Source organism: Sphingobium naphthae (genome assembly GCF_043589935.1).
Taxonomy (GTDB): domain Bacteria; phylum Pseudomonadota; class Alphaproteobacteria; order Sphingomonadales; family Sphingomonadaceae; genus Sphingobium; species Sphingobium naphthae_A.
In genome coordinates this window covers 1,231,630-1,289,300 of sequence record NZ_CP171454.1, presented here as the reverse complement: position 1 = coordinate 1,289,300, position 57,671 = coordinate 1,231,630, and the positions used below count along the sequence as shown (strand labels likewise).

Genomic DNA, 57,671 nt, shown 5'->3' with positions numbered 1-57,671 from the left:
CCGCTGGCGCAAATGCTAGGCGGCACTTGGCTGCCGTCCGCTGGCCTGCATAGGGGCGGGTTCGGCGCATGAGTTTCGTGCAATCGCGTTCGATGTCATTGCATTTGCGAAGACAGCGCGGGAAGCGCAGATAGGCTGCGATGCTGCAACGCAGCAAAACCGATCAATTCGAGGTTATACCCATGTTTTCGCTTATCTCGCTTTATTTCGCCTATCGCCGTGATGTCGTCACCGCGGAGCGCTATATCGCCGGCCTGAACCTGGCTGAAACGCCGGTGGCCGATGGCGTGACGCCGATCGAAGCGGACGAGCCGCTGCCGCTCGCGGCCTGATCTTCATGCAAAAGGGCGGCCGTGATGGCCGCCCTTCGCGTGCAATATTGGTTTCTGGGCCGGCTCAGGCAGCCAGGAACAGGTCCGGATCGAGCGCCATCAGCGAATCCGCGCCGCTTTCGATCTTGCGGCGCAGGGCGCCCGCGTCGGGCATCACGCGCTCGGCGAAGAAGCGGGCAGTCACCAGCTTGGCTTCCAGGAATTTGGCGTCGCCTTCCCCGGCCGCGAGCAGCGTGGTCGCCGCCTTGGCCATTCGCAGCCACATCAGGCCCGTCGCGACGATGCCGAGGATGTGCATGTAGTGATGCGCGCCGGCCCCGGCATGATCGGGGTTCTTCATGGCGTTCTGCATCAGCCACATGGTCGCCGCGCCCAGCTGGCCGCTGGCCTTTTCCAGCGCATCGGCGATCGGGGCGAGCGTCTCTTCCGCCTTGGCCGCGGCGACATCGTCGCTCACCATCTTGAGGAAGGACTGGAGCGCGCGGCCGCCATGCATGGGCAGCTTGCGGCCCACCAGATCCATCGCCTGGATGCCGTTGGTGCCTTCATAAATCTGGGCGATACGGGCGTCGCGCACATATTGTTCGACGCCATTTTCCCAAATGTAGCCATGGCCGCCGAACACCTGCTGGCAGGCGACCGTCACGTCGAAGCCCTTGTCGGTGCCATAGCCCTTCACCACCGGGGTGAGCAGCTGGAGCAGGTCGTCGGCCGCCTGGCGCTCCTCCTCGGTCGCGGCATAGTGCGACAGGTCGACCTGAAGCGCGGTCCAGAGCGTGAGCGCGCGCAGTCCTTCGGTCAGCGCCTTCGATTCCATCAGCATGCGGCGCACGTCGGGATGGACGAACAGCGTATCGGCCTTTTCGTTCGGCTCCTTGGGGCCGGTGAGCGCGCGGCCCTGGCGACGGTCGCGGGCGTAATGGACCGCGTTCTGGAAAGCGATCTCGCCCTGGCCCAGACCCTGCAGGCCCACGCCCAGACGCGCCGCGTTCATCATGATGAACATGGCGGCGAGCCCCTTATTTTCATCGCCGACCATCCAGCCGGTCGCGCCGTCATAGTTCATGACGCAGGTGGCGTTGCCGTGAATGCCCATCTTGTGCTCGATCGAGCCGCAGGACACGGCATTGCGCGCACCCAGCGTCCCATCATCCTGCACCATCATCTTGGGCACGACGAACAGCGAGATGCCCTTGCTGCCTTCGGGCGCGTCGGGCGTCTTGGCGAGGACCAGGTGGATGATGTTGTCGGCAAGGTCATGCTCGCCCGCCGAGATGAAGATCTTGGTGCCGGTGATGGCGTAGCTGCCATCGGCCTGCGGCACGGCCTTGGTCTTGATGAGGCCGAGATCGGTGCCGCAATGCGGTTCGGTCAGGTTCATCGTGCCGGTCCATTCGCCCGACACCATCTTGGGAATATAGCGATGCTGCAGTTCGTCGCTGCCCTTGGCCAGCAGCGCGGAGATCGCGCCGGTGGTAAGGCCGAAATACATTTCGAAGCCCTGATTGGCCGAGGTCATATATTCACCGAGCGCGGTCGCCAGCACCATGGGAAGGCCCTGGCCGCCAAAGACCTCGGGCGCGTGCAGCGTGGTCCAGCCGCTTTCGACATATTGGTCATAGGCCGCCTTGAAGCCGGTCGGCGTGGTGACGCTGCCGTCTGGGTGACGGACGCAGCCTTCCTTGTCGCCAACGGCGTTCAAGGGGAAGAGGACTTCCGACGCCATCTTGCCGCCTTCGGTCAGGATCGCCTCGACCAGGTCGGGCGTGGCATTTTCGAAGCCCTGGAGGTTGGCGTAGCGGTCGAGCCCGACGACATGATCCAGCACGAAGCGGGTGTCGCGAACGGGGGCGGCGTAGCTGGGCATGATCTTCTCCTGAAACTCTCTTATGCGGGGGAGGGGGATTATCTTTGTTCGATGGTGGCGACGAAGGAGGCCAGTTCGGCAATGGCGGCGTCGATATCGTCCTTCTGCCGGGTGAGGAGGTCGATCCGCGCCTTGCACTTGTCGACCGTGACGCGCCGCTGCGCCTCATGTTCCTCATCGGCGTCGTAGAGATCGATCATCTCGCGGATTTCGGTGAGGCTGAAGCCGACGCGCTTGCCGCGCAGGATCCAGGCCAGCCGCGCGCGGTCGCGCCGCGAATAGATGCGCGTCAGGCCCTGGCGCTCGGGCGAGATCAGCCCTTCATCCTCGTAAAAGCGCAGCGCGCGCGCGGTCACGCCGAATTCTTCCGACAGGTCGGTGATGCTGTAGCTTTGCCGTTCGCTGTGATCGGGCAATTCGATGCCGGCGATGCTGCTGCGCTTGTCCATGGATATGATGTAATCCCGCTTTACGTTTACGTCAAGGTGATGCGACGGCTTCCGCCGTTCGCCGCATCCATGGTCCTTTTGCCCCAGTGACAAGCCCCGGCCAAGCCGCTACCGCCAGGTGCATGACAGGGGCGATCAGACGAAGCGAAGGCGCGCGCGGCCTGCTGGCGGCGCTGGCGCTGCTCGTCCTGGCGATCCAGATCATCGCGCCGTCCGGCTTCATGCCGGTGCGCACAGACAGGGGCGTCATCGTGACGCTGTGCACCGGACAGGGCGCGGTCAATGTCATGGTCGACCAGGATCAGGCGCCCATGCGTGACGGCCACCGGCCCGACGACGGCATGGGCGGGCAACAGCATTGCCCCTTCGCTGCGTCGGTCCAGCCCGCCGTGCCGCCACTGGTGCTCGCCGACTCGCCGCTGCCGGCCTGGCAATTGGCCTTCGGTGCGATCGCCTTCGCGCTCAAGACCGGGATCATCGCGCGCCTGGCGGCGCCGCCGCCGCCATCATCCGGACCGCCTGCGACCGTCTGAACATGCTTCACTTCCGTTCGGCCTGAGCCAGGCGTTCCGCGTATGCGCGCGGCGCTGGGCACAGGCCGAACGGATTAGGTCAGATCAGACGTTCGTCGCCTTGAAGAGGCGCGCGGGCGGTATCCCGAAAGTTGAAACACCATGCGTCCCATCCAAGCCGCACGCAGCCTGCCGCTGTGCGCCCTCATCCTTATCCTGTCCGTCCGCCCCGCTTTGGCCGAAGACGATGCCGAGCAGAGCGCGATCATCGTTACCGCCAACCCGGTCGTCGAGGCGGCTGCGGCGCGGGTCCAGCGTACGCCAGGCGGAGTCGATGTCGTTGCCGCCGATGCCTATGAAGACAAGCTCGCCGTGTCGCTGCGCGATGCGCTCGGCTTTTCGCCCGGCGTCTACACCCAGCCGCGTTTCGGGCAGGAAGTGCGCCTGTCGATTCGGGGGTCGGGCTTGTCGCGCGGCTATCATATGCGCGGGTTGACGCTGTTGCAGGATGGCATCCCGATCAACGCGGCCGACGACAATGGCGATTTCCAGGAGCTGGACCCGCAGGTCTTCCAGCATCTGGAGGTCTATCGCGGCGGCAACGCGCTGCGGCTGGGCGGTTCGACGCTGGGCGGCGCGATCAACGCGGTGACACCGACCGGGCGAAGCGCGCCGGGAGCCGAGCTGCGCATCGACGGCGGCAGCTTCGACACGTTGCGGGGCAAGATGGCCTATGGCTATGCCGATGACCATGGCGACGCCTATGCCGCCATCACAGCCGATCGATCCGACAGCGATCGCGCGCATGGCGATCGCAAGGCGTTGCGCTTCAACGGCAATGTCGGCCTGAAGCTGAGCGAGCGGGTGGAGACGCGCTTCTACGCCAGCGCGCAGACGATCCGCCAGCATCTGGCCGGCGCGCTGAGCGAGGCGGACGCGATCGCTCATCCGGGCAAGGGCAACTTTACCGGCGACCAGGCGCGCGACATTGATTCGATCCGGTTGCAGAATCGCACCACCGTGGCGTTGGATGGTGCGACGGTCGCGTTCGGCGTCTTTTTCAACGCCAAGCAACTGTTCCACCCAATTTATCAGGTGATCGACCAGAAGTCGGAAGATCGGGGCGTTTTCGCAAGCCTGGACATGAGCGGCGAACTGGGAGGCATGGCGGTCGCGCTGACGCTGGGCAGCCAGGCCCGCTTTGGCCGGACCATCGCGCGGCAGTTCGTCAATGTCGGCGGCCAGGCCGGCGCGACAACCGCGCATGCGGTGCAGAAGGCGCAGACCATCAACAGCTATGGCGAGGCGCGGATCGCGCCGGTGACGGACCTGTGGCTGGTGGCGGGCGGCGTCTACAGCCATGGCGAGCGCGCAATCGACAACCGCATGGCCCCCGCGCGCAGCGGCCGCGCGGAGTTCGACAGTTTCGCGCCCAAGATCGGCCTGCTGTACGAGCCGGGCGAGGCGCTGCAATTCTACGCCAATTACAGCCGCTCGGTGGAAATGCCGGGACTGGGCGAACTGAGCCAGGCGCCGGCGGGCGGCGCGCCGGGCTTCACCCCGGTCGGCCTGCAGAAGGCGTGGACGGCCGAAATCGGGACGCGGGGCCGGGTGGGGATCGCCGCCTGGGACATCAGTGTCTATCGCGCCGACATCGAAGGCGAGATGCTGCAATATAGCGTCGTTGCCGGCACCATCCCTGCGGCGACGTTCAACGCCGACCGCACCCGGCATCAGGGGATAGAGGCGGGGCTGGACCTCAACTTCGCGCCATGGGCGCGGTTGCGGCAGACCTATCAATATAGCGACTTTCGTTTCCGCAACGACATTCAGTTCGGCGACAATCGGCTGCCGGTGATCCCGCGCCATTTCTATCGTGCGTCTCTGACGCTGGGGACCGAGCGGCTGTCGGTGTCGCCAGCGGTCGAATGGCTGCCGCAGGGCGCCTGGGTCGACTATGCCAACACCAAGCGGGTCGGGGGCTATGCGATGCTGAACCTGTCCGCGCAGGCGCAGCTGCGCGATGGCGTGACGCTGTTCCTGGACGCGCGCAACCTGACCAAGGAGCGAGCGATCGGCGACATCAGCGCGCTGGTGCGCTATAACGCCGACGATCCGGCCACGGCGGCTGACGAAGGCAGCGTCGCTTTCTATCCCGTGGAGCGCCGCGCGATCTATGCCGGCATGCGGGCGCGCTTCTGATGGGTGCGGCGAGCGAGCAGGGCGCATTCTATCGCGCCATGTGGCGATGGCATTTCTATGCCGGGCTGATCGTGCTGCCGGTGCTGGCGCTGATGGCCGTGACCGGCGCGCTTTATCTCTACAAGCCCGAGCTGGAGGCGCTGGCCTATCCGGTGCGGTTGCCATCGGCGCAGGGGCCAATGCTGCCGCCATCGTGGATCGTGGCAGCGGCGGAGAAAGAAGCGGGCGCCAAGGCGACGCAGTTGCTGCGCCCGGCGAGCGACGCGGAAAGCTGGCGCGTGATCACGGGCACGGAGGGCGGCGGCACCATCACCCATTTCGTCGATCCGCGCGACGGGCGCGTGCTGGGCGCGATGCGCGACGGCGGCGTGATGCAGACGGTCAAGACGCTGCACAGCCTGACCATCGCCGGCCCGGTCGGCAATCGGTTGGTCGAAGTGGTGGCGGGATGGGCGATCATCCTGTGCGTCACCGGCCTGTATCTGCGCTGGCCCCGAAGCGGCCGGCCGGCGCTGGCGGTGCGGGGCAGCGTCAGGGGGCGGCTATTCTGGCGCGACCTGCATGGCACGCTGGGCTTCGCGTCGGCGACGCTGATCCTGTTCCTGGCGATCACCGGCATGCCCTGGACCGATGTCTGGGGCGGCGGGCTGCGCGCCGTGATCGCCGCCAACGGGGCCGGCCGTCCGCCGATGAAGGTCAATCCCTGGGCGCATGCGGCGAAGGAAGCGCTTCCCTGGACATTGCGGGAAAGAGATGCGCCTGTCGGGCATGCGGCGCGGGACATCGGCGTCGATGCGGTGGCCGAGATCGCGGCGCGACGAGGATTGCGTGCAGGCTATCAGCTGTTCCTGCCGGCTGAGCCCGGTGCGCCCTATCTGGTGACGGCCATGACGATCCGCGCCGATGATGCGCGCGCCATCACCATCGACGCGTCGAGCGGCGCGGTGGTGCAGGACATGAATTGGCGGCAGTTCGGCCGCGGCGCGCAGGTCGTGGAATGGGGGATCGCCACGCATCAGGGCCAGCAATATGGCGAGGCCAATCGGTTGTTGATGCTGGCAGGATGCCTGTGCCTGCTGCTCTTGTGCGTCACCGCCCCGGTCCTGTGGTGGAAAAGGCGGCGGGACGGCCGCTTGTCCGCGCCGCCCCCGGCCAGCCCAGGTGCGCGCCGGACGGTCGCAGGGCTGATGATCGCGCTGGGCGCGCTTTTCCCGCTCACTGGCCTGTCGATGCTGGCGGCGCTGGCGGGCGAGTGGATCGCGGGGCGGCTGCGTCGCGCCTAGTTTTCTTTCGGCCGGGGAGGGACTATGGGCTGCGCCCATGATCCGACTGTCCGGCCTGAAACTGCCCCTCGACCATGCGGCCGAGGCGATGCCCGCCGCCATCTGCCAGCGCCTGGAACTGGAGCCGCACGAACTGCGCGGACATAGTCTGGTGCGGCGGGGCAATGACGCGCGCCGCCGCAATGCCATCCAGCTCGTCTACACGCTGGACGTCGATGTCGCCGACGAAGATGCGGTGCTGGCGCGCTTTGCGAGCGATCATGACGTGCGGCCGACGCCCGATACCGGCTATCGCTTCGTGGCGCATGTGCCCGACGGCTGGCGCGGCAAACGGCCGGTGGTGATCGGCGCGGGGCCGTGCGGCCTGTTCGCAGGGCTGATCCTTGCCCAGATGGGATTTCGCCCGATCATTCTCGACCGCGGCAAGCCGGTGCGTGAGCGGACCAAGGATACCTGGGGACTGTGGCGGCGCGCCGAACTCAACCCCGACAGCAATGTCCAGTTTGGCGAGGGCGGGGCCGGCACCTTTTCCGACGGCAAGCTCTATTGCAGAGTGAAGGATCCGCGCTTCCTGGGCCGCAAGGTTCTGGAGGAATTCGTCGCCGCCGGTGCGCCGGACGACATATTGTGGGAAGCGCACCCCCATATCGGCACATTCCGCCTGGTTTCCATGGTCGAATCGATGCGTCGGCAGATCGAGGCGCTGGGCGGCGAATATCGATGGCAGACGCGGGTCGACGACCTGGTGCTGGAGCCCGCGAGCGACGGAGCGCAGCGACTGCGCGGCGTCGTCCTGCAGGACGGCAGCGTGATCGAGGCGGATCATGTCGTGCTGGCGATCGGGCACAGCGCTCGCCCGACATTCGAGATGCTGCACCGGCAGGGTGTGCATATGGAGGCCAAGCCCTTTTCCATCGGCGTGCGCATCGAGCATCCGCAAAGCTGGATCGATCGCGCGCGCTACGGGAATTGCGCTGGCCACCCGGACCTGGGCGCGGCGGCCTACAGCCTGGCGCATCATTGCGGCGATGGGCGGACCGTCTACAGTTTCTGCATGTGCCCGGGCGGGCGCGTGGTGGCCGCGACATCCGAGGAGGGGCGCGTCGTCACCAACGGGATGAGCCAGTATAGCCGGGCCGAGTTCAACGCCAATTCCGGTCTGGTCGTGGGCATCGATCCGGAACGCGACTATCCGGGCGGGCCGCTTGCCGGCATCGATTTCCAGCGCCATTGGGAAAGCCTGGCCTATGTGGCGGGCGGCTCCAGCTATTGGGCGCCGGGGCAGACGGTGGGCGATTTCCTCGCCGGGCGTCCTTCCACCTCGCTGGGATCGGTCGAGCCATCCTACAAGCCCGGCGTGACTCCGACGGACCTGGCGCAATGTCTGCCGCCCTTCGTGCTCGACGCCTTTCGCGAGGCGCTGCCGGTGTTTGGCCGGCAGATCGCCAATTACGATCATCCCGATGCGGTGATGACGGGGGTGGAAACCCGCACATCGTCCCCGGTGCGGATCACGCGCGGCAAGGATTTCCAGAGCCTGAATGTCGCAGGACTCTATCCGGCCGGCGAAGGGGCTGGCTATGCCGGCGGCATATTGTCGGCCGCGATCGACGGCATCAAGGTGGCGGAAGCCGCCGCCCTGGCCATGGCCGACGCGCCGGCGTAATGGATGCAGGGCGGCGGCGCCGTCCTGACATCGTTGCGGCATAAAAGGGTCATGCCCTTGTCGCGCAACGGTCGCGCCGTCGTCACGGCCGCGTCAAGGGCGCGTCATGCAGTCGGGCTATCCATCCGGCATGGTGACCCATATCGATCGCTGCGTGCGCATTTCCCCCGCCGACAAGGCGCGGCTGCGCCTTCTGTTCCTGGCCAAACATGCGCAGGCATCCGGCGCGCCCGATGCGGTGGACGGCAACCATGCCGTCTATCACCACGAGATGCGCACCACGCTGGAGGAGATCGGGCTCAATATCCGGGTCGCCAACAGCTATGAAGCGCTGTTCGAGCGGCCGGATGTCGACTTTGTCGTGACCCTGCTCAATCGCGGCGGATTCCAGAATAGCGAAATGATGGCGCCGCTGTTGCTGAGCTGGCGCGACATGCCCTTCATGGGCGCGAGCCCGATCCTGCGCGGCGTGTCCGACGACAAATATCTCAGCAAGCTGATCGCCAGCGCGCATGGCGTGCCAACGATGCCGGCGCAGATCTTCCGTCGCGGCGGGCTGGTGGCCGAACCGGCCTTCCGCGCCGAGCGGCTGGTGGTGAAGCCCAACGCGTCCTCCGCCTCCTGGGGCCTGGCGATGGTCGACAGCTGGGCCGAAGCGCAGGCGCAGATCGACTGTCTGCATGGGCAGGGTCATGACGTGCTGGTCGAAGCCTGGGCTCCGCTGCTCGACGTTGCCGTGCCGGTGGTGGGCGGCAGCGGCGGCCAGCCCTGGATCCTGCCGCCGATGATGTATGTGCCGGCCGATCCCCATCGCGCCCGCAGCCATGAAGAAAAGCGCGGGCTGATCGACGCGGGCGACGATCCGCTGGTGCTGGTCGAGGATCGCGCCCTGCTGACGCAGCTGGAGGACATGACTCGCCGGCTGCTGCCCGAATTATGGCCGTTCGACTATGGCCGGTTCGAATTCCGCTACGACCCGGTGAGCGGCGCGGCGCAGTTCATGGAAGTGAACCTGTCCTGCAATCTCTGGTCGAAGAAGACCATCTCGCGCTCTGCCCGGGCGATCGGCGTCGATCACCAGATGCTGGTCGAAACCATCATCGGTCACAGCCTGGAGCGACAGGGGCTGCTGACCGAGGCGCCGTTGCAGGTCGCGGCCTGATGTCGATGGGCATGGCAGGCCGGACGACGGCGCTGGTGCTGGCGGGCAAGCGCGACGGAGCGACCGATCCGCTGGCGCAGGGCGCGGGCGTCACCCACAAATGTCTGGTGCCCGTGGTCGGTCAGCCGATGCTGGTGCATGTCATCGACGCGCTCGCGGCCAGCGACAGGATCGGGCAGATCCGGGTGGCGATCGAGGAGCCGGCGGTGCTGGAGCAACTGCCGCAGCTGCGCGGGCTGATCGCGACTGGCCGGCTGGCGCCGATCGCGGCGCAGCCCAATCTGGTGGATTCGGTGCTGGCGGCGGCCGACGGCGCGGCCTTTCCGCTGCTCATCACCACCGCCGACAATGTGCTGCTGACGCCGGATTCGGTCGCCGAGATGCTGGAAGGCTGCAAGGCGCAGGGCGCAGCCGCCGCCATCGCCTTCACGCGCCGCGACTTCGTGCTGGCCGCGCACCCCGAGGGGCAGCGTAAATTCTATCGCTTCGCCGAGGACAGCTATTCCAATTGCAACACCTATTGGCTGAACGACCGGCAGGCGCTGGCCGCGGCCGAGACGTTCCGCAGCGGTGGTCAGTTCGTCAAGCATCCGATGCGCATCATCGGCGCGTTCGGCCTTCTGAACCTGATCCGTTTTCGGTTCGGCATCGGGACCTTGGCAGCGACCTTCGCACGCTTTTCGCGCCGTTTCCGTATGACCATAGCGCCGGTCATCCTGTCCGACGGCGCGGTGGCGATCGACGTGGACAATGAACGCTCGCACGGCGTCGCCACGCAGTTGCTGGAACGGCGCGCGCCGATGATGCAGGCTGCGGAGTAAATCTTGCTCACGATCCGCGCGGTCCCGCCCCGGGACGAGAATAGCCTGGTGGCCGCCTATCATGGCGGGCTGCGCGCGCATTGGGCCGCGCCCGAGCGCGCCTTGTCACTGGGGTTGGCCCGCATGGGTCGCGGCGGGTGGAGCCCGGCAGAGCGGATGTTGCTGCCCGACGCGGTGCGGCGATCGGGCTTGTCGATGCGCGACCGCAAGGGGCTGCACCGACTGCTCAACCCCGCCGCTTTCCCCTTCATCGCCAATTCGCTGAAGAACAAGCAATTATTCGCCACGGTCGCGGCGCAGGCGGACTTGCCGATCGCGCCATGCTGCGACCCTGGGGTGCAGGATCTGGCGGAATGGCTGGGACGCGAAACGGACATCATCGCCAAGCCCAGTTTCCGGTCCAAGGGGCAGGGGGTGGAACGTTACCAGCGCGAAGGCGCGACATGGCGCGGCGCGGCAGGGCCGATCAGCGACGGCGCCCTGCGCGCGCGGCTGGCGGAGCTGTGGCGCGAAGGCGGCGTCATTCAGCGACGGCTGCCGACTCATGCCGCGCTGGAAGCCTTGTCGCCCGGCGCATTGCCGACGCTGCGCGTCGTCACTTGCCTGGACGAGAGCGGAGCCCCTGAAGCCTGCGACCTGGCGCTGCGCCTGTCGGCGAGTGGCGCGCGGCCGGTCGACAATTTCAATGCCGGCAATCTGGTGCTGGGCATCGATACGCAGGGGACCTGCATGGCCGCCTGGCGCGGCGGCGCGATACGGCCGGCCGCGCATGAGCGGCACCCCGCCACGGGCGAGCGGATTGTCGGGACCAGCGTTCCCGACCTGCCGGAGGCGATCGCGCTGGCGCTGCGCGCGCACAAGGCGTTCGCGGGCTTCACGGTGATCGGCTGGGATGTCGGCCTGACCCGCGACGGACCGATGCTGATCGAAGGGAATTGGAATCCCGGCACTGACATATTGCAGCTGGTGAATGGCCAGGGCGTGTCGGATACGCGGCTGGGCGCGCTCTATCGCCATCATCTGGAGCGGCTGCCGGCCGAGCGCTGGCGCGGTGCGCAGGTGGTGGAATGGGATCGGCGCGGCCGTTGATCTGCATCTATGTTCATGCGCTGGTCGCAACCGGCGTCGTGCGCAACGCCCGGTTGATCGCGGCCGACCTAGCCGCGCAGGGCTATGCGGTGCAGCTGGTGACGGCGCTGCCCGGCGGCGAGGGCGTGCCGGGGGTCGTGCATCATGCCTTGCTGGCGCGTGTGGGGCGCTCCCGCCTGCGCGAAAAGGCCGATGCGGCGCTGGCGCTCAACCGGCATTTGCACGAACAGCGCCCGCGCCTGCTGATTTCCGCGGGCAATCATGGCCATGGCACCGCCTGGGCGGGAAGTCGGGGCATCAGCGATCTGCAGCGTGTCTACCGGGTCAGCAATGATATCATGCGCACCATTGCCGGCGCGCCCGCCGGAGGGGTGAAGCGTTGGGGCCGGATCGCGATGGCGCGGCTGGTGGCTGCCGATGCCGCGCATCTGGTGCTCGTGTCGCCGACGCTTGAGCTTACGCCGGCCTTCGCAGCGGCGCGCCGCAAGGGCCGCCTGAGCGTCATCGCCAATGGCATCGACGCGGCTGCGGCGCGGGCGCGGGTGGGGACGGAGGTGCCTCACCCTTGGCTCAGGAGCGGGACGCCCGTCATCCTGGCCATTGGCCGGCTGGCGCCGCAGAAGAATTTCGGCACCTTGCTGCGCGCCTTCGCTCTGCTGCGGCGGGAGCAGCCCGCACGCCTGCTGATCCTGGGGGAAAGCCGGGACGACGCGCGCGCGCGGCTGATGGCGCAAGCGGCGGACATGGGCCTCGCCGACGATCTTGCCCTGCCCGGAGCGGTCGACAATGTCTTTCCCTGGCTGGCCGCATGCGATGCGTTCGTGCTGCCATCCTGGTGGGAGGGCTCCGCCAATGTGCTGCTGGAGGCGATGGCCGTCGATGTGCCCTGCGTGGCGTCGCGCAGTGCTGGCAACGCCGCGCAATTGCTGGACGAAGGGCGCTGTGGAGTCCTTTTCGATCCGGCGGATGCGGGCGCTATGGCGCAAGCGCTGGCGAGGCAGATTGATCCCGCAACGCAGACGCGTCCGGGAACGCGGATAGAGGCGTTCGGCATGGAGGCCGTGTCCGCCGCCTGGGCGCAGCTCGCGCGTGTCCTGCTGGCCTAAAGGCCGACGGTTCAGCCCAGCAAACGCCAGCCCGCGATGACCAGCACGACGGCGAGCAGGGGCTGCAGCACGCGTTCGGGCACTTTGGACGCGAGCATCGACCCGATGATGATGCCGGGGATCGAGCCCGCCAGCAGGTTGAGGAGCAGCATCAGGTTGAAATTGCCGATCCACAAATGGCCGATGCCCGCGACCAGCGTCAGCGGCACGGCGTGGACGATATCGGTGGCGATCAGCCGCTGGAGCCGCATCCGTAGGGGATAGAGCGCCAGCAGCAGCGTCGCGCCCAGCGCGCCTGCGCCGACCGAGGTCAAGGTCACCATCGCCCCCAGCAGCGCGCCCGCCGCCACCGTGAGCCCCGCCTGATAGCGCAGGAACGTCTGCGCCGTATCCTTGCGGGCATGGACTGCCATATGATGGAACCGGCCGCGCAGCAGCGTGGCGAAGGCGGTCAGGATCAGCACGATGCCGAGCGCGTTCATGATGAGCCCGCCCTTGATCTGCTGCGCGTCGATCTGCGACAGCAGGATCAGAATGATGACGGCGGCGGGGAGGCTGCCCAGGCACAAACGCCGGATCACTTCATAGTCGGGCTTACCATCGGCTCCGCCATGATGATGATGGACGAAGCCGCCCACCGACTTCGTGATCGCTGCGAACCAGAGGTCGGTGCCGACCGCCGTCGTCGGCGCGACACCGAACAGCAGGATGAGGATCGGCGCCATCAGCGATCCGCCGCCAACGCCCGTCATGCCTACCATGACACCGACGAACAGTCCGGCGATCGCGTGCAGCCAATCCATTCACATCCCTGTCCAGATTCTTCTACTTGGAAGGCTGTAGCGACATGTCTTGTGCAAGGGGAGGCAAGATTTCGGTCTGCATTTCCGCCAACCGGGCGATGCATTTTCGTCCTGCCCTCCGACGACAGCAGCGCTCCGCTGCAGAAAAAGCCCGCCGGCGCATCGCTGCATCGGCGGGCTCTTCTTTGCGCCTGATTGATGACGCGATGGGCTTGGGAGCCGCTTCCTAGATAGGAAGCGGCTCCCGATTTTCAAAGGCCTCAGCCCTCGTCGCTCTTCTGCAGGTAATCGCCCGCGTCCGCGTCGGTGCCGTGGGTCTCGCCTTCGACCAGCGCCAGCGGATCGTCGCCGATCGCGGCTTCGGGACCCTGGGCCAGTTCGGCGGCATGTTCCTCGGCGGCGGTCTTCGGCGCGATCAGATGCGCTTCGTTCGACGCCCGCAGCGCGGCGCGCAGCGCCGCGTCACGCGACGAGGCGGCGACCCGCATGCGGTTCATGCCAGCGCCTGTACCCGCCGGGATCAGGCGGCCGACGATGACATTTTCCTTGAGGCCCACCAGCGTGTCCTTCTTGCCCTGGACCGCCGCTTCCGTGAGGACGCGGGTGGTTTCCTGGAAGGACGCGGCCGAGATGAAGGAGCGCGTCTGCAGCGAAGCCTTGGTGATGCCCAGCAGCACCGGCTTGCCTTCGGCCGGCTGCATGCCGGCGCCCAGCTTGGCGTTCACCTCGTCCATCTCCTCGCGGTCGACCTGCTCGCCCACCAGCAAAGTGGTGTCGCCCGACACGGTGATCTCGACCTTCTGCAGCATCTGACGAACGATCGTCTCGATATGCTTGTCGTTGATCTTCACGCCCTGCAAGCGATAGACTTCCTGGATTTCCGCGACCAGATATTCGGCCAGCGGCTCGATGCCGAGCACTTCCAGAATGTCATGAGGGTCGGGCGAACCACCGATCAGATTGTCGCCGCGCTTCACATAGTCGCCTTCCTGAACGTCGATCACCTTGCTCTTGGGGATCAGATATTCGACCGGCTCGCCGCCATCCTCGGGATTGATGGCGATCTTGCGCTTCGCCTTGTAATCCTTGAGGAATTGGACGCGGCCCGACACCTTGGCGATGATGGCGTTGTCCTTGGGCTTGCGCGCTTCGAACAGTTCGGCGACGCGCGGCAGACCGCCGGTGATGTCGCGGGTCTTGGCCGCTTCACGGCTGACACGCGCCAGCACGTCACCGGCCTGCACCTGCGCACCATCGTCGACCGACAGGGTCGCACCGATCGCCAGCATGTAGCGAGCCGCTTCCCCCGACTGGTCGTCGAGCAGGGTCAGGCGCGGACGCAGATCCTCCTTCGAGCGAGCCGAGCCACGGAATTCCGTGACCACGCGCTGGGCGATGCCGGTCGCTTCGTCGGTCTGCTCGGTCAGCGTCTTGCCGTCGATCAGGTCCTGATACTTCACGATACCCGGCTTTTCGGTGATCACCGGCATGGTGAACGGATCCCATTCGGCGATCCGGTCGCCCTTGGTCACCGCGGCGCCATTTTCGAACAGGATCGTCGCGCCATAGGGCAGGCGATGAGTCGCGCGCTCGCGGCCCTCGCTGTCGATGATCGCGATCTCGCCGTTGCGGGCGAGGCTCAGGCGACGGCCATTCTTGTCGGTGATGGTCGGCATGTCGCGCAGTTCGATCGTGCCGTCCGCAACGCTTTCCAGGTTTGACGTTTCGTTGAAGTTCGCCGCGCCGCCGATGTGGAAGGTCCGCATGGTGAGCTGCGTGCCCGGTTCACCGATCGACTGGGCCGCGATGACGCCGACGGCTTCACCGATATTGACCGGCGTACCACGGGCCAGGTCACGGCCATAGCATTTGGCGCACACGCCCATCTTGCTTTCGCAGATGAGGGGACTGCGAATCTTCACCGCCTGCGTGCCGATCGCCTCGATCTGCGCGATCATCGGCTCGTCCAGCAGCGTGCCGATCGGAATTACCACGCTATTGTCCTTGGTGTCGACGATGTCCTCGGCCGTGGTGCGGCCCAGGATGCGCTCGCCCAGCGAAGCGATGACGCTGCCGCCCTGGACGATCGCCTTCATCTCCAGCGCCTTTTCGGTGCCGCAATCCTCCTCGACGACGGTGCAGTCCTGGCTGACGTCCACCAGACGGCGGGTCAGGTAACCCGAATTCGCCGTCTTGAGAGCGGTGTCGGCCAGACCCTTGCGGGCGCCGTGGGTGGAGTTGAAATATTCAAGGACGGTCAGGCCTTCCTTGAAGTTCGAGATGATGGGCGTTTCGATGATCTCGCCCGAGGGCTTCGCCATCAGGCCGCGCATGCCCGCCAGCTGCTTCATCTGCGCCTGGCTGCCACGCGCACCCGAATGAGCCATCATGTAGATCGAATTGATCGGCGCCATCCGGCCCGTCTTGGGGTCCTTGGGCTGGGCCTTGATCTCGTCCATCATCGCGTTGGCGACCTGATCGCCGCAACGCGACCAGGCGTCGATCACCTTGTTGTACTTTTCCTGCTGGGTGATCAGGCCGTCCTGATATTGCTGCTCATAGTCGGCCACCAGCGCCTTGGTCTCGTCGACCATGGTCACCTTGCTGTCGGGGATGACCATGTCGTCCTTGCCGAAGCTGATGCCGGCCTGGAACGCGTGGCGGAAGCCCAGCGCCATGATGGCGTCGGCGAACAGCACCGTGTCCTTCTGGCCGGTGTGGCGATAGACCTGGTCAATGACGTCGCCGATTTCCTTCTTGGTGAGAAGGCGGTTGACGACATCGAAGGGCACGCGATGCGACTTGGGCAGGCATTCGCCCAGCAGCATGCGACCGGGGGTGGTCTCATACCGCTTCATATACTGGTTGCCATTCTCGTCGGTCTGGGGAACGCGGCTGACGATCTTGGAATGCAGCGTGACCGCCTTGGCATAGAGCGCCTGGTGAACTTCCTGCATGTCGGCCAGCAGCATGCCTTCGCCCGGCTCGCCTTCGCGCTCCATCGACAGATAATAGATGCCCAGCACCATGTCCTGCGACGGCACGATGATCGGCTTGCCGTTCGCGGGCGACAGGATGTTGTTGGTCGACATCATCAGCACGCGCGCTTCCAGCTGGGCTTCCAGGCTCAGCGGGACGTGCACGGCCATCTGGTCACCGTCAAAGTCGGCGTTGAAGGCCGAGCAGACGAGCGGATGCAGCTGGATCGCCTTGCCCTCGATCAGGACCGGCTCGAACGCCTGAATGCCCAGACGGTGCAGGGTGGGCGCGCGGTTCAGCATCACCGGATGCTCGCGGATCACCTCGTCCAGAATGTCCCAGACTTCCTTGCGCTCCTTCTCGACCCACTTCTTCGCCTGCTTCAGGGTCATGGACAGACCCTTGGCGTCGAGGCGGGCGTAGATGAACGGCTTGAACAGTTCGAGCGCCATCTTCTTCGGGAGGCCGCACTGGTGCAGCTTGAGCTCAGGCCCGGTCACGATCACCGAACGACCCGAATAGTCGACGCGCTTGCCGAGCAGGTTCTGGCGGAAGCGGCCCTGCTTGCCCTTGAGCATGTCGGACAGCGACTTGAGCGGACGCTTGTTCGCGCCGGTGATGACGCGGCCGCGGCGGCCATTGTCGAACAGGGCGTCGACCGCTTCCTGCAGCATGCGCTTTTCATTGCGCACGATGATGTCGGGCGCGCGCAGCTCCATCAGACGCTTGAGGCGATTGTTGCGGTTGATGACGCGGCGGTAGAGGTCGTTGAGGTCCGACGTCGCGAAGCGGCCGCCGTCCAGCGGCACCAGCGGGCGCAGTTCGGGCGGAATGACCGGCACGACGTCCAGGATCATCCATTCGGGGCGATTGCCCGACTCCAGGAAGCTCTCGACGACCTTCAGGCGCTTGATGATCTTCTTGGGCTTCAGCTCCGACTTGGTCGTCGCCAGTTCCTCGAGCAGGATCTGCTTCTCGCCTTCCAGGTCGAGGTCCATCAGCATCTGCTTGACCGCTTCCGCGCCGATGCCGGCGGAGAAGGCGTCTTCGCCATATTCGTCCTGCGCGTCGAGCAGTTCGTCCTCGGTCAGCAGCTGGAACTTCTCCAGCGGGGTGAGGCCAGGCTCGGTGACGATATAGCTTTCGAAATAGAGCACGCGCTCCAGCTGCTTCAATTGCATGTCGAGCAGCAGGCCGATGCGGCTCGGAAGCGACTTCAGGAACCAGATATGCGCGACGGGCGCTGCCAGTTCGATATGGCCCATCCGCTCGCGGCGGACCTTCGACACCGTGACTTCGACACCGCACTTCTCGCAGACGATGCCCTTATACTTCATGCGCTTATACTTGCCGCACAGGCATTCATAATCCTTGATGGGACCAAAGATGCGCGCGCAGAACAGGCCGTCACGCTCGGGCTTGAACGTGCGATAGTTGATCGTTTCCGGCTTCTTGATCTCGCCGAAGGACCAGGACCGGATGCGCTCGGGCGAGGCGAGGCCGATCTGGATCTGGTCGAAGGTTTCCGGCTTCTGGACCGGGTTCGCGAAATTGGTCAGTTCGTTCATTTGATAGCTCCTAAGCCAAAGGCTTCAGGTCAAAATTCTTCCGTTCGTCCTGAGCAGGGACTCAGGACGAACGATCATGGCATCGATCCCGGCTTATTCCGCCGCCGCCGCGAAGCCGTCGTCATCCTCGACCTCGTCCATGGACGCGAGTTCGACGTTGAGGCCCAGCGAGCGCATTTCCTTGACGAGCACGTTGAAGCTTTCCGGGATGCCGGCCTCGAACGTGTCGTCGCCCTTGACGATCGCTTCGTAGACCTTGGTGCGGCCGACCACGTCGTCGGACTTCACCGTCAGCATTTCCTGCAGCGTGTAGGCGGCGCCATAGGCCTGGAGCGCCCACACCTCCATCTCACCGAAGCGCTGGCCGCCGAACTGCGCCTTACCGCCCAGCGGCTGCTGGGTGACGAGGCTGTAGGGGCCGATGGAACGAGCGTGGATCTTGTCATCGACCAGGTGGTGGAGCTTGAGCATATAGATGATGCCCACGGTCACCTTGCGGTCGAACTTGTCGCCCGTGCGGCCGTCATACAGATCCGACTGACCCGACGCGTCGAGACCCGCCAGTTCCAGCATCCGCGACACGTCGGCTTCCCGAGCGCCATCGAATACCGGCGTCGCCATCGGGACGCCGCGGCCCAGATGTTCAGCCAGGTCGACGATCTGTTCGGCGTCACGCCGTTCGATCTGATCGACATATTGCTCGCCATAGGCGTCGAGCAGCCGCTGCTTGACCGCGTCCGGCATCGCGCCCGCTTCCGCGTTCGGATTGGCCTCGCGCCAGTCTTCCAGAGCATGCTTGATCTGCTGGCCAAGGCCGCGCGCGGCCCAACCCAGATGCGTCTCGAAGATCTGCCCGACATTCATGCGGCTCGGCACACCCAGCGGGTTGAGCACGATGTCGACATGCGTGCCGTCCTCCAGGAACGGCATGTCCTCGATCGGCAGGATGCGGCTGATGACGCCCTTGTTGCCGTGACGGCCGGCCATCTTGTCGCCCGGCTGCAGCTTGCGCTTCACCGCGACGAACACCTTGACCATCTTGAGCACGCCCGGGGGCAGCTCGTCGCCGCGCTGCAGCTTGTCGACGCGATCCTCGAACTTCTCGACGATCAGCTTCACCGCTTCGTCATACTGCGCCTTGACGGCTTCGATGCCGGCCTGGCGCTGGTCGTCCTCGACGGCGAACTTCCACCATTCGTGACGCTCGACCTCGCCCAGCAGGGCTTCGTCGATGACCACGCCCTTCTTGACGCCCTTGGGCGCGGCGGAAGCGGTCTGGCCCAGCAGCATTTCCTGCAGGCGGTTGAACGTTGCGCGATTGAGGATCGCGCGTTCGTCCTCGCGGTCCTTGGCCAGGCGGTCGATTTCCTCCCGCTCGATCGCCATGGCACGCTCGTCCTTGTCGATGCCGTGGCGGTTGAAAACGCGCACTTCCACAACCGTGCCGGCGACGCCCGGGGGCAGGCGCAGAGACGTGTCGCGCACGTCGCTCGCCTTTTCACCGAAGATCGCGCGCAGCAGCTTTTCTTCCGGCGTCATCGGCGATTCACCCTTGGGGGTGATCTTGCCGACCAGAATGTCGCCCGGCTCCACTTCGGCGCCGATATAGACGATGCCCGCCTCGTCGAGATTGCGCAGCGCTTCCTCGCCGACGTTGGGGATGTCGCGGGTGATGTCTTCCGGGCCCAGCTTGGTGTCGCGGGCCATGACCTCGAACTCCTCGATGTGGATCGAGGTGAAGACGTCATCCTTCACGATCCGCTCGGAGATCAGGATGGAGTCTTCGTAGTTGTAGCCGTTCCAGGGCATGAACGCGACCAGCGTGTTGCGGCCCAGCGCCAGCTCGCCAAACTCGGTCGACGGGCCGTCGGCGATGACGTCGCCGGCTTCGATCAGGTCGCCGACATTCACCAGCGGGCGCTGGTTGATGCAGGTGTCCTGGTTCGACCGCTGGAATTTCTGCAGCGTGTAGATGTCGACGCCCGACTGGCCGGGTTCGACATCGCCGGTGGCGCGGATGACGATACGGGTGGCGTCGACCTGGTCGACGATGCCCGCGCGCTTGGCGGTGATCGCCGCGCCCGAATCGCGCGCGACCGTGCCTTCCATGCCGGTGCCGACGAACGGCGCCTCGGCGCGGACCAGCGGCACCGCCTGGCGCTGCATGTTGGAACCCATCAGCGCGCGGTTGGCGTCGTCATTCTCCAGGAAGGGGATGAGCGAAGCCGCGACCGACACCAGCTGCTTGGGGCTGACGTCCATCAGCGTGATATGGTCCTTGGGCGCCATCAGGAATTCGCCCGCTTCGCGCGCGGAGATCAGATCCTCGGCGAAGCTGCCATCCTCGTTCAGCTCGGCGTTCGCCTGCGCGATCGTGTGCTTGGCCTCTTCCATGGCGGACAGGTAGACGACCTCGCCCGACACCTTGCCATCGACCACCTTGCGATAGGGGGTTTCGATGAAGCCATATTTGTTGACGCGGCTGAACGTCGCAAGGCTGTTGATCAGACCGATGTTGGGGCCTTCGGGCGTTTCGATCGGGCAGATGCGGCCATAATGGGTGGGGTGAACGTCGCGGACTTCGAAGCCGGCGCGCTCGCGGGTCAGGCCGCCCGGCCCAAGCGCCGACACGCGGCGCTTGTGGGTGACTTCCGACAGCGGGTTGGTCTGGTCCATGAACTGCGACAGCTGCGAGGAGCCGAAGAACTCACGCACCGCGGCCACGGCCGGCTTGGCGTTGATCAGGTCGTTCGGCATCACCGTCGACACGTCGACGCTCGACATGCGCTCCTTGACCGCGCGCTCCATGCGCAGCAGGCCGACGCGATACTGGTTCTCCAGCAATTCGCCGACCGAACGGACGCGACGGTTGCCGAGATTGTCGATATCGTCGATCTCGCCCTTGCCGTCCTTCAGGTTCACCAGTTCCTTGACCACGGCCAGGATGTCCTCGGTCCGCAGCGTGGTGACGGTGTCCTCTGCGTCGAGGTCGAGACGCATGTTCATCTTGACGCGGCCGACGGCCGACAGGTCATAGCGTTCGGGATCGAAGAACAGGCCGGCGAAGAGCGCGTCGGCGGTCTCGCGCGTCGGCGGTTCGCCGGGGCGCATGACGCGGTAGATGTCGGCCAGCGCCTGGTCGCGGTCCTCGGCCTTGTCGGCCTTGAGCGTGTTGCGGATCCAGGGACCGGTCGACACATGATCGATGTCCAGCAGTTCCAGCCGGTCGATGCCGGCCTTGTCCAGCTTTTCGAGATTTTCCGGTGACACTTCGTCGCCCGCCTCGATATAGATTTCGCCGGTGCTCTCGTTGATCAGGTCATAGGCGCTGTAGCGGCCATAAACTTCCTCGGTCGGGATCAGCAGCGTTTCGAGGCCATCCTTCTCCGCCTTGTTGGCTGCGCGCGGGCTGATCTTCTGACCGGCGGCGAACACGACTTCGCCCGACTTGGCGTCGACGATGTCGAAGGCCGGCTTCATGCCGCGCCAGGCTTCGGCGACATAGGGGATCTGCCAGCCGCCTTCGCCGCGCAGGAACACGACCTTGTTGTAGAACTGGGCCAGAATGTCTTCGGCAGTGAGGCCAAGGGCATAGAGCAAGGCCGTGACCGGCAGCTTGCGCTTGCGGTCGATGCGGACGTTGACGATGTCCTTGGCGTCAAATTCGAAATCGAGCCACGACCCGCGATAGGGGATGACGCGCGCGGCGAATAGATATTTGCCCGACGAGTGAGTCTTGCCGCGATCATGGTCGAACAGGACGCCCGGCGAACGGTGCATCTGGCTGACGATCACGCGTTCTGTGCCGTTGACGATGAAGGTGCCGTTCTGCGTCATGAGCGGCATGTCGCCCATGTAGACGTCCTGCTCCTTGATATCGAGCACCGACCGGGTTTCGGTGTCCTGGTCGACTTCGAACACGATCAGGCGCAGCGTGACGCGCATCGGCGCCGCATAGGTGATGCCGCGCTGACGGCATTCTTCGACGTCATATTTCGGCTCTTCCAGCTCGTAATGGACGAAGTCCATTTCGGCGGTGCCGGCGAAGTCGCGGATCGGGAAGACGCTGCGCAGCGTCTTTTCCAGGCCCGACACATAGCCGATCTTGGGGTCGGACCGCAGGAACTGTTCGTAGCTCTCCCTCTGAACCTCGATCAGGTTCGGCATCTGCACCACTTCGTGGATGTCGCCGAACACCTTGCGGATGCGCTTTTTCGCGCCGGTGTTGCTGATGGGGGGAAGAGCCTTGGTCGCCATGCGTGTCCTGCCTGTACCTGTCTAAGAGGTCGTCTGTTCGTCGCGTTTTTCCGCATCGCGGCGGAATTTCAGTCAGAGGCCATGAGCGGGACGGGGTGATTCGCCCATCCTGCCCACGCAAAAAAGTGCGGGCCGGGACTGTCCGATCCGCACTGCAGCGTCTGTGAAACCCGCGAAAACCGCCCTATTCCTGCCGCCGGTCGTGCGCAACGCGACCGGGGCGCCCGAGCGATCCGGGCGCGGCGCTCAATGTCCAGGGGACATCATTCGCCGACTTGCGAACGGCCCATATAGTCCTGGGGCAGGGACTTGTGAAGGGGGAACGCGCGATTTGCCCAGCGGTTTCATTTGCATGGCAGACAGTGACGACAGCAGGCCCGGTCGACTGGACCTGGCGCAGGACCGCACCGACCTGGCGGAGGATCGCACGGTCCTGGCGCATGAGCGCAGCTTTGCCGGCTGGGTGCGCACCGGCATGGCGTCGGTCGGCATCGGCCTTGGCTTTCATGCGCTGTTCCAGGCGCTGCGCCCACTCTGGGTGTCGCAGGCGATCGCCTCGGCCTTCCTCCTCATCGCCATCTTCATCTTCCTCTCGGCCGAGCGGCGCGCCTGTGCGATTATCCGCCGGCTGGAAAGCCACCAGGTCGCGGCCTTCAAGCCCATGCGCATCCGCCTGCTGACCTGGTCCTTGGTGCTGGCGACAACTGCGCTGCTCGCGGCCATCTGGCTGCTGATTGGGAAATAGCGCGACCGGGGCGGACCTCTCGGCCGAAACAGGCGTTCAGCCGGCGCGATGCAGCGCCTCTGGTTCATCTCCAATATCCGGTCCGGATCGGCGACGCAGGCCGGCTGCGAGGCGATCGAGGCCGTTTGCGCGGAAAAGGGGCTGGCGCTCGCCGGCCGTTCGCGCTTTCCCGACGATCCGCTGCCCGACCCGGCCGAACTGGACGCCGCGCGCGTCGATACGCTGATGCTCTTTGCCGGGGACGGCACGATCAACGCAGGTTTGTGCCATTATGCCGACTGGGACGGCGCCATATTGGTGCTGCCCGGCGGAACGATGAACCTGCTGGCCAAGACGCTGCATGGCGACAGCGCGCCGGCCGACATCATCCATGCCGCGCATCTGCGCCAGCATCGCGTCGCCTTGCCCTTTGCGGAGGCGGGGCGGCTGCGCGCCTTTGTCGGCCTTATCGTCGGGCCGGCGGCGCATTGGGTGCGCGCTCGCGAAGCCGCGCGGGAAGGGCGGTTCGCCCGGCTGTTGCGCGCCGCCATGCAGGCCTGGCGGCGGACCTTCGGCGATCATGTTCGCATCACCGGCGTGCCGGGCCTTGGCCGCCGCTATCAGGCGATCCTCGCCACTCCTGGCGCGGACGGACTGGCCGTCGCCGGGATCGACGCGCGGGACTGGCGCGCCATCATCGAACTGGGCTGGGACTGGCTGAAGGGCGACTGGATGGCCGCGCGCGCCGTCACGGCCACCCGGGCGACGGACTTCACTGTCGTGGGGCGCAAGCCCGTGCTTGCCCTGTTCGACGGCGAGCCTGAACGCCTGCCGCCCGGCACGCGCATCCGCGGCGGCATGACGCGTCCCTTCTTCCTCGCGACGCAGGAGCCGCCGCCATGATTCGCCTCTTCCATGTCAGCGACCTGCATTTCGGCGCAGAGGACAGGGCTGCGCTCGACTGGTTCGCCGCGCGCGTGGCGGCCGACCAGCCCGACGCCGTCATCGTCACTGGCGACCTCACCATGCGCGCGCGCCATAGCGAATTTGCCGCGGCGGCCGAATGGCTGAAGGGTCTGGGCCGGCCGCTCACCGTGGAAGTAGGCAATCACGACATCCCCTATTTCAACCTGTTCGCGCGCTTCGTCCGCCCCTATCGCCGCTACCAGGCGATCGAACGGCTGATCGAGCGGCCGATCGACCTTCCGGGCCTCAGCATCGTGCCGCTCAAGACCACTGCGCGCTTTCAGTTCCGTCTCAACTGGTCGAAGGGCGTGGTGAGCGACGCCAGCCTGCGCGCCGCGCTCGCCGAGATCGACGCAGCGCCGGCCGACGCCATGATCCTCGTGGCCTGCCACCATCCGCTGCTGGAGGGCGGCACGGCCATGCATTCGCGCACGCGCGGCGGCAAGGCGGCGCTGGAGGTGCTGGGGCGGGCAGGGGCGCATGCGGTGCTGAGCGGCCATGTCCATGACCCCTTCGATCTGCCGGCGCCGGCCGGCGGCCGCACCCTGCGCCTGATCGGCGCCGGAACCCTCTCCGAACGCACGCGCGAAACCCGCCCGTCCTTTAACGAACTGCGCATCGAAGGAAAGGCGCTGGAAACGCGCGTCCATGCGATGGACTAGCCTTCCGGGCGCGAACGTTCCTCAGATCACGCGCTCTCTTAAAGAGAGCGCACTTCAGGCGAAAAGCCTCCGCTCCGCCTTGATCGCGGCGACCAGCCGGTCCAGTTCCGCGCTGCTGTTGAACAAGGCGGGCGTCACGCGCAGCACCGGCCCGCTCGCAAGCCCCGCCTTCGCCACCACCAGCAGCCGATATTTGTCGAGGAACAGCTTGGCCGCCTTCTTCGCGTCGTCCGGCCCACGCATGCCCGGCAGGCGGAACCCGGTCACCGCGCCATATCGCCCCGGCTCGTCGGGCAGCATGATCTCCAGCCCGGGCACGTCGCGCACGCGGTCCACCCAATAGTCGCGCAGCCGCAGCAGGTGGCGATGCTTGGCCTCCAGCCCGATCACATCCTGCATCGCGATGGCGCTCGGCACCGTCAGCCGCGCGGCGAAGTCGACCGTGCCGGTGGGGATGCGCGCGCGGATGTCGTCCGCTTCGTGAATGCGGTTGCCCAGCCACGGGGAGATGTCCTGCAGCCGATCCTTCGCGATATAGACGCCGCCGGTGCCAAGCGGCGCGGCCAGCCATTTGTGCAGCGAAAATCCAATGAAGTCCGCGCCCGTTTCCGCCACGGTGAAGGGGATGTGACCGACCGCCTGAGCGCTGTCCAGGATCACGTCGACGCCGCGTGCCTTGGCCATGGCGACGATCGCCTTGACCGGCGGCACCAGCCCGTTGCGATTGGACAGATGCGTCAGCAACAGCAGCTTGGCGCGCGGCGTGTCCCGCAAAATCTTCTCATAGGCGGCCAGGATATTGGCCTGCGTATGCGGCTCGGGCAGGGAAAAGCGCACCAGTCGCGCCCCCCGGCTCTGCGCCAGATAGTCGCAGGCGAACTGCATCTCGTCATAATCGACATCGGCGTAGATTACTGCGTCGCCCGCGCGCAGCGGCGCATAATTGGCGATCAGCGCATAAAGCGCTTCGGTCCCGCCAGCGGACAGGGCGATTTCCGGCGTCGTCGCGCCCAGCATCTTCGCCACCGCCGCGCGCGATGCGTCCAGTTCGGCATCGCGCGGGTGACCCGGCGACCCGCCGCGCAGGAACAGCGCATGATTGCGGTTCACCCATTCGGATCGGGCGCGATAGGCGGCCTGCACTGGCCGCGTCATCACGCCATAATAAGCCGCGTCGAAGGTCGCGAAATCGCGCCGTACGTCATAGAGGGGAAGGAGGGCGGCCTGCGCCGCATCGAAATCGGCCATGTCGCCATCGAAGCGGAAGAGCGGGTCGGCGGGCCAGTCGTCGCTGCCGCTGGCCGCGAATGTCGGACGGGCCGCCATGGCCATCCCCAGCGCGCCACCCATCATGCCACCCGACCCGCTCAGGAAATTCCGTCTTGAAACCATCGACGCTCGCACTCCATTTGGCAATGCTATATCGTAACGAAGCAATTCCGCGAAGCCGCCATGTCGATGCGCGACATTAACCCGTGGGCGATGGCTCCGGCGGCACGGTGATAACCGGCGTGATCTTTACCGTTTCGAACCGTTCCTTGCGTCTGACGCCAGCCAATCCCGCGTCGCTCCCAGCCGCGGGCGCAGCGGCTTTCGGCAAGCGCTCGCGCATGCACTGGGTTTTGATGGGACGGCGGACGAGCGCGCAGTTCCAGAGCGCACGCTGCAGACCGCTGGCTGTGTCATGAATATAGGAAAAGCGCATGGCGGACAGGTCGTCCAGGGTGAGCGGCAATTGCTCGGGCGCTTCGGCAGGAGTCCACCCCATGATGCGGCACCGGGGACGTCCGGCACAAAAAGTCTGCGCGCTGGCGGGCCAATCGTCGGGCTTGCTGCCCTGCGGGAGCGCGACGACGAAGCTGCGTGCGTCCGCCAACGCGATCAATCGGACCCCGCCGACGCTTTTGCCGATCTGATCCAGTCCGATAGCGCGACGAACCTGCGCGGCCAGGGCGTCCGCGCTCTCATTGCCGCGCAGTTCCGGATTGAGCGCAGGTGGGTCGACCGCGCGGTGAACCAAGGAGAATGGCATCAGTTTCGCGATCAGCGGCTCGCCGCCTCTGGGCGCAAATCGGAAGGCGGGCGGCGTCCCCCACCAGCCGCGCCAGCGGAAGAAGAGATGCGTTCCCACCGATGTGATCTTGTCCAGACTGCCGCTCCAATAGGGCACGACCCAGTCGGTATGATAATGGGTGGCGTAGCCGACCGGCTTGTAGACCTTGCCCGCCAGCGCCGCTCTTGCGATCTCGCGCGCCCGGCTCCAGGCTGCGGGGCCGGGCGTGCGCGCCAGCGCCCCGTCGCAGGTGAAGGTGAACTGGCAGCCGGTTCGCCGCTCCTGCCCCTGGAACACGACTCCGCACACCGTCTTGGGAAAGGCGGGATGGCGCACCCGGTTCAGCACGACCTGCGCCACCGCCTGCTCGCCGACCGCATCGTCTCCGGCCTCATAGAGTTCCGCCGCCGCCAGGCAGTCGATCGCCCGCGCCAGATCCTCCTCCGACCCGGAAAAGACGAACGGCCGCGCCGCCGGATTGGCGAGGCGGGAAAAGGGCACCGCCGCGTTGAACCGGCGCGCCTCGTCCCGGTCCAGCGCATAGACCTCCACCGGCTCGACGGGCGGCGGCGGGGTCGGCGGCCGCACCCTCCGTACCGCGACCGCACGATGCGACCGCGGCGCTTGCGCGCTGTCGCCCGCGCGCGTTTCCCAGCCGGCCACCGCCATCGGCAGCCCGATCAGGATCAGCGCCCAGGTGATCCAGGCGAGCGGGGAGGGGGCGTCGGCGCGCGCAGGCATGAAGGCGACTTACTCCGGCAGGAAATCGGGCACCGACAGGTAACGCTCGCCGGTGTCATAGTTGAAGCCCAGCAGCCGGCTGCCCGCCGGCAGCTCCTTCAGCTTCTGCGCGATGCCGGCCAGGGTTGCGCCGGACGAGATGCCGACGAGCATCCCTTCCTCGCGCGCGGCGCGGCGGGCATAGTCCTTGGCATCGGCCGGATCGACCTGCACCACGCCGTCCAGCAGCTGGGTATGCAGGTTCGCCGGGATGAAGCCCGCGCCAATGCCCTGGATCGGGTGCGGGCCGGGCTGACCGCCGCTGATGACGGGCGACAGCGTCGGCTCGACCGCGAAGACCTTCATTGCCGGCCACTGCTTCTTGAGCACTTCGGCGACGCCTGTGATGTGGCCGCCCGTTCCCACGCCCGTCACCAGCGCATGAATCGGCGCATCGGCGAAATCGGCCAGGATTTCCTGCGCGGTGGTGCGCACATGCACGTCGATATTGGCGGGATTTTCGAACTGCTGCGGCATCCAGCTGCCCGGCGTCTGCGCAACCAGTTCCAGCGCGCGCTCGATCGCGCCCTTCATCCCCTTTTCGCGCGGCGTCAGGTCGAAGCTGGCGCCATAGGCCAGCATCAGCCGCCGCCGCTCGATCGACATGCTTTCGGGCATCACCAGCACCAGCTTGTAACCCTTGACCGCCGCCACCATGGCCAGGCCCACGCCGGTATTGCCCGACGTCGGTTCGATGATGGTGCCGCCCGGCTTCAGTTCGCCCGACGCCTCCGCCGCCTCGATCATGGCGAGCGCGATGCGGTCCTTGATCGACCCGCCGGGGTTCGACCGTTCCGACTTGATCCACACTTCGGTGCCTGCGGGCGCATCGCCGAACAGGCGCTGCATCCGGATATGCGGCGTATGGCCGACGGTTTCGAGTATCGTGGCTGCTTTCATGATGCCTTCTCCTGGCTGATTTCCGCGCGCCCGATGTCGGGTGGATCGAAGCTACGTGCAAGACGCAATTCTGGAAAGAGGCGCGACCATAGCAGGGTGATGATGATCGCGCCGACGCCCCCGCCGATCACTGCGGCGACCGGCCCGACCAGCGCGGCGAGAAAGCCCGATTCCGCCTCACCCAGTTCGTTGGAGGCGGATATGGTGAGTTGCGACAGGCTCGACACGCGGCCGCGCATCGCGTCGGGCGTGTGAAGCTGCACCAGCGACTGGCGCACGAACACGGACACCATGTCCGCGCCGCCCAGCACGACCAGCGCGCCCAGGCTCACCTCCATCGCAAGGTCGCGCGGCAGGAAGGCGGTGCAGCCGAAGATGATGGTCGCGATCCCGAACAGGATCACCGCGCCCAGCATCTTCAATCCCACTTCGCGCTTCATTGGGCGGAAGGAGAACCACAGGGCCGTCAGCCCCGCGCCGATCCCCGGTGCGGCGGCCAGATGCCCCAGGCCCGCCGATCCGACATGCAATATGTCGCGGGCATAGACCGGCAGCAGCGCCGTCGCCCCGGCCAGCAGCACCGCAAACAGGTCCAGCGTGATCGTCGCCAGCACCAGCCGGTTGCCCTTTACATAGGTGAAGCCGTCGATCATCTGGCGGATCGGGTGACGCCCCATGTCGCGCGGCGGCTGCGGCACTGGCCCGATCATCAGCATCGCGCACAGCGCCACGGCGAACAGGCCCGCCGCCAAGGCATAGGCGCCCCAGGGAGTCGCTGCATAGGCATAGCCGCCCAGCGCCGGCCCGGCGATCATGCCGACCTGCCACACGACCGACGATATGGCGATCGCATTGGGCAGCACCGCCACCGGCACCAGATTGGGCGCGAGCGCGCCATAGGCCGGCCCGTTGAAGGCACGGGCGATCCCCACCACCACCGCCATGCTGAAGATCAGCGGCAGGCTGACCCAGCCTTCATAGGTGGCAAAGGCCAGCAGCGCTGACGCTGTCGTCAACAGCGCCAACGTCACGCGCGTGATGATCCGCCGGTCATAATGATCCGCCACCCAGCCGGTGACGGGCGTCAGGAAGAACAGCGGCAGGAACTGCGCCAGCCCGATCAGCCCCAGCTGCGCCGATGCGCCTGCGGTCGTCATCGTTTCGCGCGCGATATTATAGGCCTGCCACCCCAGCACGATCATCATGCCATATTGCGCCAGCACCGCCGCCAGCCGGCCGACCAGATAGGCCCGGAAATTGGCAAAGCGCAGTGGGTGGCGGGGCAGGGCGTCGGGCTCGGTCATGCCCGCGCCTTAGCCGGGGCAGGGGAGCCGGGCAACGGCCGCGCGCATGGCAATGCCACTCGCGGCCTAGGGCCTTCGATGGAGCGGACGCGCTGATTTTTACCGCTTGCTAATGCAGGGTCGGGCGATGGTTGGAACAGCTATTGCAAATTATTCGCATTGTGATTAGCGGGCCGCAACGAACATATATGGGGGACAATCGCACCATGACACGGACTTTCGCCTGGCTTTCCACCGCCGCCCTGTGCGCCTTCGCTGCGCCGGCCTTCGCTCAGTCGCCCGACGCCGCCAGCGCGCCCGGTGAAGAGACGATTGTCGTCACCGGCACTTACACGCTGCCCAACAAGATCGACACGGCGACCGGCCTTGGCCTCACCACGCTGGAAACGCCCCAGTCGGTCAGCATCATGACCGCGCAGCGCATCCTCGACCAGAATCTGATCACTGTGAAGGACGTTATCACCAATGCGGTGGGCGTCGCGGCCAACGAATATGACGATGTGCGCAACACCTTCTTCGCGCGCGGCTTCGAAATCCGCAACACGCAGATCGACGGCGTGCCGGCGGCCTGGACGCTGGCTGGCGGCAATGGCGAAACCAGCATCGACGTATCGATCTACGAGCGGGTGGAGATTGTCCGCGGCGCGACCGGCCTGCTGTCGGGCGCGGGCGATCCGTCCGCCTCGGTCAATCTGGTGCGCAAACATGCCGACGCCACCGAACTCACCGGCTATGCGAACGCCAGCATCGGCAGCTGGGATACGTGGCGCCTGTCCGCCGATGTCGCGGGGCCGCTGACCGCCGACGGCCGCATCCGTGCCCGCGTCGTCGGTCGCTATGAGGAAGGCGAAAGCTATATCGACATCCAGCACCGCAAGAAGTGGGTGCTCTATGGCGTGGTCGATGCCGACCTGACCGACAGCACGCTGGTGCGCGTGGGCATCAGCCACCAGGACACCCAGCCGCGCGGCGCCACCTGGGGCGCGTTGCCCACCTTCTACAGCGACGGCACGCTCACCGACTTGCCGCGCTCGCAGACGACGGCGGCGGACTGGACCTATTGGAACACCACCAACCAGAATATCTTCGCCACCATACGCCAGGAATTCGGCGATCGCTGGAACCTTACGGTCAATTATAACCGCCTCAAGAACACCGGTTCTACGCAGCTTCTCTACCTCTACGGCACCGTCGACAAGGAGACGGGGACGATGGACGGCACAAATCCCTACAAGTCCGAGGGGCAGAGCATCCAGAACAGCTTCGACGCGCAGCTGAAGGGGCTGGTGCCGCTGTTCGGCCGCGACCATGAGGTCGTGCTCGGCGCGCTGCACAGCATCCTCAAGCGCCACACCGACAATTATGAAGCGCCGATGCCCTGGCTCACCGACGTGCCGGTGATCGGCCAGGAAGGCGTGCCGTATCCCGAGCCCGTCTGGGGCACCACGCCCGTGCGGAACGAGCAGGAGCGGATCAAGCAGACCGGCTATTATGGCGCCATGCGCCTCAACATCGCCGATCCGTTCAAGGTCATCCTGGGCGGCCGCATCGCCAGCTGGGAGCAATCGGGCTATGCCTGGGGCACGACCAGCGACTATGGCGACGACAACGTCTTCATTCCCTATGTCGGCGCGCTCTACGATCTGACACCCAACCACCGCGTCTATGCCAGCTTCACCAAGATCTTCCAGCCGCAGAATCTCTACGATCGCGAACGCCGACTGCTCGATCCGCTCGATGGCAACGCCTATGAGATCGGCCTCAAGAGCAGCTTCTTCGGCGACGCGCTGCAGACCTCGGTCGCGCTGTTCCGCATCGAACAGGACAATGTCGGCCAGGTCGACGGAGAGCCGATCACCGTCAACGGCCTGACCTTCCAGCCCTATCGCGCGGCGCAGGGCGTGGTGAGCAAGGGCTTCGAACTGGAAGCCACCGGCCAGCCGATGCCGGGCTGGAACGTCAACGCCAGCTACAGCCAGTTCAAGGCCGAGGATGCGGACGATGTTCCCGCCAACACCGACCAGCCCCGCAAGCTGCTCAAGATCTTCACCACCTATGATCTGGGCGGTGCGCTCACCGGCCTCACCATCGGCGGCGGCGTCAACTATCGCAGCAAGGCCTATTCGGACGGGAACAACCCCGTCACCGGCGACGCCTTCCGCTTCCAGCAGGACGGCTATACGCTGGTCGCCCTGATGGCGCGCTACGCGGTAACGCCGCAGCTTCAGCTGCAGGCCAATGTCGACAATCTGTTCGACAAGAAATTCTACAGCAATATGGGCTCGTTCAGCCAATATCGCTACGGCGCGCCGCGCAACTTCACCATCGGCGCGACCTACCGCTTCTGATGCGGCCGGGGGGACGCGGCGCGCGCCGCGTCCCTCAATCCGCCACGGCCACCTCATAGGCGTCGCCGCTCGTCCCGATCGGATAGACCGATGCGCTGAAACTGCCCTCGACATAGAGGACGCGGCCGCCGGGCATCGCCTGCACGAACTGGCGGGCATGATCGTCCAGCCGGCGCCATTTGCCCCAACCCTGCAGGTCGTCGGCGCTCGCCAGCCGCGCCGTCACGTCGGCGCAGGGCTCTTCCCAGAACAACGTGTCGGGCGCATGGCCGGCATAGGCATAGGCGATCTTGCAGGCGGGCTTGCCGCGCAGGGTGAAATCGCTCTTGCCCAGCAGGCGCGACTGCGCGCTTGAACCGGTCGTTCGCGCCGTGATGGCTCCAAGGGAAGGGGAAGGGGAAGGAGCTGAGGCGGCTGCGGCAGGCGCGCCAGTCTCCTCCGCCTGCCGCTCGGATGCGTCGCCCGCCGGCGCGCAGCCCGCACTTGCCAGCAACATCATCGCCCCGGCCGGGGCCAGCCTCCATCGCCGCATCGCGTCAGTCCCTCGGTTCAATCCGGGTCGAACTCCACATGCAGGTGATTGTTGCTGCTGTTGGCGAAAGTTTCAAACTCCACGTCATAGCGTTCGCCCAATATCGCGCGCACTTCGTCCTGAAAGGCCTGGCCCTGCGCCGTGCTGATATTGTTGCCCCGGAAATCGAGCGCCTGGTCGTTATAATGGAGCGACCCGTTCATGTGCCGGCTGTCATTGCCCGACGTGATGACCGGCGTGGGCAGCCCCAGCCGCTGCGCCGCCTGCGCGACCGCGCGGATCGCCGGCTCCATCTCGGCGTCCAGCCGGCTGATCTGCACCGCCTCGCTCTTCACCTGCACGCCATGGTCCGCCGCCACGGCGCGTCCGTCGATCGGTCCGCCGGCCGGCGTCTCGGCAGCCGGCGCAGTCGCGCTCGACCCAGCCCCTGGCAGCGCCACGGCGAAGTCGTCTGGGCGATAGCGGTCCAGTTCGGGCACCGTGCCATGATGATGAACCGCATCTCCGCGGCCCAGCACCGGTCCGTCCAGCGCATTGATCCAGCCCAGATTATTGGGGCTGCTGTAATTGGGATTGGCATAGTTGAGGTGCGAGCCAACGGAGGACGGCGTGCCCCCCGCGCGCTCGGCCAGATAATCGTCGACCAGCTGATCGACGCGGGTGCTGATCTGGCTTTGGGGAATATCCTCCACCGCATTGCGCCCATCGGCGCGCGCGATCGGCCCGTTGATGTCGGAAAACTGATTATAGGCGTTCACCACGTCCGACACGCTGTCGCCCCAATGGCCTGACGCGGTGCGGTTCAGGATGGTGTCGATGATGCCATGCGCCTGCGCGTCGCCGGCCGACTGCACCCATTCGGTCTGCAGCGTCTTCTTGATGTTGGTGATGTCGGTTTCGCTCAGCGCCAGCGTGCCGCCCTCGACGCGCGTCACGCCCTCGACCGGCGCGACCTGCTGCGTTTCGCTCGCGGGCGCGGCTATATCGTTGGCCGGGATCGACAGCTGGTCGCCCGGGAAGATGCGATTGGGGTCGGCGATCTGCGGATTGGCGGACAGCAACGCGTCCAGCCCGACGCCGTGGCGCGCCGCGATCTTGCCGAGCGTGTCGCCGAACGCGACCTCATAACCCTGTGCGGCGCCCGCCGGCAGCGTCAACTGATCGCCGACATGGATCAGGTCGGGATTGCGAATGTCGTTGAGCGCCGCCAGCGTGCCGACATCGGTGCCGTAGCGCTGCGCGATCTGCGACAAAGTCTCGCCGGCGCGTACCTGATGGCTGCCGCCCGGCTCGTTCGTCGCTGTCTGCACAGTGTGGGTCGCGCCGCTTTCGGCCGCAGAAACGCCACTCACCATCGACCCTGCTCCTGTTGTTGCGTCAGGGCAGGATAGTCTCAGGCGCTGGTCGCCGCGTCTCTAGTCGGACCGACTAGGCAAATGCGATTGAACGCGCGTCAGCCGCCATCTATCGAACGCATAACCATATGGCTATAAGTGCGTCTGGAGAATAGCGGCGCATATGTCCGGTTCGCTGTCGGCTTGAGTCTATTTGAACAGGCCGCCCAGCAGGCCGCGCACCAATCGACCCGCGATTCCGCCCGATGCCTTGCGCCGCGACGATCCGCCGAACATCGCGCGGCCCAGTTCGTTCGCGACCTGCCGCCCGACCGAGGATGCGGCCGATCGCGTGGCCGATTGCACCGCGCGGTCGAAATTGCTCGGCCGGGCCGCCTCGCGCGCTTGGCGCTTCAGCTCCGCCTCGCGCTGTTTGGCTTCCAGCCTGGCCTGCGCGGCGGCTGCTTTCTCCGCTTCCGCCTCGGCCTTTTGCGCCTGCGCCGCGGCCGCGGCCGCTTCCGCCCGCGCCGCCAATATCTCCTCCGCCGACTCCCGGTCGAGCGCGTCGTCATATTTGCCGGCGCATGGGGAAATGGACTGGATGATCGCGCGCTCCTTGGCGTCGATCGGCGCCAGGCGCGATCGCGGCGGGGCGATCAGAGTCCGGTGCACAATGCCGGGCGCGCCATCCTCCTGCAACAGGGACACCAGCGCTTCGCCCACCTTCAGTTCGGTGATCGCCGTTGCGACGTCCAGATCCGGGTTGATGCGGAAAGTCTCGGCCGCCGCCTTGATCGCCTTCTGATCGCGCGGGGTGAAGGCGCGCAGGGCGTGCTGGACGCGATTGCCCAGCTGCCCCGCCACATCCTCGGGCACGTCGATCGGGTTCTGCGTCACGAAATAGACGCCGACCCCCTTCGACCGGATCAGCCGCACCACCTGCTCGATCTTGTCGATGAGCGCCTTGGGCGCGTCCTCGAATAGCAGATGCGCCTCGTCGAAGAAGAAGACCAGCTTCGGCTTGTCTGGGTCGCCGACCTCGGGCAGCGACTCGAACAGTTCGGACAGCAGCCATAGCAGGAAGGTCGCATAGAGCTTGGGGCTCTGCATCAGCCGGTCGGCCGCCAATATGTTGATATAGCCGCGGCCCTTTTCATCCACCTGCAGCATGTCGTGGATGTCGAGCGCCGGCTCGCCGAAGAAATGATCGCCGCCCTGGGACTCCAGCTGCAGCAATTGCCGCTGGATCGCCCCGACGCTCGCCTTGCTGACGTTGCCGTAGCGGATGGTGAGATCGGCAGCGTTTTCGGCGCAATAGGCCAGCATCGCCTGCAGGTCGCCCAGGTCCAGCAGCAGCAGACCTTCCTCATCGGCATATTTGAACGCGATCGACAGCACGCCTTCCTGCGTGTCGTTCAGCCCCATCAGCCGCGCCAACAGCAACGGCCCCATCTCGCTGACGGTCGTGCGGATCGGATGACCCTGCTGCCCATAGAGATCCCAGAAGATGGCGGGATTGTCGGCATAGCTATAGTCGCTGACGCCGATCTCCTTTGCGCGCGCGACCAGCACGTCGGCATTTTTCGCGGTCGGCGATCCCGCCATGGCGATGCCCGACAGATCGCCTTTCACGTCCGCCAGGAACACCGGCACGCCGCGCGCGGAAAATCCCTCCGCCATGGTCTCGAGCGTCACCGTCTTGCCCGTGCCGGTCGCGCCCGCGATCAGCCCGTGGCGGTTGGCGCGACGCAGGTTCAGCAGCTGGGCGACGCCGCCCTCCTTGTCCGGTGAACCAAGGCCGATGAAAAGTCCGTCGCTCATCTCGATCCCCAACAAAAAACCGCCACCCCCGCACGCGCGGGGATGACGGAATTAGCCGAACATCGTCCTCACCTACAAGGGGAGAGGACCGGTGCTCCTTACTTGTCGCGCAAACGCACCGGCAGGAAGATCGGCGGCTGGCCGCGACGCAGCACCTGCAGCAGGATGGCGTTGCGGCCCTGGCCGGCCACGGCCCTTACCTGCGCATCCAGTTCCGCCTGGCTCGTGACCGGGCGATTATTGGCGCTGATGATGACATCGCCGCGGCGCAGGCCCTTGGCGCCCGCATCGGTGGAGCCATCCACCGCCGTGATGACGATGCCGCGCGTGTCGGTCGGTATCCCGAGCTGGCGGATGATGCCAGGCGTCAACGGGATGGCGGCGATGCCCAGCGACTGTTCGGCGGCCTTGCCAGGTGCCTGCTGTTGCTGCTGCTCGCTGAAATCCTCGTCATCCTGGCTCTGGGCAAAGCTGTTCAGCTCATCCTCGGGCGGACGTTCGCCGACGACTGCGGTCACCGTCATGCGCTGGCCATTGCGGATGAGGACGATCGGCACCTTGGCGCCGATGGGCTGGTTGGCGACGATGGACGACAGATTCTGGTCGGGGTTCACTTCCTGGCCATTGACGCTGACGATCACGTCACCGGCCTTGATCCCGGCCTTGTCCGCGCCCCGGCCGGGCTCGACGCCCTGGATGAACTCGCCGCTATTCTTGGCCAGGCCGAGCGATTCCGCCAGGTCTTCGCCCAGCGGGCTGATCTGCACGCCCAGATAGCCGCGCCTGACCGTCTGGCCCTTCATCAGCGTCTGCACGATCGGCGCCGCCTGCTCCGACGGGATGGCAAATCCGATGCCGACATTGCCGCCCGACGGGGACAGGATCTGACTGTTGATGCCGATCACATTGCCGCGCATGTCGAACATGGGGCCGCCGCTATTGCCCTGGTTGATCGACGCATCGGTCTGGATGAACTTGTCATAAGTGCCGCCGGTGCCGCGATGCACGGCCGAAATGATGCCGGCCGTCACCGTGCCCGACAGGGCGAAGGGGTTGCCGATCGCGACGACCCAGTCGCCGACGCGGGCCTTGGTGCTGTCGCCGAACTTGACGAAGGGCATCGCCTTCTTGGGCTCGATCTTCAGCACCGCTATGTCCGTGGCGGCGTCGCGGCCCACCAGCTTGGCGGTATATTCCTCGCGATTGGTCAGCGTGACCGTGATCTGCTCGACAGTGGCGCCTTCCGCACCGGCCGACACGACGTGATTATTGGTCACGATATAGCCATCGGCGGAAATGATGAAGCCCGAACCCAGCGACTGGGCCTGGCGCGTCTGCGGCTGGCCCTGGCCAAAGCCGAACAGGTTGCCGAAAGGCGTGCCGGCGAAGGGATTCTGCACCTGCACGCGCTGCTTAGTCGAAATATTGACGACGGCCGGCTGCAGCTTCTCGACCATGTCGGCCAGGCTCGCGGGGGCGCCGGCGGGCGCCGCCGCCTGCAAGCCTTCATTCTGCGCGACCTGGGCTCCGACATTGGAGCTGGTGGTGACAGCGATGGCGGTGCCGCCAAGCAGCAGGGCGCCGGTGATGGCATAAGCGTAACGCACTCGTGAAGGTCCTCTTCTGGTCTTCAGGAAATGGAAGGCGGGACTCTGGGGAGAGCCTGAAATGCGCCGCCTTGCCTTAACCCTCATTGAATGACGCTGGTTCCGTAACAAAGCGGGCGCTTCGCCACGGAGCGTTAACGTCGGCCCTGGAACTGCCGCAGGAATTCATTGTCCGGCGACAGGATGATGTTGGTGTCCCCGCTCCGTTCGGGCGAGAAGGTGTAGCGATAGCTCTGCATGGCCCGATAGAAGTCGTAGAATTGCGGGTCCTTGCCATAGCTTTCGGCATAGATGCGCGCGGCGTTCGCATCCGCCTCGGCGCGGATGATCTGCGCCTGCTTGGCGCCCTGCGCGCGGATGGTCAGCGCCTCCTGCGACCGGGCGGTGCGCATGCGGTTGAACGCGCTTTCCAGCGGCGCGCCATCGGGCAGGTCGGCGCGCTTGATCCGCACGTCCACGATCTGCGCGCCATATTGACGCGCGACGCGGTTGAGGCCAGCCTCGATATTGTCCATCACCTGGCCGCGCTCGGGGCTCAGCAGCGCGGCGAAGGGCCGCTTGCCCAGCTCGTTGCGCAGCGCCGATCCCAGGATCGGGCGCAGCGCCTCGCTCACCCGCTCCTCGCTTCCCGCCGCGATATACATGCGCAGCGGATCGACGATGCGATACCGGGCGAAAGCGTCGACCTGCAGCCGCAGCTGGTCAGTCGAGAGCACCTGCTGCCGCTCCATCTCGACCGACAGGACGCGCTTGTCGATCCAGACGATCTGGTCGACGAAGGGCAGGCGCAGGATGATGCCCGCGCCGGCCTGGCCGAAATTCTCATTGGGGCGATAGCTGTTGACGATCGTCTTGGGCTCGCCGAAGCGAACGACCACGCCCTGCCTGGTTTCAGGCACGATCGCGACCGTGCTGCCGACGATGATCAGCAGCACCAGCGCGATGATCGCCAGCGCGACGGGATGACGCAGAAATGTGGGCATCACTGGCCCTCCGTGCTGGACGCTTCGGGCGCCGGGGTCGCCTGCGCGCGCCGCTTGAGTTCGGGCAGCGGCAGATAGGGGGTCACATTGCTTCCTTCGACGATGGTCTTGTCGACGTTCGACAGGACGCCCTCCATGGTTTCATAATACATGCGCCGGCGCGTCACATCGGGCGCCAGCCTATATTGCTCATAGACCTTGTCGAAGGCGGCGGCTTCACCCTGGGCCTTCGCCGTCACCTGCTGCGCGGCCGCCCGCGCTTCGTTGAGGTATGTCTGCGCGGTCTGCTGCGCGGCCGACACTTCCTTGAACGCGTCATTGACGGCGGTCGGCGGGTCGGCCTGCTTGATGGCGACGCCCTGGATGCGGATGCCCGACTTGTAGCCGTCCAGTATCTCCTGCATCCGCTGCTCGACCTGCTGCTCGATCGTCGTGCGGCCCGCGCCCAGCGCATCGTCCAGGCTGACGCTCGCCAGCACCGCGCGCATCGCGCTTTCGGCAACTTCGCGCACCGTATCGTCCGGGTCCGACAGCTGGAACAGATAAAGTTCGGGATTGCGGATGTTCCACCGCACCGAATAGGCCAGGTCGATGATATTCTGGTCGCCGGTCAGCACCAGATTTTCGCTTTCCGCGCTCACCGACCCGATGTCGATGGCGCGGATTTCCTCGACATCCACGGTCGTCACCGCTTCGAACGGGGCGGGCAGGGTCAGGCTGATGCCGGGGGAGAGGGTGCGGCTATATTTGCCCACGAATGTCACGACGCCGCGTTCCTGCGGGCCGATGCGATGCACGCTCGTCAGCAGCAGCCACAGGATCAGGACGATGCCGATGGCGACCGGCCACAAAGCCTTGCCCGCACCGCGCGGGGGCATTCCGCCAAAGCCGCCATCGCGGCCGCCGCCACCCTGGCCGAAGCTTTCGCGTCCACGGCGCAGCAGTTCCTCGATCGCCGAAGGGCCCTTCTGGCCGCCGCCGCCCGGCTTGCCGGGCTGAGTCCAGGGATTGCGCGGGCCGCCATCGCCGCCCTTCTGTCCGTCCCCGCCGGGTCCGTCATTCTTGCCCCCCCAGGGGCCTTGGACCATCGCTGTGATCGCGGGCATCCACCCGAATAATCTGTTCATGCCTCCCTCTATAGGAAGGCTCTTGTCCGAAAAACAGTGCCAATGGGCGCGAATATTGCCTACAGCGCGTCGCCATGACCGAACTCGCCGATTTCGCCGCTCGCCTGACTGCCCTGACCGATGGCCGCGCCAGCGCGCCGCGCATCCGCGACGGGGTGATGACCCTGTCGCTCGATGTCGGCGGCCTGGGGGCCGATCAGCGCGACGGCCTCGCCGCCGCCATTCGCGAAGGCGGGATGACCGTGCCGGGCGTCAGCGACGTGCGCATCGCCATGACGGCCGAGCGCCGACCGCTCCGCATCCTGGCGGTGGCATCGGGCAAGGGCGGCGTGGGCAAATCCACGCTGTCGGCCAATCTCGCCATCGCGCTGCACCGGCTGGGCATCAAAGTAGGGCTGGTGGACGCGGATATTTACGGTCCGTCGCAGGCGCGACTGATGGGTAGCGAGGACCAGAAGCCGGTCGCCCGCGACAAGAAGCTGTCGCCCGTCAGCGGCGTCATGGACATTCCGATGCTGTCGATGGCGCATCTGGTGGAGCCGGGCAAGGCGCTCGCCTGGCGCGGCCCGATGGTGAGCGGCGCGCTGGGCCAGCTGATCGATGCGGACTGGGGCGACACCGAATGGCTGGTCGTCGACCTGCCGCCCGGCACCGGCGACATTCAGCTCTCGATGGTCCAGAAGCACAAGCCCGCCGGCGCTGTGATCGTTTCCACGCCGCAGGACCTGGCTCTCATCGACGCCACGCGCGCGGTCAGCCTGTTCGCGCAGGCGGGCGTGCCGATGGTCGGGCTGGTGGAGAATATGTCGGGCTATGCCTGTCCGCATTGCGGCGAAATTTCCGATCCCTTCGGCCAGGGTGGCGCGCAAGCCACGGCGCAGGATCTCGCCATGCCGTTTCTGGGCCGCATCCCGCTTGCCATCGACATTCGCCGCCGCTCCGATGCCGGCGACCCGCCCGCTGCCGGGGAGGGCCCCCACGCCGATGCCTTCCGAGCGATCGCGCAAAAGGTCGCGGACTGGGCAAAGGCAAACTGAAGCGGTCGCTTTAGAGAGCCGACCATGAGGTGCGTAGCGGTGAGCCTGCCCTAGATCTGCCTGTGCAGAAACTGGTTGAAGGCGCTTCTCTCATAATCGCCGAACGGCTCGCCATCGACGAAACCATGCGCCCGGTATAGCGCCAGCGCCGGATCGAAGGCGGGGCCGCTCCCCGTCTCCAGGCTCAACCGTCGCAGGCCGCGCGCGCGGGCCTCTTCCATGATGTCGCGCAGCAGCGTCGCCGCCACGCCGCGGCGCAGATGATCGGGATGGGTGCGCATCGACTTGATCTCGCCCTGATCCTTGTCCAGCGTTCGCAGCGCGCCGATCCCCGCGATCCTCGTCCCGTCCCACAGACTCCACAGCGCGATGTCCGGCGCTTGCAGGCCGCCAAGATCGAGCGCGAACACCGCCTCGGGCGGGCTGTTGTCCTGCATGCCCGCCAGATGCAGCGCCAGCAGCGCACGGGTCTGCACATCGGTCAGGTCGGCGGCGCGAATGTCGAACATGGCCGTGTGAATAGCGCGGCCGCGGGCCGGAGGGAACGTCTTGCCGCGCCGTGCATCTTCCCTCTGTCTATCGTCAAGGAGGATGCCATGCCGCTCACCAATTCGCAGGATATCGCCGCCCTGCTCGAACGCACCCGCACCATAGCCCTGGTCGGCATATCCGACCGGCCCGATCGTCCCAGCTACAGCGTCATGGCCTTCCTTCAGGACCATGGCTATCGCGTCTTGCCGGTCAATCCGCAGATCGCGGGGGAGCATGTCCATGGCGAGTTCGTGTGGGCCCGCCTGTCCGACATCGGCGTGCCGATCGACATGGTCGACATCTTCCGCCGTAGCGAAGCCGCGGGCGAGGCAGTGGAGGAGGCGATCGCGATTGGCGCGAAATCGGTCTGGATGCAGATCGGCGTCGTCAACGAAGCGGCCGCCGCCCGCGCGGAAGCGGCAGGTCTGGACGTGGTGATGGACCGCTGCCCTGCGATCGAGATACCGCGGCTCGGCATCGCGCCGATCGCCGCCGAATAGCCCTAGGCAGCGGCAGCGCGCGCCATTATCAGGCTGCCCATGGCGCGCGCACCGCGGAAGCAATCGGACAGGAACAGGGGGCTCAGCCGGCGGACATTGCTGGTGGGGGGCGGCGCGGCCGCTGGCCTGCTGATCGCCTGGGGCGTCTGGCCGCGCAGCTATGCGCCCAATCTCAATGCCGGTCCCGCCGAAACCATCGTCAACGCCTTCCTGAAGATCGACCGGTCGGGCCAGATCATCGTCATCGTGCCGCAGACGGAGATGGGGCAGGGGGTGACGACTGTCCTGCCGCAGATATTGGCCGACGAACTGGGCGCCGACTGGCGCACGGTGGCGGTGCAGAGCGCGCCGATCAGCCCGCTTTACGCCAATGATCTGCTGGCGCGCCAATGGCTGGCCAATGACTGGACGCGCATGCTGGGGGACGCGGGGGACTGGGCGATCGGCCAATATGCGACCCGCAGCGCGTTGATGCTGACTGGCGGCGGCACATCGGTCCCGATGTTCCACGACGCCTATCGCGACGCGGGCGCGGCGGCGCGCGTGCTGCTGTGCAAGGCGGCGGCGGCGCGCTGGGGCGTCGCCTGGGAAAGCTGCGACATACAGGAAGGGCTGATCTCCGACGGGGGGCAGCGGCGCATGAAGATCGGCGACGTCATCGACGATGCCGCGCGGCATGTGCTGCCGCCGATCCGGCCCTATCGGCAGGGACAGGATGGCCGCTTGTCGGGACAGGACCTGCCCCGGCTCGACACCCCGTCGAAAATCGACGGCAGCCACAATTTCGCTGCCGACATTCGCTTGCCCGACATGGTCTTCGCCTCCGTCCGCCAGGGGCCGATCGGCGATGCGGTGCTGGCGGGGCTGAACGATCGCGCGGCCGGCGGCGTCACCGGCTTCCTCAAGCTGGTGAAACAGGAACGCTGGGTCGCGGCGGTGGCGAGCAACTGGTGGGCGGCGAACAAGGCGCTCGACCTCGCCGACCCCATCTTCACCCTGCGGGGCGCGCCGGTCAGCAGCAACGCCATCGACGATACGCTCGAAGCCGCCTTTGCCGGCTCGTCGGGACGGCGCCTCTATGCGCAGGGAGACCTAGGCCCCATATTCGAAGGGGCAACGATCCTCGCCAGCGAATATCAGGTCGATGCCGGCCTTCATCTCGCGCTGGAGCCGCCCTGCGCCACGGCGCGCGTGACGGACGATGGCGCCGAGATATGGATGGCGACCCAGGCGCCCGGCCTGGCGCGCGACGCCATCGCCGACGCGCTGGGCCTGCCGGGCGAGGCGGTGACGCTTTACCCGCTGCACGCCGGCGGCTCCTTTGGCCGGGCGATGGACTGGGACGTGGGCGTCCAGGCCGCGCTGATCGCGCGCGACGTGGGGCGCCCGGTGCAGCTGCAATGGTCGCGACTGGAAGATGTGATCCAGGACCGGCCGAGTGCGCCGGCCCATGCCCGCATGGCAGCCAAGCTGGGCCGCAACGGCGCGATCGAAGGCTGGCTGGCCAAGGTCGCCGCGCCTTGCGCGCTCACCCAGACCTGGTCGCGCATCGCCGATGGCGCGCTGCCCCATGTGGCGGCGCAGCAGGCCGCCGACGCCTCGACCCGGCTCGCCGTAGCCGGCATGGCGCCGCCTTATGCCATCCCCAACTGGGCCGTGGACCATTATCCCGCCAATGTCGGCCTGCCGCTCGGCTTCATGCGCGGCAATGCGCACATGCACGGGACCTTCTTCACCGAAAGCTTCATCGACGAACTGGCGCACCTCGCCAATATCGAGGCGATGTCATTCCGCATCCAGATGCTGGGCGGCAATCCGCGCCTCGCCCACTGCCTCTCGACCGCAGCCGCGCTCGGCGGGTGGCAGGGCGGCATCGCTGGCAGCGGGCAGGGGATCGCGGCCCATATGCTGGACGGCGCCTATGCCGCCGTCATGGTCGAAGCGGGGATGGAGGGCGACCGGCTGGCCGTCGGGCGTATCATCTGCGCGGTCGACGCCGGCGATCAGGTTAATCCCGACATTGCGCGGCAGCAGATCGAAGGGGGGCTGATCTTCGGCCTGGCTTATGCGACCGGCGCATCGGTGCGCTATGCCGGCGGGCTGCCGACCCGCGCGATCCTGGGCCGGATGAACCTTCCGCTGCTGGCGGACATCGGCGAAGTGTCGGTGGGAATGATCCGCAGCACCGCCGATCCCGCAGGCGTCACTGATCTTGTCGCGCCGCTGGTGGCGCCAGCCATCGCCAACGCCTTATATAGCTGGACCGGGCAGCGGATCCGCAGCCTGCCCCTTGTAGGATCGCCATGACACCTCCGACCGACCATCCCGCCATTTCGCCGTCCCGGATCGGCATCCTGCTCATCAATCTTGGAACGCCCGACGCACCCGACACCGCATCGGTGCGCCGCTATCTGGCGGAATTCCTCTCCGACCCGCGCGTCGTCGAAATTCCGCAACTGGTCTGGCAGCCGATCCTGCGCGGCGTGATCCTGACGACCCGGCCGAAGAAATCGGCGCATGCCTATCAGCAGGTCTGGATGCCCGAAGGATCACCGCTGGCGGTGCATACCCGCACCACGGCGCAGGCGCTGCAGCAGGCGATGGGCCCGCGGGTGCTGGTCGACTGGGCGATGCGTTACGGCAATCCCGCCATCGCGACGCGGCTGAAGACGATGAAGCAGGCCGGGTGTGATCGCATCCTGATCGCCCCGCTTTATCCGCAATATAGCGCCGCCACCACGGCGACCGCCAACGATGCCGCCTTTGCCGCGCTGGCGACGATGCGGTGGCAGCCGGCGGTGCGCACCCTGCCGCCCTATCATGATGATCCCGCCTATATCGACGCGCTGCGCGCCTCGATCGCGCGCAGCATCGCGGCCTTGCCCTTTCGGCCAGACGCCCTGCTCGCCAGCTTCCACGGCATGCCGGAACGGACGCTGAAACTGGGCGATCCCTATCATTGTCAGGCCGTGAAGACGGTGCGACTGCTCGGCGCGGCGCTGCCGCTGCCTGTCCATATGAGCTTTCAGTCGCGCTTCGGCCGCGCCAAATGGCTCGAACCGGAAACCGAAGCGACGCTCGCCAATCTGGTGAAGCAAGGTGTCCGCAATATTGCTGTTGCAACACCCGGCTTTTCGGCGGACTGCCTTGAAACCCTAGAGGAAATCGCCCTGCGCGCCAAAGAGGTGTTTCTCGCGGAAGGAGGCGAAAATTTCGCCTATTTGCCCTGTCTAAACGCATCGGCCGAGGCTATCACCCTTTATCAGAGGCTGATGGGCCGCGAGCTTGCGGGTTGGATGGACTGACCCTGTTTGGAAGAGGACGCTGATATGTCGAGAGTGGCGATCGTAACCGGCGGAACGCGAGGCATCGGGGAGGCGATCAGTCTCGCGCTCAAGGATATGGGCTATGCCGTCGCCGCCAACTATGCCGGCAATGAAGAAAAGGCCAAGGCCTTCACCGACAAGACCGGCATCGCCACCTTCAAATGGGACGTGGGCGATCATCAGGCCTGCCTCGATGGTTGCGCGCAGGTCGCCGAAGCGCTCGGCCCCGTCGACATCGTCGTCAACAATGCGGGCATCACCCGCGACGGCGTGCTCGCCAAGATGAGCTTCGATGACTGGAACGAAGTGATGCGCATCAATCTGGGCGGCTGCTTCAACATGGCGAAGGCCACCTTCGGCGGCATGCGCGAGCGCGGCTGGGGCCGGATCGTCAATATCGGCTCGATCAACGGCCAGGCCGGCCAATATGGCCAGGTCAACTATGCCGCCGCCAAGTCGGGCATCCACGGCTTTACAAAGGCGCTGGCGCAGGAAGGCGCGAAATATGGCGTCACCGTCAACGCGATCGCGCCCGGTTATATCGACACCGACATGGTCGCTGCCGTGCCCGCGCCGGTGCTGGAAAAGATCGTCGCGAAAATCCCCGTCGGCCGCCTGGGCCAGGCGCATGAGATCGCGCGCGGCGTCGCTTTTTTCTGCAGCGAGGATGGCGGCTTCGTGACCGGCAGCACGCTGTCGATCAACGGCGGCCAGCATATGTATTGATGACGACGGGCGATCCTGCCGACCCGCACGGGTCGCCCTTCGCGCCCCCGGTGAAGCGCAGCGTCACCATCGCGGGGCATCAGACCGCGATCAGCCTGGAACCGCTTTTCTGGGAAGCGTTGCGCCACGCCGCGGCTCAGGAGAATGTGCCCGTGAATGCGCTGATCGCTCGCATCGACCTTGCGCGCATGGGCGTTGATGCTCCGCCCAATCTTACCAGTGCGATCCGCTGCTGGCTGTTCGATCGGGTCATGCGATCAGCGTTATAAGAATTATTCGCATTAGCGTTGACTCTAAGAACGATTCTCAATAGCAGCCTCTCTGAATAGGACAGAGGGGGATTTCGCTCGATGAGCAAGACTATATCGGCCACATCATTCCTGGCGCTTGGCTGCGTCGGCGCGCTGGCATTCACCAGCACTGGCCATGCGCAGGAGCAAGCGCCCAAATTGGGCGGCATGACCGTCACCGACACCGCGCTCGACGAGCCCACAGTGAAGGTCGAACAGGCGGAATCGCCCAAATATGTCCGGCCCCTGCTCGACATGCCGCAAACGATCACCGTCATCGGCAACCAGACCATCCAGAAGCAGAATCTGCTCACGCTGCGTGATGTTCTGTCGACCATTCCGGGCATTACGTTCGGCGCGGGCGAAGGCGGCGGCGGCTATGGCGACAATATCAACCTGCGCGGCCAGAGCGCCAATACCGACATCAGCATCGACGGCGTGCGCGACAGCGCGCAATATAGCCGCACCGACCCCTTCAACATCGAACAGATCGAAGTCACCAACGGCGCCAACTCCGTTTATGGCGGGTCGGGCGCAATCGGCGGCAACATCAATATCGTGACGAAGCGGCCCAAGGGCTATGACGAAACGCTGGTCCAGGCCGGCATCGGCACGTCCGACTATTATCGCGCGACGATCGACAGCAATGTGCGCGTGTCGGATTTCGCAGCGGTCCGCCTCAACGCCATGTATCATGAAAATGATGTGCCGCGCCGGGATCATGACCGGTATGAGCGCTGGGGCGTCGCCCCTTCGGTAAAGTTCGGGCTGGATGGTCCGACTTCGCTGACGCTGCTCTACACCCATCAGGAAGATGAGAACACGCCGCTCTATGGCGTGCCCTATTACAAGAATGGCGTGTATGACGGCCCGCTGCCCGGTGCGCCCTATAGCGGCTATTATGGCTACAAGAATATCGACCGGCAGGACCAGACGATCGATCAGGCCACGGCGATCTTCGACCATCGCTTCAGCGACGTCTTCTCGATCCGCAACCTGTCGCGGTGGCAGCGTGTCGAGCAGCAGCTGGTGGTCAACCCGCCGCAGGGCACCTATTGCCTCGCCAACGGCACGCTGCCGAGCGGCGCCGCCTGCGGGAGGGGCCAGCTGCCCGGCACCTATTATCCCAGCGGCCCGCGCGGCGGCTTCCGCAACAGCGAGAACCAGACGCTCTACAACCAGCTGGACCTGACCTTCTCCATCCCCGGCGGCCATTCGCTGGTGCTCGGCACGTCGGCGCTTCAGGAGGACTATGTTCTCGACAATGGCAACGTCCTGCGGAACGCGGGCGGCGCCACGCCCAATCCGGCGCTTGACCCCATCAGCATAGGCAATCCCGACGGCATCTATACCGGTCCGGTGAACGCCGTCCGCACCGGCCATCAGGACGGGGACTTGTTCAACATCGCTGCCTATGCCTTCGCGGCGGTCAAGATCGTCGACCAACTGGAGCTGAACGGCGGCGTTCGCTACGAGCATAATCGCGCCAGCTTCCGTTCGGACACAATCACCCCGTCGGCGCTGCCGATCCCGGCGGGCCAGGCCACGCGCTACCTTGCCGGGGGCCGGCAGGATTCTAGCGACGACCTCTTCTCCTACCGCATCGGCCTGGTCTTCAAGCCGGCGGACAATGTCAGTCTTTATGTCGCCTATGGCAATTCGCGGAACCCGACCAGCACCACGGTCCGCTCGGGCTGCGGCGTTGCGGCCGCGGCGAACCTGAACATCGATCCGTGCGATCTGTCGCCCGAACAGGCGAAGAATTACGAGGTCGGGGGCAAAATCGACCTGTTTCAGGGCGGACTGCAACTGACCGCTGCGCTGTTCCGCAACGAACGCACCAATTACCGCGTGACCAGCAACGATCCCTTCGTCGGCAACCTGCCGGTGGGTGATGGGCGCAACAAGGTCGACGGCATCACGCTCGGCGCTTCGGGCAATGTCACGCCAGAATGGACGATCTTCGCCAACTACACCTATCTTGACAGCAAGGTGAAGCAGTCGATCTCTGACTATTGCCTCGAAAATCCCAATGCGAGCTTCACGCCGCCTGGCACGACCACGGCGCTGACCTGCCCCGCCCTGGATCCGCAGGCGGGCAATCCGATGACCAACACGCCGAAACATTCGGGCAGCCTGTTCACCACCTACAACCTGCCGTTCGGCCTGCAACTGGGCTACGGCCTGACCTATCAGGGCAGCTTCTATCTGGCCAACGTGACCGGCGCGCCGATGTATAAGTCCGATTCCTACCTGGTCCACCGCGCCATGCTGTCCTACCCGATCACGGACAAGTTCAGCGCGCAGCTCAACGTGCAGAATTTCACCAACGAGAAATATTATACCAGCATCCGCAACAACGGCTGGGCCAATCCCGGGGAGGGGCGGTCCTGGGTGCTGACGCTGGGCTACAAACTCTGATCACGGCTTTCCCCGGCAGTCCCGGCCGGGGTCCGGACGGGCGGCGATGCACTCACTTCCTCCTCGGGTCGCCGCCCGTCCATCCCCTGGTTCTGTGACGCAATTGATTCGCATTATTGATCGCGCTATGGCGAGCGAGCACGGGTAGGGAGGCGCTTTCATGCTGCAGATGGCGAGCCGCAACAGCAATGGAGACGTCCCATCGCCCACTGACGCGCTTGCCCTGGTGCCCTCGCACCCTGCGCCCGTATTCGCTTCGGCAAGCGGTGGCGCAAGCCGCTACGGGCAGGGCGCGCGGCCGAACATCGCCGCCGTCGCCGCGATCCTGCTGGTCCATGCCGCGCTGATCGGCGCGGTGCTTCAGGCCCGCTCGCAAGTTCGTAAGGCGCAGGAGACGCGACTGACGGTCGTCAACCTCACCGCAGCGCCGCCGCCACCCGCGGCTGAGACGCCCCCACCGCCGCCGGCAACGCCGCAGGTCGTAGCGCCGCCGCCGATCGTACGAACGCCGACGGCAACCCCTCCCGCTATCCAGACCATCCCTGATCCCGTGCCGGTAGCCGCTCCGGTTCCTCTCGCCATGATCACGCCTGCACCGGCGCCGGCGCCACCCGCTCCGCCTGCGCCGCCCAGCCTCATCCAGGCAGGCGACCTCGGCACGCAGATGGTCTCCGGCAAGCCGCCGCGCTACCCGATCGAAAGCCGGCGCAAGCGCGAGCAGGGAACGGTCGTCCTGGCCTTGACGCTTGGCGTCGACGGCTCGGTCGAAAGCATTGCCATCAACCGCAGCAGCGGTCATGCCCGGCTGGACAGCGCCGCGCGCGACGCGGTGCGCGGTTGGCGGTGGCAGCCGACGATCCGGAGCGGTCAGCCGGTTCGCGTCCGCGGCATCGTCGAAATTCCCTTCATCCTGCGCGGCGACGCGCTGACCGGTTGAACCCCACGCATGCTGATTCCCATTCCCGACCTTCTCGACGCTGACGGCGTCGCCGCCATTCGCGCGCTGATTGATGCCGCCGACTGGGTGGATGGCAATGTCACTTCGGGGCACCAGTCGGCCCTTGCCAAGCGCAACCTGCAACTGCCCGAAGAGTCGCCGGCGGCTCGCCAGGCGGGGCAGATGGTGCTGGACGCGCTCGGCCGCTCGCCGCTCTTCATCGCCGCGGCGCTGCCGCTGCGGATCTTTCCGCCGCTCTTCAACAGCTATGCCGGTGGGCAGTCCTTTGGCGTCCATGTCGACAATGCCGTGCGCATCCAGGCCGGGACCGGTCTGCGCGTCCGGTCGGACCTCTCGATCACGCTCTTTCTGGAGCCGCCCGAAGCCTATGGGGGCGGCGAACTGACGGTCGAGACGCAATTTGGCGTGCAGCAGGTGAAGCTGCCCGCCGGCCATGCGGTTCTCTATCCCTCATCCTCGCTCCATCGGGTGGAGCCGGTGACGGCCGGGCGCCGCGTCGCCAGCTTCTTCTGGCTGCAATCGATGATCCGCGACGATGGCGCGCGGCAGATGCTGTTCGACCTCGATCGCAGCGTGCAGGGCGTCGCGGCGCAGCTGGGGCAGGGCCATGCCGAGGTGATCCGCCTGACCGGCGTCTATCATAATCTGCTGCGCCGCTGGGCGGACGTCTGATCCGCCCGGCAGGTCTCAGATGTCCTGCGCGATGCGCGCATAGAGTTCCGGCCGGCGATCGCGGAAGAAGCCCATGCCGGCGCGATGGATGCGTGCGCGCTCCAGGTCAAGCGTCGCCACCAGCGCCCCATGGTCCCGGGCGCCCGCTTCCGACACGAAGTCGCCCCATTCGTCGCTGACGAAGCTGTGGCCATAGAATGTCTGGCCCTCTTCCTCGCCGATGCGGTTGGCCGCGATCACGGGCATGCAGTTGGACACCGCATGGCCGATCATCGCGCGGCGCCACATGCGGCTGGTGTCGAGGTCCGCATCATAGGGTTCGGAGCCGATCGCGGTGGGGTAGAACAGCATCTCCGCGCCCATCAGCGCCATGCAGCGGGCGGTTTCGGGATACCATTGGTCCCAGCAGATGCCGACGCCGATCGTGCCGTAGCGGGTGTTCCATACCTTGAAGCCGCTATTGCCGGGGCGGAAATAATATTTTTCCTCATAGCCCGGCCCGTCGGGAATATGACTCTTGCGATAGACGCCCATGATCTCGCCCTGGTCGTCGATCATGGCGAGCGAATTATAATAATGCTGGCCGTCGCGCTCGAAAAAGCTGGTCGGGATATAGACGCTCAGATCCTTGGCCAGCTTGCGCATTTCCTGCACGGCTGGATGGCTGTCGGTCGGCTGCGCGGCGGCGAACAGCGCCTCGTCCTCCACCCGGCAGAAATAGGGGCCTTCGAACAATTCGGGCGGCAAGATGATCTTGGCGCCGCGCGCCGCCGCCTTGGTCACATGATCGGCGACCAGCGCGACATTGTCGGCCATGTCGTCGGAAAAGGCGAGCTGAAGGGCGGCAACGGTAACCTTGGTCATTCTTCTGTCCCGATCGATCAGAGCGATGGCATCTGCTGGCTGCAGCAATGGAAGCTGCCGCCGCCCGACAATATGGCGTCGCTGCGCAATCCTACAATCTCCCTGCCCGGAAAGAAGGGACGGAAGGCATCGAGCGCCGCCTGGTCATTGGGTTGGCCATAGATGGGAACGATGACGGCGGCGTTGCCGACATAGAAGTTCATGTAGCTCGCCGGGATGGGCGCGCCATCAACCAGCACCAGGCCGGGCGAGGGGATGTCGACCACCTCCAGCCCATGCGCCTGTGCGCGGGCGCGGGCGTCGGCATAGACGTTTGCATTGGGATCATCCTGCGTCGTCGCGATCGGCAGCGCCAGCATGCCGGGCGCCACAAAGCGGGCGAGATTGTCGACATGCCCGTCAGTATGATCGTTCATCAGCCCGTCGCCCAGCCATAGCATGTCGCACAGGCCCAGGCTTCCCGCCAGCAGCGTCTCGATCTTGCCGCGGTCCAGGTCAGGATTGCGGTTGGGGTTGAGCAGGCATTGCTCGGTCGTGACGAACAGGCCCGTCCCATCGGTGTCGATCGCGCCGCCTTCGAACACCCAATGCTGCGTCGATGTCGGCAGCCCCGTCGTCGCCGCCAGCCGCGCGCCGATATCCTCGTCGCCCGGCATCTGATATTTGCCGCCCCAGCCATTGAAGCTGAAATCGACCAGCGCTCGCGCGCCTTCGCCGTTCAGCACGGCGATCGGCGCGGTGTCGCGCAGCCATACGTCGCCCAGTTTCGCGACAACGATCGCGACAGATGGATCAACCAGCGCGCGCGCCGCCCCCGCATCCGCCTCATGCGCGACGACGAGCCGCACCTCCTCGCCCTTGCCACCGGCGTGCAGCGCATTGGCGAAGGCTGCGATCTGGCCTCGCGCGGCATCGAAAGCGTCCGGCCATTCGTCGGGGTTGGTCGGAAAGCCGATCCAGGTCCAGTCGTGCGGCGCCCATTCGGCAGGCATGCGGAAGGTCATGAGCAATATCCTTGCCCGGCCCGGCGCGCCGGACCATGATGGAGGGGATGTGATGCGCGCTCCATAACGCGCGATGACGGGTCTGGACAGGGGGTCGCGATGACGAAGCTAATGCCGGCGCTGGCCTATGGCCTGCTCCTGTCGCTTTCGCTGTCGGGCAAGGCGCGCGCGGGGGACCTGCCGGAATGGCTGACCGGCGAATGGATCCAGCAGCGGGGCGATAGCTGGGCGGAGGAGGTCTGGACGCTGCCGCGCGGCGGCACGATGATCGGCGTGGGTCGGAACGGGCGCGGCGAAAGCCAGCTCGGCTGGGAAGTGCTGCGCCTGGTGCGCGCGGCCGACGGCACGCTGACGCTGCATGCCGCGCCCGAGGGCGGCGAGCCGACGATGTTCGTGCTGGTCGAACAGGGCGTGCGCGACATCAGCTTCGCCAATCCCGATCATGATTATCCCCAGCGCATCCGCTACTGGCGCGAAGGCCGCCTGCTGATGGCGGAAACATCGAAGATGGACGGTAGCGGAACCCAAAGCTGGACCTACGCTCCGGCCGGGGAGTAGGTCCAGGGGCCTGGCTTACTTCCCCGCGCGGTCCTTGTCGCGGATGGCGCGGAATTCGTCGCCTTCCACCCAGTTGGGCCAGTCGCTCGTGTCGGCCAGCGCGCGGCCCACGTCATAATAGAGCTTCAGGTCGGCGGCTACGCCGGTCCAGTCCCAATTGGGATCATATTCGTCCTTGGGGCCATGATAGCGGTTTTTGGTATAATCCTCGGCCGCGGCCATGCCCGCCGCCGTGCCGCCATTCACCAGATCCTCGCCGCCCTCGAAATAGAGCATCGGCAGGCCATGCTTGGCGAAGCTGAAATGGTCGGAGCGATAATAATAGCCCTTTTCCGGCGTCGGCTCCAGCGTGGCGACGCGGCCCTGCGCCGCCAGTGCGCGGTCGAGATAGGCGTCGAGCTGCGACTTGCCCTTGCCGATCACCACCACATTCCGGGCGAGTCCGGAGACGCTGAGCGCGTCCATGTTGACGCCGCCAACGGTCCTGGCGAAGGGGAAGACGGGGTTCTCGCCATAATAGGCCGAACCCAGCAGGCCCGATTCCTCTGCCGTCACCGCCAGGAACACCTGGCTGCGGTCGGTCGGCCCGGCCTTCACATTGGCTTCCGCCAGCGCGACCAGCGCGGCGGTGCCAGTGGCGTTGTCGACCGCGCCGTTGCAGATGTCGTCACCGTCGGGCGCCGCCTGGCAGCGGCCCAGATGATCCCAATGCGCGCTGTAGAGCACATATTCGTCCGGGCGGGTTTTGCCCGGCAGCAACGCGACGACATTTTTCGAGCTATGCTTGCGCAAGTCGTTGTCGAAGGAGACGTTCGCCTTCACGCCGGCCAGAGGCACGGCCTTGAAGCCGGGCTGCTTGGCGGCCCGCATCTGCGCGTCAAGGTCCATGCCCGCGCTGGCGAACAGCGCCTGCGCCTTGTCCTTCTGGATCCAGCCGATCGCGGTGGACTGGTCAGCATTGCCATTGGCGCTGTCGGCGACATGCTGCGCGCCGGTCCAGCTCGACTGCACGACATTCCAGCCATAGGCGGCGGGCACCGTGTCATGGACGATGATCGCGGCGGCTGCGCCCTGGCGCGCGGCTTCCTCATATTTGTAGGTCCAGCGGCCATAATAGGTCATCGCGCGGCCGTTGAAGGTGCCGGTCAGGCCGGTCGTCTCGTAATCGGGATCATTCACCAGGATGATGACGGTCTTCCCCTTCACATCCACGCCGGCATAGTCGTTCCAGCCCTTTTCCGGGGCGTTGATGCCATAGCCCACGAAGACGACGGGGCTGTCCTTGACCGCAATATGCGGCTGGGTCGTGCGATAGGTGCCGATCACCATTTCGGGGCCATAGGCGGCGGTGACGGGGGCTTTGCCGCCGGTGAAGGTCAGCGTCGAGACATTCTTCGCGGTGATCTCGACCAGCGGGACATCCTGGAACCAGCTGCCGTTATTGCCGGGCTTCAGGCCCAGCTTCGCGAATTCGGCGGAGAGCAGCGCCAGCGTCTTCTCCTCGCCCGCCGATCCGGGCGCGCGCCCTTCATAGGCGTCGGACGACAGTTCCTGCACGAGCCGCTTCATCGTGTCGACCGAGGGGCTTGCGGCGGCGGCCGCCGGCTGCGCGGAGGCGCTGGCGGGCGAAGTGTCGGACATGGTCGTGCAGGCCGGCAGGGCCAGGAGGATGGCGATCGCCAGAATGGAGCTGCGCATGATGAGATCCCTTTTTCTTATCGATGCCGGGGTGATGCCACCGGCCAGCGGCAAGGGCAAGGAAGACGCACGCTTCGAGAAACGGGGCGACACCGGGAACGGCAACGTCGTCCGGCGAGCGTCATGACAGGGCGGCCGGTGGTTCCGCGGCGCGCTTGACGGGCGGCGGCAACCGGCCTAGCCGCTCGCTCTGCCGGATGTAATGGATGTTACATAATAGCGGACGTCGCGGCAGGAACGGGTCGGCTCACCAGGAGAGCGAGTGGCGGCCCTGCTGGGGATATTCTATGCTGTTGCCGGCCGTTGCCGCAGGAATGATGATGATGGGCGCTGTGGCGCAGGACGAAGCGCCGCCGGCGACCGTGGTCGGCCCGCCGCCCGCTGCGCAGCCAATGGCCGCGCCTGCGCCGCAGCCGGTAGAACCGCCCGCCGCGGATGCCGAGGAGCCGGTGCAGGACATCGTCGTCACGGGCGAGAAGGGCGCGCCGCCGGGCGATCCGCTGGAGCAGCTGAACGCCAAGAGCTTCGAGGCGGTGCAGTCCGTCGACAAGGCGGTGGTCGAGCCGGTGGCCAAGGCTTATAACAAGGGCCTGCCCCGGCCGGTGCGAAAGGGGCTTCGCAATTTCTTCTCGAACCTGGGCGAGCCGATCGTCTTTGCAGCCTATATGCTGCAGCTGAAGCCCGGCAAGGCGGCCGAGACGGCGGGGCGCTTCGGCGTCAATTCGACGCTGGGCTTCCTGGGGCTGTTCGACGTGGCGCGGCGCAAGCCCTTCCACCTGCCGCACCGGAATAATGGCCTGGCCAACACGCTGGGCTATTATGGCGTCGGACCCGGCCCGTATATGTATCTGCCGGTCGTCGGCCCGACCACGCTGCGGGACATTGTCGGCGACACGGTGGGCAAGATGATCCTGCCCATGGCCGTGGGCGATCCGTTCAACAAGCCGACCTATGTAATACCCGCGACCGTGCTCAACCAGCTGGGCGAGCGGGCGGCGTTCGACGAGACGATCCAGGACCTGCGCAAGCAGGATGATCCCTATGCCAGCTATCGCGACCTGTATCTGAAGCAGAGGCAGGCGGAGATCGACGCGCTGCACGGGCGGGCGCCGGCCGAGCCGATCGTGCCGGTCTATGGGCCGGGGATCAAGACGCCGGGCAACGCGCAGGCCGCGTCCGACACCAATTGAGCCTGCGGTTCATGAGGCGGGACACATGTCCCGCCTCATGTCGCATCAGCGTCCCAGCAGCCCGCGCGCCTGTCCGGCGATTTCCGCCAGCATGGCGACATTGGGGTTGGCCGCGGCCTTGGCCCGTTGGACCAGCGTGCGGAACTGGCGGATGCGCGGTCCCTTGGCCTTCAGCCATTCCTCGACATGGGCGGAAACATCCTGGCCCTTTGCTTGCGCCAGGAAGTCGAGCCGCACCTGCTGCATGTCGCGCGCCACGCCGGAGATGAGCAGCCGCTCCCAAGGGTCGGACGGCTCCATGCGCGCTGCGGTGGACTGCACCCAGTCGATGCCGACGGCCTCGCCCAGATGGGTGAAGGCGCGGGTCAGCAGCAGCTCGTCCACATCCATCCGCGCGGCGAGTGCGGCAATGCCCACGGCGCCGTCCAGCTTGAACAGCCCCGACGCGCGGCGCGCCAGCCCTTCGGGCGCGCCGAGGCCGAGCAGCCGGTCAGTCACGCCGCTGGTGCGCCGCTGCGCCTCGCTGGTCAGCAGGTCGTCGACCTGCGAGGCGAGCTTGTGCACGCCGGGAACCAGCCGTTCATGCCCCTGCGCCGGCAGCGTACCGGCGGGCAGGGCGCGCAAGATATCGGCGATCTGCGCGCGCATCCCGCTGGCGACGGTGGCGAAGAGGCCAAGGCGCGCATCCTCGCTCATGTCGGCCGCGTCGATATCCGCCCACAGCTCGCCAATGCCGTAGAGGCGCTCGGCGATCAGGAAGGCGTTGGCGAGATCGGCGAGCGAGCAGCCTTCCTCCTCGGCCAGTTCGAACGGGTGGATAAGGCCCAGCCGATTGACAATCCGGTTCGCCACCTTGGTCGCGATGATTTCCTTGCGCAGCGCATGGGCGGCGATGGCATCGGCTTCCTTGTCCTGCATCGCCGGGGGGAAGGCCGCCATCAGTTCGCCGATCATGCTGTCGTCGCTGGCAAGGTCGCCATGCTCGATCGCGTCCTGCAGCGCCAGCTTGGCGGTGGAAAGCAGTACCGCCAGTTCCGGCCGCGTCAGGCCCTGGCCATCCTGGCCGCGCCGGAGCAGCTGGTCATTGGCGGCCAATCCTTCGACCTGGCGATCGAGGCGGCCCGATTCCTCGAAGGTTTCGATGAGCCGGACATAGCTCGCCAGATCGTCGCCGCCGCCGGCTTCCGCGATGGAGAGGCCGAGCGCCTGGAGCCGGTTATCCTCCAGCACCAGGTCGGCGACCGCATCGGTCATGCTTTCCAGCAGGGCGTTGCGCGCGTCGAAGGGCAGGCGGCCTTCGGCCATCTCCTTGTTGAGCGCGATCTTGATGTTGACCTCATTGTCCGAACAATCGACGCCGGCACTATTGTCGATGAAGTCGGTATTGATGCGCCCACCCTTGAGCGAGAAGGCGATGCGGCCCGCCTGGGTGACGCCCAGGTTCGCGCCTTCGCCGATCACGCGCACGCGCAACTGCTCGGCGTTGACACGCAGCCGGTCGTTGGCCGGATCGCCGACATCGCCCTGGCTTTGCGCGGCGGCCTTCACATAGGTGCCGATGCCGCCGAACCAGAGCAGGTCGGCCGGCGCCTTGAGGATGGCGGAAATAAGCGCGGAGGGCTCCATCTCCGCGTCGGTGACGTCCAGTATCGCCTGCATCTCGGGCGTCAGCGCGATGCGCTTCAGACTGCGCGAGAAGACGCCGCCGCCCTTGGAGATGAGCGACTTGTCATAATCTTCCCAGCTGGAGCGCGGCAGCTGGAAGAGGCGGTTGCGCTCCTCCCAGCTGCGCGCGGGATCGGGCGTCGGATCGAGGAAGATATGGCGATGATCGAAGGCGGCGACCAGCTTGATCGCCTTGCTCAGCAGCATGCCATTGCCGAACACGTCGCCCGACATGTCGCCGCAACCGACAACGCTGACCGGCTCGCTCTGCACGTCGATGCCCATTTCGGCGAAATGACGCTGCACCGAAATCCATGCGCCGCGAGCGGTGATGCCCATCGCCTTATGGTCATAGCCGTTGGAGCCGCCGCTGGCGAAGGCATCGCCAAGCCAGAAGTCGCGATCCTGCGCAATCGCATTGGCGACGTCGCTGAAGGTCGCGGTCCCCTTGTCCGCGGCGACGACGAAATAAGGATCGTCGCCGTCGCGCACGACGACGTCGGCCGGATGCGTGACATTGCCCTGCACGATATTGTCGGTGACCGACAGCAGCGCGCGGATGAAGATGCGGTAGCTTTCCGTGCCTTCGGCCAGCCAGGCGTCCCGGTCGACCTGCGGGCTGGGCAGCTGCTTGGGATAGAAGCCGCCCTTCGCGCCGGTCGGCACGATGACCGCGTTCTTGACTCGCTGCGCCTTCATGAGGCCCAGAATTTCGGTGCGGAAATCGTCGCGCCGGTCCGACCAGCGCAGGCCGCCGCGAGCGACCGGCCCGGCGCGCAGGTGGATGCCCTCGACGCGCGGGCTGTACACCCAGATCTCACGCCACGGCAGCGGCGCCGGCAGGCCCGGAATTTGCGCGCTGTCCAGCTTGAAGGCGAGCGCCTCGGCGGCGGCCGCGCCGAAGAAATTGGTGCGCAGCGTCGCGTCGATCACCGCGCGCAGCAGGCGCAGGACCCGATCCTCGTCGATCGCCGTGACTTGTTCCAAGCCTGCG

45 protein-coding genes (1 of these 45 running past the window's edge) are annotated in these 57,671 nt (G+C 66.0%); 25 read left to right on the top strand and 20 right to left on the bottom strand.

Annotated features, from left to right (window positions below; genetic code table 11):
• The first annotated feature begins 140 nt into the window (after window positions 1-140).
• Window positions 141-332 carry a hypothetical protein gene (locus ACGGKE_RS06280; RefSeq protein WP_394441060.1) on the top strand — a complete coding sequence of 64 codons (192 nt, stop codon included), beginning with the start codon at window positions 141-143 and terminating at the stop codon, window positions 330-332.
• Between the two features lie 64 nt (window positions 333-396).
• Here ACGGKE_RS06280 and ACGGKE_RS06275 read toward each other — a convergent pair whose 3' ends face one another.
• Window positions 397-2,199 (bottom strand): acyl-CoA dehydrogenase C-terminal domain-containing protein, encoded by a 1,803-nt coding sequence (locus ACGGKE_RS06275; protein WP_394441057.1) that lies wholly within the window; start codon window positions 2,197-2,199, stop codon window positions 397-399.
• A gap of 38 nt (window positions 2,200-2,237) precedes the next feature.
• Window positions 2,238-2,648, bottom strand: a complete 411-nt coding sequence (locus tag ACGGKE_RS06270) for a MerR family DNA-binding transcriptional regulator (protein ID WP_228167416.1) — start codon at window positions 2,646-2,648, stop codon at window positions 2,238-2,240.
• A 122-nt stretch (window positions 2,649-2,770) separates the two neighbouring features.
• Here ACGGKE_RS06270 and ACGGKE_RS06265 point away from each other — a divergent pair, with 122 nt between their 5' ends.
• The 8 genes from ACGGKE_RS06265 to ACGGKE_RS06230 all read left to right on the top strand — a co-directional run bounded on the left by ACGGKE_RS06265 (window position 2,771) and on the right by ACGGKE_RS06230 (window position 12,489).
• On the top strand, window positions 2,771-3,181 hold the full coding sequence (locus tag ACGGKE_RS06265; protein ID WP_394441053.1) for a DUF2946 family protein: 411 nt from the start codon (window positions 2,771-2,773) through the stop codon (window positions 3,179-3,181).
• A 141-nt stretch (window positions 3,182-3,322) separates the two neighbouring features.
• On the top strand, window positions 3,323-5,362 hold the full coding sequence (locus tag ACGGKE_RS06260; protein ID WP_394441050.1) for a TonB-dependent receptor family protein: 2,040 nt from the start codon (window positions 3,323-3,325) through the stop codon (window positions 5,360-5,362).
• On the top strand, window positions 5,362-6,645 hold the full coding sequence (locus ACGGKE_RS06255) for a PepSY-associated TM helix domain-containing protein (RefSeq protein ID WP_394441047.1): 1,284 nt from the start codon (window positions 5,362-5,364) through the stop codon (window positions 6,643-6,645). The genes ACGGKE_RS06260 and ACGGKE_RS06255 overlap by 1 nt, the downstream gene beginning before the upstream one ends.
• A gap of 37 nt (window positions 6,646-6,682) precedes the next feature.
• The gene (locus ACGGKE_RS06250) at window positions 6,683-8,311 is read left to right on the top strand and encodes an NAD(P)/FAD-dependent oxidoreductase (protein ID WP_394441044.1); all 1,629 of its coding nucleotides are present in this window, start codon (window positions 6,683-6,685) and stop codon (window positions 8,309-8,311) included.
• A gap of 130 nt (window positions 8,312-8,441) precedes the next feature.
• The gene (locus ACGGKE_RS06245; protein ID WP_394441041.1) at window positions 8,442-9,473 is read left to right on the top strand and encodes a phosphoribosylglycinamide synthetase; all 1,032 of its coding nucleotides are present in this window, start codon (window positions 8,442-8,444) and stop codon (window positions 9,471-9,473) included.
• Between the two features lie 11 nt (window positions 9,474-9,484).
• A complete protein-coding gene (locus tag ACGGKE_RS06240; RefSeq protein ID WP_394441038.1) occupies window positions 9,485-10,294 on the top strand; it encodes an NTP transferase domain-containing protein in 810 nt (269 codons plus the stop codon).
• Between the two features lie 3 nt (window positions 10,295-10,297).
• The gene (locus ACGGKE_RS06235; protein ID WP_394441034.1) at window positions 10,298-11,383 is read left to right on the top strand and encodes a sugar-transfer associated ATP-grasp domain-containing protein; all 1,086 of its coding nucleotides are present in this window, start codon (window positions 10,298-10,300) and stop codon (window positions 11,381-11,383) included.
• Window positions 11,380-12,489 carry a glycosyltransferase gene (locus tag ACGGKE_RS06230; RefSeq protein WP_394441031.1) on the top strand — a complete coding sequence of 370 codons (1,110 nt, stop codon included), beginning with the start codon at window positions 11,380-11,382 and terminating at the stop codon, window positions 12,487-12,489. The genes ACGGKE_RS06235 and ACGGKE_RS06230 overlap by 4 nt, the downstream gene beginning before the upstream one ends.
• An 11-nt stretch (window positions 12,490-12,500) precedes the next feature.
• On the opposite strand, the gene ACGGKE_RS06225 is transcribed toward ACGGKE_RS06230, so the two are convergent.
• From ACGGKE_RS06225 to rpoB, 3 genes are all read right to left on the bottom strand, one after another.
• Complete coding sequence (locus tag ACGGKE_RS06225; protein WP_394441029.1) at window positions 12,501-13,292, bottom strand: sulfite exporter TauE/SafE family protein; 792 nt, start codon at window positions 13,290-13,292, stop codon at window positions 12,501-12,503.
• A gap of 260 nt (window positions 13,293-13,552) precedes the next feature.
• Window positions 13,553-17,839 carry a DNA-directed RNA polymerase subunit beta' gene (gene rpoC / locus ACGGKE_RS06220; RefSeq protein ID WP_394441026.1) on the bottom strand — a complete coding sequence of 1,429 codons (4,287 nt, stop codon included), beginning with the start codon at window positions 17,837-17,839 and terminating at the stop codon, window positions 13,553-13,555.
• A 93-nt stretch (window positions 17,840-17,932) separates the two neighbouring features.
• Window positions 17,933-22,096, bottom strand: coding sequence for a DNA-directed RNA polymerase subunit beta (rpoB, locus tag ACGGKE_RS06215; RefSeq protein ID WP_394441023.1), 4,164 nt, complete (start codon window positions 22,094-22,096; stop codon window positions 17,933-17,935).
• A 352-nt stretch (window positions 22,097-22,448) separates the two neighbouring features.
• Between rpoB and ACGGKE_RS06210 the strand changes: the two genes are divergently transcribed.
• Genes ACGGKE_RS06210 through ACGGKE_RS06200 form a run of 3 tightly spaced genes read left to right on the top strand, consistent with a single transcriptional unit; the run spans window position 22,449 to window position 24,448 of the window.
• Complete coding sequence (locus ACGGKE_RS06210) at window positions 22,449-22,841, top strand: YidH family protein (protein WP_394441020.1); 393 nt, start codon at window positions 22,449-22,451, stop codon at window positions 22,839-22,841.
• 48 nt (window positions 22,842-22,889) lie between these two features.
• Window positions 22,890-23,723, top strand: a complete 834-nt coding sequence (locus tag ACGGKE_RS06205; RefSeq protein WP_394441017.1) for a diacylglycerol/lipid kinase family protein — start codon at window positions 22,890-22,892, stop codon at window positions 23,721-23,723.
• Entirely contained in the window at window positions 23,720-24,448 is a 729-nt protein-coding gene (locus ACGGKE_RS06200; protein WP_394441013.1) for a metallophosphoesterase family protein, read from the top strand. Before ACGGKE_RS06205 ends, ACGGKE_RS06200 begins: the two co-directional genes overlap by 4 nt.
• 54 nt (window positions 24,449-24,502) lie before the next feature.
• Here the strand turns inward: ACGGKE_RS06200 and ACGGKE_RS06195 are convergent, their stop codons facing one another.
• From ACGGKE_RS06195 to ACGGKE_RS06180, 4 genes are all read right to left on the bottom strand, one after another.
• A complete protein-coding gene (locus ACGGKE_RS06195; protein ID WP_394441010.1) occupies window positions 24,503-25,840 on the bottom strand; it encodes an aminotransferase class V-fold PLP-dependent enzyme in 1,338 nt (445 codons plus the stop codon).
• 76 nt (window positions 25,841-25,916) lie between these two features.
• Complete coding sequence (locus tag ACGGKE_RS06190; protein WP_394441007.1) at window positions 25,917-27,242, bottom strand: cell wall hydrolase; 1,326 nt, start codon at window positions 27,240-27,242, stop codon at window positions 25,917-25,919.
• Window positions 27,243-27,251: 9 nt separating this feature from the next.
• A complete protein-coding gene (gene cysK, locus ACGGKE_RS06185) occupies window positions 27,252-28,181 on the bottom strand; it encodes a cysteine synthase A (RefSeq protein WP_394441005.1) in 930 nt (309 codons plus the stop codon).
• Window positions 28,178-29,485, bottom strand: coding sequence for an MFS transporter (locus tag ACGGKE_RS06180; RefSeq protein ID WP_394441002.1), 1,308 nt, complete (start codon window positions 29,483-29,485; stop codon window positions 28,178-28,180). Before ACGGKE_RS06180 ends, cysK begins: the two co-directional genes overlap by 4 nt.
• Before the next feature lie 206 nt (window positions 29,486-29,691).
• Here ACGGKE_RS06180 and ACGGKE_RS06175 point away from each other — a divergent pair, with 206 nt between their 5' ends.
• The gene (locus ACGGKE_RS06175) at window positions 29,692-31,833 is read left to right on the top strand and encodes a TonB-dependent siderophore receptor (protein ID WP_394440999.1); all 2,142 of its coding nucleotides are present in this window, start codon (window positions 29,692-29,694) and stop codon (window positions 31,831-31,833) included.
• Between the two features lie 34 nt (window positions 31,834-31,867).
• Here ACGGKE_RS06175 and ACGGKE_RS06170 read toward each other — a convergent pair whose 3' ends face one another.
• From ACGGKE_RS06170 to hflK, 6 genes are all read right to left on the bottom strand, one after another.
• Window positions 31,868-32,365 (bottom strand): hypothetical protein, encoded by a 498-nt coding sequence (locus tag ACGGKE_RS06170; RefSeq protein ID WP_394440996.1) that lies wholly within the window; start codon window positions 32,363-32,365, stop codon window positions 31,868-31,870.
• 17 nt (window positions 32,366-32,382) lie between these two features.
• Entirely contained in the window at window positions 32,383-33,720 is a 1,338-nt protein-coding gene (locus ACGGKE_RS06165; protein WP_394440993.1) for a LysM peptidoglycan-binding domain-containing protein, read from the bottom strand.
• Between the two features lie 189 nt (window positions 33,721-33,909).
• Entirely contained in the window at window positions 33,910-35,520 is a 1,611-nt protein-coding gene (locus tag ACGGKE_RS06160; protein WP_394440991.1) for a helicase HerA-like domain-containing protein, read from the bottom strand.
• A 98-nt stretch (window positions 35,521-35,618) separates the two neighbouring features.
• On the bottom strand, window positions 35,619-37,127 hold the full coding sequence (locus ACGGKE_RS06155) for a Do family serine endopeptidase (RefSeq protein ID WP_394440988.1): 1,509 nt from the start codon (window positions 37,125-37,127) through the stop codon (window positions 35,619-35,621).
• A gap of 134 nt (window positions 37,128-37,261) precedes the next feature.
• Entirely contained in the window at window positions 37,262-38,110 is an 849-nt protein-coding gene (gene hflC, locus ACGGKE_RS06150) for a protease modulator HflC (RefSeq protein WP_394440986.1), read from the bottom strand.
• Window positions 38,110-39,237: an FtsH protease activity modulator HflK gene (gene hflK / locus ACGGKE_RS06145; protein WP_394440984.1), complete on the bottom strand. Its 1,128-nt coding sequence runs from the start codon at window positions 39,235-39,237 to the stop codon at window positions 38,110-38,112. Before hflK ends, hflC begins: the two co-directional genes overlap by 1 nt.
• A 272-nt stretch (window positions 39,238-39,509) precedes the next feature.
• On the opposite strand from hflK, the gene ACGGKE_RS06140 reads away from it, so the two are divergent.
• Window positions 39,510-40,274, top strand: a complete 765-nt coding sequence (locus ACGGKE_RS06140) for an Mrp/NBP35 family ATP-binding protein (protein WP_394441769.1) — start codon at window positions 39,510-39,512, stop codon at window positions 40,272-40,274.
• A gap of 50 nt (window positions 40,275-40,324) precedes the next feature.
• Here ACGGKE_RS06140 and ACGGKE_RS06135 read toward each other — a convergent pair whose 3' ends face one another.
• The gene (locus ACGGKE_RS06135; RefSeq protein WP_394440982.1) at window positions 40,325-40,783 is read right to left on the bottom strand and encodes a GNAT family N-acetyltransferase; all 459 of its coding nucleotides are present in this window, start codon (window positions 40,781-40,783) and stop codon (window positions 40,325-40,327) included.
• An 87-nt stretch (window positions 40,784-40,870) separates the two neighbouring features.
• Between ACGGKE_RS06135 and ACGGKE_RS06130 the strand changes: the two genes are divergently transcribed.
• From ACGGKE_RS06130 to ACGGKE_RS06095, 8 genes are all read left to right on the top strand, one after another.
• Window positions 40,871-41,305 (top strand): CoA-binding protein, encoded by a 435-nt coding sequence (locus ACGGKE_RS06130; RefSeq protein WP_394440980.1) that lies wholly within the window; start codon window positions 40,871-40,873, stop codon window positions 41,303-41,305.
• Between the two features lie 39 nt (window positions 41,306-41,344).
• A complete protein-coding gene (locus tag ACGGKE_RS06125) occupies window positions 41,345-43,612 on the top strand; it encodes a molybdopterin cofactor-binding domain-containing protein (protein WP_394440978.1) in 2,268 nt (755 codons plus the stop codon).
• Window positions 43,609-44,610, top strand: a complete 1,002-nt coding sequence (hemH, locus tag ACGGKE_RS06120; protein ID WP_394440976.1) for a ferrochelatase — start codon at window positions 43,609-43,611, stop codon at window positions 44,608-44,610. The genes ACGGKE_RS06125 and hemH overlap by 4 nt, the downstream gene beginning before the upstream one ends.
• A 24-nt stretch (window positions 44,611-44,634) precedes the next feature.
• Complete coding sequence (phbB, locus tag ACGGKE_RS06115) at window positions 44,635-45,357, top strand: acetoacetyl-CoA reductase (RefSeq protein WP_394440974.1); 723 nt, start codon at window positions 44,635-44,637, stop codon at window positions 45,355-45,357.
• Entirely contained in the window at window positions 45,357-45,626 is a 270-nt protein-coding gene (locus ACGGKE_RS06110) for a ribbon-helix-helix domain-containing protein (RefSeq protein ID WP_394440972.1), read from the top strand. Before phbB ends, ACGGKE_RS06110 begins: the two co-directional genes overlap by 1 nt.
• Before the next feature lie 81 nt (window positions 45,627-45,707).
• A complete protein-coding gene (locus tag ACGGKE_RS06105) occupies window positions 45,708-48,068 on the top strand; it encodes a TonB-dependent receptor (RefSeq protein WP_394440970.1) in 2,361 nt (786 codons plus the stop codon).
• Window positions 48,069-48,228: 160 nt separating this feature from the next.
• A complete protein-coding gene (locus ACGGKE_RS06100; protein WP_394440968.1) occupies window positions 48,229-49,005 on the top strand; it encodes an energy transducer TonB in 777 nt (258 codons plus the stop codon).
• Window positions 49,006-49,014: 9 nt separating this feature from the next.
• A complete protein-coding gene (locus tag ACGGKE_RS06095) occupies window positions 49,015-49,698 on the top strand; it encodes a Fe2+-dependent dioxygenase (protein WP_394440966.1) in 684 nt (227 codons plus the stop codon).
• Between the two features lie 15 nt (window positions 49,699-49,713).
• On the opposite strand, the gene aguB is transcribed toward ACGGKE_RS06095, so the two are convergent.
• Together aguB and ACGGKE_RS06085 are read right to left on the bottom strand one after the other, a co-directional pair.
• On the bottom strand, window positions 49,714-50,562 hold the full coding sequence (gene aguB / locus ACGGKE_RS06090; RefSeq protein WP_394440964.1) for an N-carbamoylputrescine amidase: 849 nt from the start codon (window positions 50,560-50,562) through the stop codon (window positions 49,714-49,716).
• A 17-nt stretch (window positions 50,563-50,579) separates the two neighbouring features.
• Window positions 50,580-51,566 carry an agmatine deiminase family protein gene (locus ACGGKE_RS06085; RefSeq protein ID WP_394440962.1) on the bottom strand — a complete coding sequence of 329 codons (987 nt, stop codon included), beginning with the start codon at window positions 51,564-51,566 and terminating at the stop codon, window positions 50,580-50,582.
• Between the two features lie 99 nt (window positions 51,567-51,665).
• Here ACGGKE_RS06085 and ACGGKE_RS06080 point away from each other — a divergent pair, with 99 nt between their 5' ends.
• Window positions 51,666-52,124, top strand: coding sequence for a DUF6265 family protein (locus tag ACGGKE_RS06080; RefSeq protein ID WP_394440960.1), 459 nt, complete (start codon window positions 51,666-51,668; stop codon window positions 52,122-52,124).
• A 15-nt stretch (window positions 52,125-52,139) separates the two neighbouring features.
• On the opposite strand, the gene ACGGKE_RS06075 is transcribed toward ACGGKE_RS06080, so the two are convergent.
• Complete coding sequence (locus ACGGKE_RS06075; RefSeq protein ID WP_394440958.1) at window positions 52,140-53,822, bottom strand: M28 family peptidase; 1,683 nt, start codon at window positions 53,820-53,822, stop codon at window positions 52,140-52,142.
• Here ACGGKE_RS06075 and ACGGKE_RS06070 point away from each other — a divergent pair.
• Both ACGGKE_RS06070 and ACGGKE_RS06065 read left to right on the top strand, forming a co-directional pair.
• Window positions 53,821-53,949 carry a hypothetical protein gene (locus ACGGKE_RS06070; RefSeq protein ID WP_394440956.1) on the top strand — a complete coding sequence of 43 codons (129 nt, stop codon included), beginning with the start codon at window positions 53,821-53,823 and terminating at the stop codon, window positions 53,947-53,949. The genes ACGGKE_RS06075 and ACGGKE_RS06070 overlap by 2 nt on opposite strands.
• A 187-nt stretch (window positions 53,950-54,136) precedes the next feature.
• Window positions 54,137-55,012: a VacJ family lipoprotein gene (locus ACGGKE_RS06065; protein ID WP_394440954.1), complete on the top strand. Its 876-nt coding sequence runs from the start codon at window positions 54,137-54,139 to the stop codon at window positions 55,010-55,012.
• A gap of 45 nt (window positions 55,013-55,057) precedes the next feature.
• Here the strand turns inward: ACGGKE_RS06065 and ACGGKE_RS06060 are convergent, their stop codons facing one another.
• Window positions 55,058-57,671 carry the 3' portion of an NAD-glutamate dehydrogenase gene (locus ACGGKE_RS06060; RefSeq protein WP_394440952.1) on the bottom strand. The gene runs 2,051 nt beyond the window's last position, so the window shows 2,614 of its 4,665 coding nt (coding positions 2,052-4,665); its start codon lies off the right edge, out of view — the gene reads right to left on this strand; its stop codon occupies window positions 55,058-55,060.

Coding starts and splice junctions, on each gene's coding strand:
- ACGGKE_RS06225 (WP_394441029.1), bottom strand. CDS start 13,292: ATGGATTGGCTGCACGCGATCGCCGGACTGTTCGTCGGTGTCATGGTA.
- cysK (WP_394441005.1), bottom strand. CDS start 28,181: ATGAAAGCAGCCACGATACTCGAAACCGTCGGCCATACGCCGCATATC.
- ACGGKE_RS06245 (WP_394441041.1), top strand. CDS start 8,442: ATGGTGACCCATATCGATCGCTGCGTGCGCATTTCCCCCGCCGACAAG.
- ACGGKE_RS06270 (WP_228167416.1), bottom strand. CDS start 2,648: ATGGACAAGCGCAGCAGCATCGCCGGCATCGAATTGCCCGATCACAGC.
- rpoB (WP_394441023.1), bottom strand. CDS start 22,096: ATGGCGACCAAGGCTCTTCCCCCCATCAGCAACACCGGCGCGAAAAAG.
- ACGGKE_RS06240 (WP_394441038.1), top strand. CDS start 9,485: ATGGCAGGCCGGACGACGGCGCTGGTGCTGGCGGGCAAGCGCGACGGA.
- ACGGKE_RS06085 (WP_394440962.1), bottom strand. CDS start 51,566: ATGACCTTCCGCATGCCTGCCGAATGGGCGCCGCACGACTGGACCTGG.
- ACGGKE_RS06265 (WP_394441053.1), top strand. CDS start 2,771: ATGACAGGGGCGATCAGACGAAGCGAAGGCGCGCGCGGCCTGCTGGCG.
- ACGGKE_RS06095 (WP_394440966.1), top strand. CDS start 49,015: ATGCTGATTCCCATTCCCGACCTTCTCGACGCTGACGGCGTCGCCGCC.
- ACGGKE_RS06165 (WP_394440993.1), bottom strand. CDS start 33,720: ATGGTGAGTGGCGTTTCTGCGGCCGAAAGCGGCGCGACCCACACTGTG.
- ACGGKE_RS06205 (WP_394441017.1), top strand. CDS start 22,890: ATGCAGCGCCTCTGGTTCATCTCCAATATCCGGTCCGGATCGGCGACG.
- ACGGKE_RS06125 (WP_394440978.1), top strand. CDS start 41,345: ATGGCGCGCGCACCGCGGAAGCAATCGGACAGGAACAGGGGGCTCAGC.
- phbB (WP_394440974.1), top strand. CDS start 44,635: ATGTCGAGAGTGGCGATCGTAACCGGCGGAACGCGAGGCATCGGGGAG.
- ACGGKE_RS06100 (WP_394440968.1), top strand. CDS start 48,229: ATGCTGCAGATGGCGAGCCGCAACAGCAATGGAGACGTCCCATCGCCC.
- rpoC (WP_394441026.1), bottom strand. CDS start 17,839: ATGAACGAACTGACCAATTTCGCGAACCCGGTCCAGAAGCCGGAAACC.
- hemH (WP_394440976.1), top strand. CDS start 43,609: ATGACACCTCCGACCGACCATCCCGCCATTTCGCCGTCCCGGATCGGC.
- ACGGKE_RS06200 (WP_394441013.1), top strand. CDS start 23,720: ATGATTCGCCTCTTCCATGTCAGCGACCTGCATTTCGGCGCAGAGGAC.
- ACGGKE_RS06170 (WP_394440996.1), bottom strand. CDS start 32,365: ATGCGGCGATGGAGGCTGGCCCCGGCCGGGGCGATGATGTTGCTGGCA.
- ACGGKE_RS06280 (WP_394441060.1), top strand. CDS start 141: ATGCTGCAACGCAGCAAAACCGATCAATTCGAGGTTATACCCATGTTT.
- ACGGKE_RS06275 (WP_394441057.1), bottom strand. CDS start 2,199: ATGCCCAGCTACGCCGCCCCCGTTCGCGACACCCGCTTCGTGCTGGAT.
- ACGGKE_RS06175 (WP_394440999.1), top strand. CDS start 29,692: ATGACACGGACTTTCGCCTGGCTTTCCACCGCCGCCCTGTGCGCCTTC.
- ACGGKE_RS06080 (WP_394440960.1), top strand. CDS start 51,666: ATGACGAAGCTAATGCCGGCGCTGGCCTATGGCCTGCTCCTGTCGCTT.
- ACGGKE_RS06210 (WP_394441020.1), top strand. CDS start 22,449: ATGGCAGACAGTGACGACAGCAGGCCCGGTCGACTGGACCTGGCGCAG.
- ACGGKE_RS06105 (WP_394440970.1), top strand. CDS start 45,708: ATGAGCAAGACTATATCGGCCACATCATTCCTGGCGCTTGGCTGCGTC.
- ACGGKE_RS06110 (WP_394440972.1), top strand. CDS start 45,357: ATGACGACGGGCGATCCTGCCGACCCGCACGGGTCGCCCTTCGCGCCC.
- ACGGKE_RS06255 (WP_394441047.1), top strand. CDS start 5,362: ATGGGTGCGGCGAGCGAGCAGGGCGCATTCTATCGCGCCATGTGGCGA.
- ACGGKE_RS06140 (WP_394441769.1), top strand. CDS start 39,510: ATGACGGCCGAGCGCCGACCGCTCCGCATCCTGGCGGTGGCATCGGGC.
- ACGGKE_RS06070 (WP_394440956.1), top strand. CDS start 53,821: ATGATGAGATCCCTTTTTCTTATCGATGCCGGGGTGATGCCACCGGCC.
- ACGGKE_RS06065 (WP_394440954.1), top strand. CDS start 54,137: ATGATGATGATGGGCGCTGTGGCGCAGGACGAAGCGCCGCCGGCGACC.
- ACGGKE_RS06130 (WP_394440980.1), top strand. CDS start 40,871: ATGCCGCTCACCAATTCGCAGGATATCGCCGCCCTGCTCGAACGCACC.
- ACGGKE_RS06180 (WP_394441002.1), bottom strand. CDS start 29,485: ATGACCGAGCCCGACGCCCTGCCCCGCCACCCACTGCGCTTTGCCAAT.
- ACGGKE_RS06160 (WP_394440991.1), bottom strand. CDS start 35,520: ATGAGCGACGGACTTTTCATCGGCCTTGGTTCACCGGACAAGGAGGGC.
- aguB (WP_394440964.1), bottom strand. CDS start 50,562: ATGACCAAGGTTACCGTTGCCGCCCTTCAGCTCGCCTTTTCCGACGAC.
- ACGGKE_RS06250 (WP_394441044.1), top strand. CDS start 6,683: ATGATCCGACTGTCCGGCCTGAAACTGCCCCTCGACCATGCGGCCGAG.
- hflC (WP_394440986.1), bottom strand. CDS start 38,110: ATGCCCACATTTCTGCGTCATCCCGTCGCGCTGGCGATCATCGCGCTG.
- hflK (WP_394440984.1), bottom strand. CDS start 39,237: ATGAACAGATTATTCGGGTGGATGCCCGCGATCACAGCGATGGTCCAA.
- ACGGKE_RS06075 (WP_394440958.1), bottom strand. CDS start 53,822: ATGCGCAGCTCCATTCTGGCGATCGCCATCCTCCTGGCCCTGCCGGCC.
- ACGGKE_RS06260 (WP_394441050.1), top strand. CDS start 3,323: ATGCGTCCCATCCAAGCCGCACGCAGCCTGCCGCTGTGCGCCCTCATC.
- ACGGKE_RS06190 (WP_394441007.1), bottom strand. CDS start 27,242: ATGCCTGCGCGCGCCGACGCCCCCTCCCCGCTCGCCTGGATCACCTGG.
- ACGGKE_RS06135 (WP_394440982.1), bottom strand. CDS start 40,783: ATGTTCGACATTCGCGCCGCCGACCTGACCGATGTGCAGACCCGTGCG.
- ACGGKE_RS06195 (WP_394441010.1), bottom strand. CDS start 25,840: ATGGTTTCAAGACGGAATTTCCTGAGCGGGTCGGGTGGCATGATGGGT.